The following is a 57671-nucleotide window of genomic DNA, read 5'->3' as shown; positions in this document are numbered from 1 at the left end:
GGCACCTTCGTCCGGCGGTCACTCGGCACCACCCCGGCCGACTCCCCGCTGCACGGGGAGCTGGAGGCGTGGGCGGCCCGCGCCCGCGAGGCCGGCCTGGACCGGGACGACGCCGCCGCGCTCTTCACCGCCGTACTCGACAAGCACTTCGCCCAGCCCGCCACGCACGCGCTCTCGCACTCCCAGGGGGACCCGTCATGACCGACTCCGCCGACACCGCGCTGGAGGCCGCCGGCCTCGGCAAACAGTTCGGACGACGAGGGGGCTGGGCGCTGCGCGACTGCTCCTTCCGGCTGCCCGCCGGCCGCGTCTGCGCGGTCGTCGGGCCCAACGGCTCCGGAAAGTCCACCCTGCTCGCCCTGACCGCCGGACTGCTGGCCCCGACCGAGGGCACGGTCACCGTCCTCGGCACCGACCCGGCCGCCGCCCGCACCCGCGTCGGCTTCGTCGCCCAGGACAAGCCGCAGTACCCGCAGCTCACGGTCACCGAGACACTGCGGATGGGCGCCGACCTCAACCCCGCCCGCTGGGACGCGCGGACAGCCGAGCGGATCGTGACCACCGGCGACCTCGACCCGCACAAGCGCATCCGCGCGCTCTCCGGCGGCCAGCGCACCCGGGTGGCGCTCGCCCTGGCCCTCGGCAAGCGACCCGAACTGCTCCTGCTGGACGAGCCGATGGCCGACCTCGATCCGCTGGCCCGGCACGAGGTGATGGGCCTGCTGATGGGCCAGGCGGCCCTGCACGGCACGACGATCGTGATGTCCTCGCACGTCATCGCCGAGCTGGAGGAATCCTGCGACCATCTCCTGCTGGTCGGCGGCGGCCGGGTCCGACTGGCCGGTGAACTGGACGAGTTGCTCGAGGCGCACCTGCGCGTGTCCGTCCCCGCGGACACCCCTCTCGAGCCGCACACCGTCGTGGAGTCCCGGACCACCGGCCGTCAGCTCTCCGCGCTGATCCGCCCGGCGGGGCCGCTCCCGGCCGGCTGGCGGACCGGCCCGCCCTCCCTGGAGGAGCTGCTCCTCGCCCATCTGCGCAACCCCGAGGCGCCGGCCCTGAGCCCGGCCGGCCCGGCCAAGACACCGGAGAACATCGCGTGAGCACCCTGACCTCCCCCGCCCCGGCCGCCGTCGAGCACAGCTCGCCCGCACCGCGACTGGCCCGCTGGCTGCTGCGCCTGCACCGCCCCGCCCTGTACCTGTGGACCGCTCTCGCCGTCGTGCTCGGCGCCGCGCTGCTGTGGCTGTGGGGCCCGCTCACCGACGCCGCGGCGGCGGCCTGGGACCAGTACGACGCCTGCCGTACGGGCGCCGGGTGCCACTACGACCAGGACGCGATCCTGCGCTACAAGAACGTCGACCAGTACACGACGACCGCCCTCGTCGCGCTTCCGTTCCTCGTGGCAGCCTGGGCCGGCGGCGCGCTGACCGGCCGCGAAACGGAGAACGGCACCACCCGGCTGGCCTGGACCCAAGGCGTCTCCCCGGCCCGCTGGCTCGCCACGAAGCTCTCCCTGCCGGCCGCCCTGGTCACCGCGGTCACCGGTCTGCTCGTCCCGCTGCACCACCTGGCCTGGTCGGCGGGCGACGGCCGCATCGACACCGCCAAGCCCTGGTCCGACGTGCCGACCTTCTACGCGGGCGGCCCCGTCCTGGTCGCCCTGGCCCTGGCCGGTCTCGCCATCGGCGCCCTCGCGGGTCTGGTCCTGCGCAACTCCCTCGGCGCGCTCGTGACCGGAGCGTGCGCCACCGCCTGTCTGTGGGCGGCGGCCCACCTGACCATGCCGTACCTCTGGCCCACCGTCACCGCCGTCGGCGATCTCCGCAGCGGTGGCGCCCCCGGCTCGGGCATCACCGTCGCCACGGGCGTCCTCACCTCCACCGGCGAGCACCTCGCCGTGCCCCGCTGCGGCAGCAGCACGGTCCCGGACTGCGCCGCCCTCTACGACCGCCTCGACGCCGTCGGCCTCTACACCGACTACCACCCCCGCTCCCACTACTGGCCCCTCCAGCTCATGGAGACCGGCATCGTCCTGGCCGTCGCCGCCGCGGTCGTCACCGCCGCGTTCGCGCTGCTGCGCCGCCGTACCGCCTGAACCCCGCCGGCCGTCGTACGCCTCCGCCCCGCGGAGGGACGTACGGCGGGCGGCCCTGCGGACGCCCGTGAGCCGCCCCCAGATATCCCGCACGCCATGTCCCTGTAACCAGTGGTTCAGACGAGCTTGCGACGCTCGGCGAATGAAGCCCGCCGTGCCAGAGCCTTCGCCGCCGCCCGAAGGAACCCTGGGAATCACGCAGAACGCAGGCGTCCGCGCTGTCGCCGCGCTCCCTCCCGCGCTTTCCGACGCGCCCATTTCCCTCTCGGCGCGGAAGAATGGCTCCATGAGCCAGCCAGACGCCCAGGCACAGGTCCAGCACGCGCAGCCCTCCGTGGGCTCCATAGCCGCGCACCGCCCGCACACGGTGGCGGCGGTGGTCTCCGATCTGGAACCCGACCTCGATGCCGACCTCGACGAGTACGAGGAGTCGCCCTACGACGGTCCCCAGCTGCCGCAGGGCCGTTTCCTCGACCGGGAGCGCAGCTGGCTCGCCTTCAACGAGCGCGTCCTGGAACTCGCCGAGGACCCGAACACACCCCTGCTCGAACGCGCGAACTTCCTCGCGATCTTCGCCAGCAACCTGGACGAGTTCTTCATGGTCCGGGTCGCCGGTCTGAAGCGCCGTATCGCCACCGGTGTCGCCACCCGGTCCGCGTCCGGCCTCCAGCCCCGCGAGGTACTGGAGATGATCTGGGCCCGCTCACGCGAACTCATGGCCCGGCACGCCGCCTGCTACCACGAGGACGTCGCCCCCGCCCTCGCGGAGGAGGGCATCCACCTGGTCCGCTGGAGCGAGCTGACCGAGAAGGAACAGGCCCGCCTCTTCACACTGTTCCGGCACCAGATCTTCCCGGTGCTGACCCCGCTGGCCGTCGACCCCGCGCACCCCTTCCCGTACATCTCGGGTCTCTCGCTCAACCTCGCGGTCATCGTGCGCAACCCGGTCAGCGGCCACCGCCACTTCGCCCGCGTCAAGGTGCCCCCGCTGCTGTCCCGGTTCCTGGAGAGCTCCCCGGGCCGCTACGTCCCCATCGAGGACGTCATCGGCGCCCACCTGGAGGAGCTGTTCCCGGGCATGGAGGTGCTGGAGCACCACGCGTTCCGGCTCACCCGCAACGAGGACCTCGAGGTCGAGGAGGACGACGCGGAGAACCTGCTCCAGGCGCTGGAGAAGGAGCTCATGCGGCGCCGCTTCGGGCCTCCGGTGCGTCTGGAGGTCGAGGAGTCCATCGACCGCGAGGTGCTCGACCTGCTGGTGCGGGAGCTGAAGATCAGCGAGGCGGAGGTGTACCCGCTGCCCGGCCCCCTGGACCTCACCGGCCTCTTTCGCATCCACAGCCTCGACCGGCCGGAGCTGAAGTACCAGAAGTTCATCGCCGGCACCCACCGCGAGCTCGCCGAGGTGGAGTCGGCCTCCGCGCCCGACATCTTCGCGGCCCTGCGCAACCGGGACGTGCTGCTGCACCACCCCTACGACTCCTTCTCCACCTCCGTGCAGGCGTTCCTGGAGCAGGCGGCGGGCGACCCCGACGTCCTCGCCATCAAGCAGACCCTGTACCGCACCTCGGGCGACTCCCCGATAGTCGACGCGCTCATCGACGCCGCCGAGTCCGGCAAGCAGGTCCTCGTCCTGGTCGAGATCAAGGCCCGCTTCGACGAGCACGCCAACATCAAGTGGGCGCGCAAGCTGGAGGAGGCCGGCTGCCACGTCGTCTACGGCCTGGTCGGCCTCAAGACCCACTGCAAGCTGTCCCTGGTGGTGCGCCAGGAGGGCGACACGCTCCGGCGCTACTGCCACGTCGGCACCGGCAACTACCACCCGAAGACGGCCCGCCTCTACGAGGACCTCGGCCTGCTGACGGCGGACCCGCAGGTCGGCGCCGACCTCTCCGACCTCTTCAACCGGCTGTCCGGCTACTCGCGCCGCGAGACCTACCGCCGCCTCCTCGTCGCCCCCAAGTCCCTGCGGGACGGCCTGATCGCGCGGATCAACAAGGAGGCCCAGCACCACCGTGCCGGGCGGCCCGCCTTCATCCGCATCAAGGTCAACTCGATGGTCGACGAGGCCCTCATCGACTCCCTGTACCGCGCGTCCCAGGTGGGCGTTCCGGTCGACGTGTGGGTGCGGGGCATCTGCGCGGTGCGCCCGGGTGTGGCGGGCCTGTCGGAGAACATCCGGGTCCGCTCCATCCTCGGCCGCTTCCTCGAACACTCGCGGGTGTTCTCCTTCGGCAACGGCGGCGAACCCGAAGTGTGGTTCGGCAGCGCCGACATGATGCACCGCAACCTCGACCGCCGTATCGAGGCCCTGGTCAGGGTCACCGACCCGGCACACCGCGCATCCCTCAACCGGCTCCTGGAGACCGGTATGTCCGACACCACCGCCTCCTGGCACCTCGGCCCGGACGGGGAGTGGACCCGGCACGCGACCGACGCGGACGGCCAGCCCCTGCGCAACGTCCAGGAGATGCTCATAGACGCCCGGAGGCGCCGGCGTGGCACAGCAACACCTTGACCCGACGGAGTCCGCGGCCGGGCCCTCCCCCCAGTTCCCGGTGACGCCCGGGCCGGGAGGCGCCCCCACCGGTGACGCCCTCGCGGGCTATCTGCGGGCGCAGGCCACGGAGTTCCTCCGTGCCCTGCGGCTGCACCGGGAGTCCGGCGGCGGGCCCGCCAACGGCTCCGAGGACTCCGTCGACGCGGCCCGCGCCCTGCGCCGCTCGGTCCGCCGCATCAGCGGCAGCCTGCACACCTTCCGTCCCCTGCTCGACGCCGACTGGTCGGAGTCCCTGCGCCCCGAACTGGCGTGGCTGTCCGGCATGCTGACCACCGAGCACGCCTACGGAGCCCGCCTGGAGCGGCTGCTCCTCGCCCTGCACAGGCTGTCGGGCGCGGCCCTGCCCGCCCAGGCGCTCCCCGCGGTCGCCGGCAGCCGGACCGGCCCCGCCGCGGGCGGTCGCTCCGCCGGGACGGAACCGGTGGGCACGGCGGAACCCGGCGCCTCCGGCACCGTCGGCCCCCCGCACGGCCGGGCGACCCCGGAACGCGGCAACCTCACGGTCGGCGCGGCGAAGGCGGGCGCCCTGCTCGACCGCCGGCTGACGCTCGCCCGGACCAGAGCCCACTCGACGGCCCTCCAGGCACTGGGATCGAGCCGCTTCCACGCGGTCGCCGACAGCATCGCCGTACTGGCCAGCGAGGTGCCTCTCACCCCCGTTGCCTCCGCGACCGCCCTCGACCCCCTCGCGGCCGCCGCCGAGGACCGCCTGCGCGACGCCGTGGTGAGCCTGCCCCTGGTGACCGCGGGCAGCCCCTACAACGCGGAGGCCCTGATCCACGGCCTGTCCCCGGACCCGGCCCCGCACCCCCAGGACGCCCCCTGGCACCAGGTCCGCCTGCTGCTGCGCCTGCACCGCTACACCCGCGAGGTGCTGCAGGGCGACACGGCGCCGGTGGACGTGCGCCTGGTGACCGCCGGCCAGGCCCTCGACCGGCACCGGGACGCCTCCGAGGCCGCGGCCGCGGCCGCCGCGGCGGCCCGCACCCCGCGTATCGCCCCGGCGACGGCGTACGCGCTCGGCGTGCTGCACGCCGACCAGCGGCACGAGGTGGAAGCGGCCAGGTTCACGTTCCAGCAGTCATGGCAGAAGCGGGCCGTCGGCGCCCCCTGACCGCGGACAGTCCGTCGGCGCTCCACGACCAGGAGGCGGTGACCCACCGGTGACCCATCCGAACGACACCACCGTGCAGGCGGCGGGCTGTGTTCTGTGGCGCCGCTCCCCGGTCGGCGGGAAGCTGGAGCTGTGCCTGGTCCACCGGCCGAAATACGACGACTGGTCTCACCCCAAGGGCAAGCTGAAACCCGGCGAGGACCCCCTCGCGGGTGCGCTGCGCGAGACCGTGGAGGAGACCGGTTACACGGCCACGCCGGGCGCCCGGCTCCCGACCGTGCGCTACGCGGCCGACGGACGCCCGAAACAGGTGAGCTACTGGGCGGCCGAGGCCGCCTCGGGCGGTTTCACCCCGAACGACGAGGTGGACCGCGTCCTGTGGCTCTCACCGACGGCCGCCCGCGACCGCCTGACCCAACCGAGGGACCGAGCCCTGGTGGACGACCTGCTCCAGGCCCTGCGCCTGACATAGTCCGGGCACGTCGGGTCACGAAGCCGGGATGACTCCGTGTCCTCGACGTGAGCGTTCCGTGACCTAACCACACCGACCGCAGGGGTTCACCCCCCGTTCACCTTCGGCCATAGGCGCCTTCACCTGTTCTGCCTAATTTCGGCCTTACGCGGTGCGGCACGTGCCTCGCAGTACGGGGCCCGCACCACCCAGTCTTCGCACGCCGCCGGTTCAGGACGGCGGCTCCTGGAAGGAACACCCTCAGTGAAGCTTCAGCGCATGAACCGGCGGGCCCTCTCCCTCGGTGCTCTCGCGGTCTCCGGCGCCCTGGCCCTCACGGCGTGCGGCTCCGACGACACCGGCGGCAGCTCGGACAGCAGTGCCTCCTCGTCGGCCAACGCGAGCGCGATCAAGTGCGACGACGCCAAGGGCCAGCTGCTGGCCGACGGCTCGTCCGCGCAGAAGAACGCGATCGACGCCTGGGTCAAGCAGTTCACCCAGGCCTGCTCCGGCGTGCAGATCAACTACAAGGGCGGCGGCTCCGGCGCCGGCGTCACGGCCTTCACACAGGGCCAGGTCGCCTTCGCCGGCTCCGACTCCGCGCTGAAGCCCGAAGAGGTCACCGCCTCCAAGTCGGTCTGCAGCGGCGGCCAGGGCATCGACCTCCCGATGGTCGGCGGCCCGATCGCCCTCGGCTACAACGTGGCCGGCGTCGACAACCTGGTTCTGGACGCCAAGACCCTGGCGCTGATCTTCAACGACAAGATCACGAACTGGAACGACAAGGCGATCAAGGCGCTGAACCCCGACGCCAAGCTGCCCGACCTCAAGATCCAGGCGTTCCACCGCTCGGACGAGTCCGGCACCACGGACAACTTCACCAAGTACCTGATCGCCTCCGCCAAGTCCGACTGGCCCTACGAGGGCGGCAAGGCCTGGCAGGCGAAGGGTGGCCAGTCGGCCGCCGGCTCCTCCGGTGTGGCCCAGCAGGTCAAGCAGACCAACGGCGCCATCGGCTACTTCGAGCTGTCGTACGTCGGTGACGCCGTCAAGCCGGTCACCATCGACACCGGCGCCAGCGCCCCGGTCGAGGCCACCGTCGAGAACGCCACCAAGGCCATCGCGGACGCCAAGGTCGTCGGCACGGGCAAGGACCTCTCGCTCGAGCTGAACTACGCCACCAAGGCCGAGGGCGCCTACCCGATCACCCTGGTCACCTACGAGATCGTCTGTGACAAGGGCAACAAGGCGGCCACGCTGCCCGCCACCAAGGCGTTCCTGCGCTACCTCGCCTCCGAGGACGGCCAGAACGTGCTCACCTCGATCAAGTACGCCCCGATCCCCGCGGACATCATCGCCAAGGTCCGCACCACGGTCGAGGGCCTGAGCTGACCCGAGTGCGGTCCGGTCCCTCGCGGGGACCGGACCGCATCGTCCGGTGCACCGCCGCCAGGGGCCCGCACAGTACGTGCGGCCCCGCAGACCGGAGAACCCGATGGACATAACGACACAGCACGTCGAAGCCCCTCCCCCCGCCCCCCGACCGAAGCAGGCCGAGCAGAAGCGCGCGGCCCGCGGTGCCACCCGACCCGGTGACCGGATCTTCCTCGGTCTCTCCCGTGGGTCGGGCATCTTCCTGTTGGTGATCATGGCCGCGATCGCGGTCTTCCTCACCTACCGGGCGTCCCTCGCCATCAGCAAGGACGACGGGAACTTCCTCACCACCTTCGAGTGGAACACCAACCTCAACCCGCCGGTGTTCGGCATCGCCGTCCTGGCCTTCGGCACGGTGGTCTCCTCGATCATCGCCATGGTCATCGCGGTCCCGATCGCGGTGGCCATCGCGCTGTTCCTCACCCACTACGCCCCGCGCAAGCTGAGCGGTCTCATCGCGTACGTGATCGACCTGCTCGCCGCGGTGCCCTCCATCGTCTACGGCCTGTGGGGCGCGCTGATCCTGGTACCGCACATGACCGGCCTCTTCGGCTGGCTGGACGAGTACCTCGGCTGGACCGGCATCTTCTCCTGGGACGGCGGAGCCCCCCGGTCGATGCTGACGGTCGGCATCCTGCTCGCGATCATGATCCTGCCGATCATCACCAACGTGAGCCGCGAGGTCTTCCGCCAGGTTCCGCAGATGCACGAGGAAGCGGCCCTGGCGCTGGGCGCCACCCGCTGGGAGGTGATCCGCATCGCGGTCATCCCCTTCGGCCGCTCCGGCGTGATCTCCGCCTCGATGCTCGGCCTCGGCCGCGCGCTCGGCGAGACGATGGCCGTCGCCACCGTGCTCTCCCCGACCTTCGACATCCAGGCCAGCCTGCTCGACCCGGGCGGCGGCACCTTCGCGCAGAACATCGCCAGCAAGTTCGGCGAGGCCACCACGCAGGGCCGTGACGCGCTCATCGCCTCCGGTCTGGTCCTGTTCGTCATCACCCTGCTGGTCAACGGCGCGGCCCGCGCGATCATCGCCCGGCGCAAGGAGTACTCGGGGGCCAACGCATGAGCAACACCGTCATCGAGCCGCGCCCCAGCACCCTGCGCGGCGCCAGCCTCCCGAAGTGGTTCCCGTACGCCGTCGTCGTCGGCTCCGTCGTCGTCGCGGCCGGCATCGGCCTGGCCGCCGGCCTGGACAGCAAGGTCCAGTGGGGCCTGATCGCCGCGATCCTCTTCCTCCTCGGCACCTACGGCATCGCCGCCCGCGTCGAGGGCCGCCGCCAGGCCAAGGACCGCATCGCGACCTCCTTCGTCTGGGTCGCGTTCCTGCTCGCCGTGGTGCCGCTGGTCTCCCTGGTCTGGGTGACCGTCTCCCGCGGCATCAAGGTCCTCGACGTCTACTTCCTGACCCACTCGATGGGCGTGGTCGCCGACTCCGAGCCGGGCGGCGGCATCTACGCCGCGATCCTCGGCAGCCTGGAGCAGGTCGCCCTCGCCACGCTGATCGCCGCGCCGGTCGGTGTGCTCACCGCCGTCTACCTGGTCGAGTACGGGCGGGGCAACCTCTCCCGGGCCATCACCTTCTTCGTCGACGTGATGACCGGTATCCCGTCGATCGTCGCCGGTCTGTTCATCCTCAGCCTCATGCTGATCTTCGAGATGCAGCCCTTCGGCTTCGCCGGCTCGCTCGCGCTGGCCATCCTGATGATGCCGGTCGTCGTCCGTTCCACCGAGGAGATGCTCAAGCTCGTACCGAACGAGCTGCGCGAGGCCTCCCTGGCGCTCGGCATCCCGAAGTGGCGCACCATCCTGAAGGTGGTCCTGCCGACGTCCATCGGCGGCATCACGACGGGCATCATGCTGGCGATCGCCCGCATCGCGGGCGAGACGGCTCCCGTCCTGCTCCTGGTGTGGGGAAACCCGTTCATCAACGCCAACCCCTTCGAGGGCGCGCAGGCGTCGCTGCCGCTGTACATCTATCAGCAGTACGCGAACAGCGCGGGTTCGGGCGCGGCATACGACCGGGCCTGGGCGGCGTCGCTGACGCTGATCGCCTTCGTGATGATCCTGAACCTGGTGGCCCGCGGCATCGCCCGCTGGAAGGCCCCGAAGACCGGTCGCTGACGCGGCCATCGGCGACTGATTCCGGAAGTGAAGTAGAGACATGGCCAAGCGAATCGACGTAAGCGGGCTCACCGCCTACTACAGCGCCCACAAAGCGATCGAGGACATCTCGATGACGGTCGAGCCCCGCTCGGTGACGGCCTTCATCGGCCCCTCCGGCTGCGGCAAGTCGACGTTCCTGCGCACCCTCAACCGCATGCACGAGGTCACCGCGGGCGGGCGCGTCGAGGGCAAGGTGCTCCTGGACGACGAGGACCTGTACGGCGCCGGCATCGACCCGGTGTCCGTCCGCCGCGAGGTCGGCATGGTCTTCCAGCGCCCGAACCCCTTCCCCACGATGTCGATCTTCGACAACGTGGCGGCGGGCCTGCGCCTCAACGGCAGCTACAAGAAGAGCGAGCTGGCGGACGTCGTCGAGAAGTCCCTCAAGGGCGCGAACCTCTGGAACGAGGTCAAGGACCGCCTCAACAAGCCCGGTTCGGGCCTGTCCGGTGGCCAGCAGCAGCGGCTGTGCATCGCGCGGGCGATCGCGGTGGAACCGAACGTCCTGCTCATGGACGAGCCCTGCTCCGCCCTGGACCCGATCTCCACGCTCGCCATCGAGGACCTGATCGGCGAGCTGAAGGAACGCTTCACGATCGTCATCGTGACGCACAACATGCAGCAGGCCGCCCGCGTCTCCGACCGCACGGCCTTCTTCAACCTGTCGGCGGTGGGCCAGCCCGGCCGGCTGATCGAGATCGACGACACGGAACGCATCTTCTCCAACCCGTCGGTCCAGGCCACGGAGGACTACATCTCCGGCCGCTTCGGCTGACCGCCCCCAGAACCCCTCGCGGTGCTGCATGGCGGTGCCACCGCGAGGCCGAAAAGGGCCCGCCCCCGTACAGGGGGCGGGCCCGTTCTCATACACCGACCCGACCGGCATCCAGCCTCACGGACGCCACTTCAGCCTCGCGGGCGTCACTTCAGCCCGGCTGGCGTCATTCCAGCCCGGCTGGCGTCATTCCAGCCCGGCTGGCGTCATTCCAGCCCCTCCGGCGTTTGAGGAGCGGGGCGCGGGGGCGGAGCCCCGAATCCCAGCCCCTCCGGCACATCCAGCCCCTCCGGCGTTTGAGGAGCGGGGGCGCGGGGGCGGAGCCCCCGAATCCCAGCCCCTCCGGCGTTTGAGGAGCGGGGGTCCAGGGGGCAGCGCCCCCTGGGTACGGCCGCGCCTACAGGATCACCAGGTTCACAACCCAGAAGGCGACCGCAGCGACAGCCGCCGCAGCCGGCATGGTGATGAACCACCCAAGAACGATGTTCTTGGCCACCCCCCACCGCACGGCATTGACCCGCTTCGTCGCCCCCACACCCATGATCGCCGAGGTGATCACATGCGTGGTGGAGATCGGCGCCTTGAACAGAAACGCCGTGGCGAACATGATCGACGCCCCCGTCGTCTCCGCGGCGAACCCCTGCGGAGGATCCAGCTCGATGATCTTCCGCCCGAGCGTCCGCATGATGCGCCACCCACCCGCGTACGTCCCCAGCGACAGCATCAGCGCACAGGCGATCTTCACCCACACCGGAATCGGGTCGTCCGGACCCTGGACGTCACCGATGACGAGCGCCATCACCACGATGCCCATCGTCTTCTGGGCGTCCTGCAGACCGTGCCCGAGCGCCATACCGGCCGCCGACACCGTCTGCGCTATCCGGAAACCCCTCTTGGCCTTGTGCGGGTTGGACCGCCGGAAGAGCCACAGGATCACGCACATCACCAGGTAGCCGACGATCAGGCCGACGACCGGCGAGAGGAACATCGGGATGACGACCTTGTCCAGGACGCCGGACCAGATCACTTCCGTACCGCCCGCGAGCGCCGCCCCCACCATGCCGCCGAACAACGCGTGCGACGAGGACGAGGGGAGGCCGAAGTACCAGGTGACGAGGTTCCAGGTGATCGCGCCGATGAGCGCGGCGAACAGAATCGCCATCCCCGTGGAGCCCTCGGGCGTCTCGATCAGCCCGCTGCTGACGGTGTGCGCGACGCCACTGCCGAGGAAGGCGCCCGCGAGGTTCATCACGGCGGCCATGGCGAGCGCGGCCCGCGGGGTCAGCGCCCGCGTGGAGACCGACGTGGCGATGGCGTTCGCCGAGTCGTGAAAGCCGTTGGTGTAGGTGAATCCGAGCGCGACGCCGATGGTCACGATCAGGGCGAAGGTGTCCATGAAAGGTTCAGGACTCCTTGACGGCGATGGTCTCCACCGTGTTCGCCACGTGCTCGAACGCGTCCGCCGCTTCTTCCAGTACGTCCACGATCTGCTTGAGCTTCAGCACCTCGATGGCTTCGTACGAGCCGTTGAAGAGGTGGGCGAGCAGCTTGCGGTGGACCTGGTCGGCCTGGTTCTCGAGCCGGTTGACCTCGATCCAGTACTCGGTGAGGTTGTCCATGGTCCGCAGGTTCGGCATGGCCTCGGCGGTCAGCTCGGCCGCCCGCGACAGCACCTCGATCTGCTGCTCGACGCCCTTGGGAAGGTCCTCGACCTGGTACAGCACGACCAGGTCGACGGCCTCCTCCATGAAGTCCATGATGTCGTCGAGGGACGACGCGAGGTTGTAGATGTCCTCACGGTCGAACGGCGTGATGAACGAGGAGTTCAGCTGGTGGAAGATCGCGTGCGTGGCATCGTCACCGGCGTGTTCCGCGGCCCGCATACGCTCTGCGATCTCGGCCCGGCCGGCGGTGTCCGCCCCGAGCAGTTCCATGAGGAGCTTCGAGCCCGTGACGATGTTGTCCGCGGATGCGGCGAACATGTCATAGAAGCTCGTCTCCCTGGGGGTCAGACGAAATCGCACAAGGGGTCCTCGGGGTGCATCGGTTTCGGTCAGGGTGATGCTAGGCGCATCATCCGGCCACGGCTAATGGGCCGTCCCCCAGTGTCGCCCATCGGGCACAGTGCTCGGCACGGGGGCCGCCCGGTGGTCCAGTCCAGCCGCTGTTCTGGGGTACGGCCACTCGACTCATACCCGCGAAAGTTCGCTACGATATACCCACTAGGGGTATATGTCTGGAGGACGCGATGACGACCACCGAGGCCGGCGCGGATGCACCCTCCGCAGCCGACGCGGCGACTGCGACCGCGGGGGCGGACGCGCACGTGGTGACCGACCACGACCGCGGCGTGCACGGCTACCACAAGCAGAAGGACGAACACCTCAAGCGGCTGCGCCGCATCGAGGGCCAGATCCGCGGCCTGCAGCGGATGGTCGACGAGGACGTCTACTGCATCGACATACTCACCCAGGTGTCCGCCTCCACCAAGGCCCTGCAGTCCTTCGCCCTGCAACTCCTGGAGGAACACCTGCGCCACTGCGTGGCCGACGCGGCCGTCAAGGGCGGCACGGAGATCGACGCGAAGGTGGAGGAGGCGACGAAGGCGATCGGCCGGCTGCTGCGCACCTGAAACCGGCCACGCGCCAGGCGGAGGGGACAGAGGGCGGATGCCCCCGGCTCATTCGCCGGAGGCACCCCCACGCTCCTCGGCCACTCGCAGCACCTCGTCGATGCTCTCCAGACTCAGCCGGTCCTCCGCGGCCGAGGCCGCGATGATCAGCTCTCCGCACAGCTCGATCTCGGCGAGGGCCACGTGGTCCTGAACTGCCGTACCGCCGACCGGAGCCACGCGCATCACCTCTTCTCTGCCGTCACCGACTTCCTAGAGTAGGGAGCGGCATACACACAGCGCATGGCACGGACGGGCTAGTTCTCGCCGTTCCGGGCCACTTCTCGTCATTCCGCGATCCGGCCGGCGTAGATGTCCGCGGCCTTCGGCAGCCGTACGTCGACGGGGGCCCCGAAGTCGTACAGCAGGGTCGTCGAGGCGACCGCGACGGTGCCCTTCCGCTGTCCGTTGACGAAACTGAACCGGTGCCGGATCTTGCGGATGCGTCCCTGCTCGTCGAGGTAGACGTCGAACGGCACCCGGGCCGTGGCGAACCCTTCCGCCGCGGCCGCCAGGGATTTCGTCCCGCCCTTGGAGGCGCTCTTCGCCGCCGCCGCGAGATCGGCGGTCCCGCGGTAGTGCCGCACCTGGGCCCCGGCCACGTCGGTCGTGCCGACGTACGTCGCCGTCCGCGTCCCGCGCAGCACCTCGGCGGCGGCGAACGGATCGGTGACCCCGCCGGTGACCAGGTTCCCGTCGGTCAGGGTGCCCGTGTCGACCCGTACCCATTTGTCGGCGGGCACTCCGGCGCCCCGGTTCTTCATGAACAGGGCGCCGGGCGCGAGGAGTTCGGTGATCGGCCGGTGTTCACTGGTGCCGGCCGGGTCCTGGGGCAGCAGTACCTTCAGCCGGCCGAGCTGCTTGCGGAAGTCGTAGACGCCCTCGCCGCGGATGGTGACGCGGGTCCCACCGGTGGCCATCTCCATCGACGTACGGGCCTTCGAACTCCCGGCGTCCACCAGGCTGTCGGCGGCCCGGTGCAGGGTCCCGACGGGATCGGCCACAGGGGACTCGCCCGCGGCCCCGCTGTCGGAGCACCCGCCCGCGCCGAGACAGACACAGACCACGAGTCCCGCCGCGACGACCGTCCCGCCCGCCGTCCGCTGCCGCTGCTCCGCCATCGCCTGCTACCCCCAGCCGGTACGTCCGTCACGGGCGCCCTGTCGTTGCGGTTAACGACGAGTAGGGGGCGGTCGTCACGCGCATACCAGCGCTTTACCTTCCCTGGGTAACGTTGTCGGCGTGGCGCAGCAGGAGAGGGTCGAACCCGGCCGGGGAACTCCGGAACACCGCACGACTACCGTCGAACACGGCCGCTTCTGCGCGGCCCACTGCACCTGCGGCTGGCGCGGCCCGGCCCGCAGAGCCCGAAGCACAGCAAGAGCAGACGCAGAAACCCACACAGACCGGTTACCGAACTAAGCCCACGCCCCTCAGCCGAAGCCCCAAAGGGGCGCGAGGAACTGCGCACCCACCCCCAACCGAAGCGCCCCAAAGGGGCGCGGGGAACTGCGCGACCAGCCCCCACCATCCGCAGCCAACACACAACCCCACCCAAGGCACCCCAAAAGGGGCGCGGGGAACTGCGCGACCAGCCCCCACCCACCCGCACCCGGCCCACAAACCCCCTCGCACCCCACGGCGAGCCGCGCCCTTGGAACCCCCAGCCCGGGGGACCCGTCTCGTTCCACAGACACCAACAACGGCCGACGACGGCCAAGAACGGCCGACGACAGCCGACGACGGCCAAGAACGGCCACCCACGACGCCGACGAAAGGCGCGGACATGCAACGCCGCACGTTCATAGGAAGCGCCGCAGCCACGATCGCAGCGACGGCGACAGCCTCCTGCAAGAGCGGCGCCGACTCAGCCACCCCAACGAAGAGCGCGGCCGGAACGGCCGCGACCACCGGCATGTCCGCCCACACCACCCGCGCCCCCGCCGCCGTCACCGCCGCCGCGAACTGGACCGCCCTGGCCCGCGACCTGGACGGCCTCCTGGTCCGCCCCGGCGACGCCAAGTGGGCGGCGGCGAGGCAGCTCTACAACACCCGCTTCGACTCGCTGAAGCCGGCGGCCGTGGCGTACGTGGCGCACCAGGACGACATACGCACGGTCCTGTCCTACGCCCACGCCCACGGCGTCCACGTGTCGATCCGCAACGGCGGCCACTCGTACGCGGGTTGGTCCTCCGGCAACGGCCGGCTGGTCGTCGACGTGTCGAAGCTCAACCGGGTCCGGGCGGCCGGCGGGTCGGCGGTCGTCGGCGCCGGCTCCAAGCTGATCGACGTCTACCGCGCGCTCGCGGCGAAGGGCGTGACGATACCGGCGGGCTCCTGCCCGACGGTCGGCGTGTCCGGTCTGGTGCTCGGCGGCGGCCACGGCGTGGTCTCCCGGGCGTACGGCCTGACCTGCGACAGCCTGACCCAGGCGACGCTGATCACGGCGGACGGCAAGCAGCTCACGGCGAACGCCACGGAACACAAGGACCTCTTCTGGGCGTTGCGCGGCGCGGGCAACGGCAACTTCGGTGTCGTCACGGAGCTTCAGTTCAAGACCCACCCGGCCCCGCAGGCCGTGACGGCCTACCTGAGCTGGCCGTGGGCGAAGGCGGCCGCGGTGGTGAAGGCCTGGCAGGAGTGGGGCCCGTCCCAGCCGGACGAGATCTGGTCGTCCCTGCACGTGGCGAACACCTCCGGCGGCACCCCGACGGTGTCGGTCGCCGCGTTCTCCCTCGGTACGTACGGCGAACTCCAGAACGCGGTGGACCGCCTCGCCCACAAGGTCGGCGCGAACGCGACCAGCGTGTCACTCAGGCGCCGCGGCTACGAGGAGGCGATGGAGATCTACGCCGGCTGCTCGTCGTACGCGAACGACGCCCAGTGCCATCTGCCGGGCACCACCCCCGGCCGCTCCGCGCAGGGCGCCCTGCAGCGCGAGACGTACGCGGCCCGGTCGGACTTCTTCGACCGTTCGTTGTCCGCGGCCGGCATCCAGGCGCTGCTCGCGCAGGTCAAGTCGGTGCGGGGCGGCGCGGGCAGTGTCGCGCTCACCGCGCTCGGCGGGGCGGTGAACCGGGTCTCCCCCACGGCGACGGCGTTCGTGCACCGCCGTTCCCGCATGCTGGCCCAGTACATCGGGTCGTGGCGGGCGGGCACCTCGGGTACGACGGTCCAGTCCTGGCTGACCTCGGCGCACGACGCGATGAAGCCGTACGCCTCCGGTGCGGCCTACCAGAACTACACGGACCCGACCCTGACGGACTGGCGCAAGGCGTACTACGGGGATGCGGCGACCCGTCTGGCCACGGTGAAGAAGCAGTACGACCCGAACCGCTTCTTCTCCTATCCGCAGGCCCTGTGACCGGGCCGCGGGACCGCGGGGCTCACGCCGCCAGGTCCCGCTCCTCGGTGCCCGGGGCCTCTCGCCGCGCCCCGGGGACCATCGCGTCCTGCCCGTCGGCGGACCGGCCACGTGCCCGGATCAGCCATCCGGCCCTCGGCGACCGCTCGACCGCCTTGAGCACCGGCGTCAGCAGGGCCGACGCCGGCGGGGACAGCAGCAGCGCCACCGCCGTACCGAGGGCGAAGCCACCGACGACGTCGGTCGGATAGTGGACACCCATGTAGATCCGGCAGAACCCCTCGAGCAGCGCCAGCGCGATGCCCGCGATCCCGAACCTCCGGTTGGCGACGAACAGTCCGGCGGCCATCGCCATGGTGATGGTCGCGTGATCGCTCACGAAGGAGTAGTCGGTCTTCCCGGACACCAGGACCTCCAGGCCCTGATGGTCGAGGAAGGGTCTGGGCCGCTCCACGAATCCGCGTATCGGCACGTTGACCAGGACCGCGACCCCGGCCGCGAGCGGTGCCCAGACCAGCGCGGCGACGGACGACGCGGCCTGCTCGCCGCCCCGGCGGCGCACGGACCACCAGCACCACAGCACGAGCAGCACCATGGCGAACAGCAGCCCGTACTCCCCGACGTACTCCACGATCCTGTCGAACCAGTGCGGCGCGTCCTTGGCCAGGCCATTGATGTCGTACAGCAGATCGACGTCAGGGTTCGACCCGGATTCGGCGAGTCCAGCCATGGTGCTGCGGCCCCTTCGTCGTCTTTCCGGCGCGCTCTTTCGCGCGCCGCGCCTGCCCACCCCCGTGGTGTGTAGATCCGCTTCCGCTGTCGATCCGACGCTGACGTCCGCTCGGCTACGTCAACAGGAACGCACGTCCCTGGTTGATACGTTCCACACTCCACCGAATGATCACGCAGACGTTATCGAAGAGAAATACATCTCTGCAGCTCAGGGGGTGGGTTCACGCTCGGTTCGGACCGGTTCAGACCGTGGTGGGCAGCGCTTTCGCGCCATCTTCGGTGACCCGGGTGGCCCCGAAGTAGTCGGGGGTGTCAATCGGGTCGAACCGGATCACAGCACCCGTGCGCGGCGCGTCGATCATGTATCCACCACCCACATAGATCCCCACATGCCGGATGGCGCGGGAATTGGTGAGGTCGTCCGAGAAGAACACCAGGTCGCCGGGGAGCAGTTCGGCCCGCGCGGGGTGCGGACCCGCGTTGTACTGGTCGTTGGCGACCCGTGGCAGCGTGATGCCGACGCTCTCGTACGCGGCCTTGGTCAGCCCCGAGCAGTCGAACCGTCCGCCCTGGTCAGCGGTGCCGTTCCCACCCCAGAGGTAGGGCGTGCCGAGCTTCTTCTGCGCGTAGTAGATCGCCCCGGCGGCCTGCTTGGAGGGATCGACGCGGCTGACGGGCGCGGCGAAACTCTCCTCCAGGGTCGTGATCGTCTTCACGTAGTTCCGGGTCTCCTGGTACGGCGGCACGCCTCCGTACTTGATGACCGCGTAGGCCCCCGCGTTGTAGGAGGCCAACATGTTTTCGGTCAGGTTGCCGGGCACGTCCTTGACGTAGGAGGCGAGGCTGCAGTCGTAGGAGGCGGCCGACGGAATCGCGTCATTCGGGTCCCAGACGTCGCGGTCGCCGTCCCCGTCGCCGTCGATGCCGTGGGTGGCCCAGGTGCCGGGGATGAACTGCGCGATGCCCTCCGCCGCCGCCGCGCTCTTGGCGCTGGGGTTGAACCCGCTCTCCTGGTAGAGCTGCGCGGCGAGCAGTGCCGGGTTGATGGCCGGGCACAGGTTGCCCCACTTCTGCACGAGGGGCTGGTAGGCGGCCGGCACGGAGCCCTTGGCCAGCGCTTTCGTGGCACCCCCGACGCCGTTGGTCAGATTCCCGGCGACGATGTAGACGCCGATGACCAGCAGCATCACGAAGGAGAGGCCGGAGCCGACAGCAAGGGTCGCCACGATCCATGCCTTACGCACCGTCAACCGCCCCTCGCCGCCCGGGAGTCCGTCGCCCAGGTCAGTGTAGAGGCGGCGGTCGTCCTCCGGGGTGATCACGCACGAGGAAGAAACAGCACGTCGCGGCGCGGGTCAGCGATCAACGGTCGGGTCGCGGTCAGCGATCGGCGGTCGCGTCCCGGTACAGCTCGTCGGCCTCCGCCCCCAGCACGACGCTGTACGAGATGTCGGCCGTGGCCCCGCCCTGCTCGTGCCCGCCGAGGACGCCGACGACCTGACCGTCGCCGTTGACCCACGGACTGCCGCTGGTACCGCCGGTGAGGTCGGGACACTCGATGCGCTGCTGCGTACGGCTGTGCGCGGTGGGCTTGCTCGTGCAGCTGACGGGCGCCTCGCGGGAGTTGGGATACCCGGTGACGGTGACGGCCGTGGCCCCGGTGGCCACACCGGCGGCGAAGCGGTTCCCGCCGACGGTGTCCTCGACGCCCTGGCCGCCCCGGTCCTCGACCGTGGCGAAGGCGACGTCACTGTCCTCGTCCTGCCCCCCGGCCCACCCGGCGGGCAGATACCGCCGCCCGACCTTCCAGATCCCGTACGGCGCCCTGCCGTCCCGCCAGCCGGGTACGAAGAGGAGGTCACCGTCGCCGTCCAGGCAGTGCGCCGCGGTGACGAGGAGATCGTGCCGCGGGCTGCGCACCACGGACGCCGTACAGAAGTGCCCGCCGGAGCCGCCGCCCCGGTCGGCGTCGAAGAGGGCCCCGACCCGTGCGCTCTGCGCGGTCGCCGCCGCGACCCTCGTCACGCCGAAGGGACCGGGTCCGGCGTCCGCGGCCGCCTCGGAGGCGGAGGTGACGGCCAGCGCCACGACGGCGCACAGGAGGGGGCGCGGCGGACACGGCAGGCGGCCGATACGGAAGGTGCGCTTCATCGGCCCCCACTCTGCCGAAGGAAGGTGAGAATCGGATCGGGCCCTCACCGGAATTCTCCCGTGCCACGCCCGACCCCGCTACCGGCACTCGGCCCACAGCAGCTTCCCGCCCTTCGAGGCACCGAGCTCACGCAGCACGGAGGCTCCGACGGAGTCCGCGCAGGCCCGCACGAGATGCAGCCCGCGACCGTCCTCGGCCTCCACGGGCGGTACGCCGACGAGGGCCCCCTCGCCCGTGAAGCCCGACGGAACTCTCGGGTCCGCGTCCCACACGCCGACACGGAGCCGGCCGGTCTCCATGGCGCGCAGCCGCAGGGCGTAGGGCCCGCGGGTGTGCAGATGGGCGTTGGTGAGGAGTTCGGAGGCGAGCAACTCGGCGGTGGGGGCGAGCCGGAGGAGGTCGTGCGCGGCGAGCACGGTACGCAGGGTCGCGCGGCCGATCCCCGGTGCGCGTGGATCGTGCGGGAGATGGAGGGTGTAGGCCCAGGACGGCGATACGGTGGCCATCGGATGTCTCCGATCACGGTGGGGAGTTGGGCTCTTGCGGTGGGTTGCGGTGCCCAGTGACGCGGCCGTCCCGTCGGACGGTGTGCTTCTGGGCGAGGGCGCCTTGCCCCACTAAGCTAGCGCGAGACATAAAAGGCCTTATATAAATTCCGTGAAAGAGCTGATCTACCACCCGTGTGGGTGACGAGGAGGCAGGACACCCGTGAGAAGCAATCCAACGGGTCGCCAACTCCGCATGGGCACCGAGCTGCGCAAACTGCGCGAGCGCGCAGGCCTGACCTCGACACAGGCCAGTCGCCTGCTCGGTGTCCAGCAGAACCAGATCAGCAACATGGAGGCCGGACGCGCCGGAGTGAGCCCAGAGCGGGTACGCACCCTCGCCTGCCACTACGACTGCGGGGACAAAGCCCTCGTCGAGGCGCTCAGTGACATGGCGACCGAGCGGACGCGCGGCTGGTGGGAGGAGTACCGGGAGATCCTGCCGGCCGCCCTGCTGGACCTCGCCGAACTCGAACACCACGCGACGCGGCTGCGGGCCGCGACAACCGTGCACATCCCCGGCCTTCTCCAGACCACGGACTACGCCCGTGAGATCTTCCGCCAGGACGTGCCGGAGATGTCGCCGCCCGACATCGAGCACCGGATCTCATTCCGCATCAAGCGGCAGGCCGTGCTCTACCGGGCCACCCCGACGCCCCACCGGGCGATCATCCACGAGGCCGCTCTGCGCATGACGATCGGCGGGGCCTCCGTGACTCGCGCGCAGCTCCAGCACCTGCTGGACATGAGCGAGCGCGACTCGATCACCATCCGCGTGATCCCGTTCAACGCCGGCACCCTCCCCGGTTCGGGCCAGGCTTTCTACTACTCCAAGGGACCGGTGCCGCAGCTCGACACCGTGCACCTCGACCAGTCCCACGGCCCGGTCTTCCTGGACTCCGACGCCCAACTCGACAAGTACCGCGTACTCCTCAACCGCATGGACGCCCACGCGCTCTCCGACCCGGAGTCGCGTGCTCTCATCCACAAAGTCGCCCAGGACCTGTAAGGACCCGAAGATGACCCGACTCACCTGGCAGAAGTCGTCCCACTGCGCTCAGGGTGACTCCTGCGTGCACGTCGCCACCGCGACCGGCACGATCCGTCTGACCGAAAGCAGCGACCCGACCGGCGCGATACTCAAGGCCGTTCCGGCCTCCTTCGGCGCCCTTCTCTCCGTACTGAAGGGGGAAATTCACCGTGGCTGAACTGTCCCCCGACCTCGAATGGACCCGCGCCGCCCCGCCCGACGCCACCGGCCCCGGCCCCTGGATCGAGATCGCCTTCGGCGAGGGGGAGGACGGGGACGCCCCCGTCTACCTGCGGGAGACCAGCGCCCCGGACACCGTCGTCACGACGAACCGCCGCAAGTGGGACGCCTTCGTTCTCGGCGTACAGGCAGGCGAGTTCGACCACTTCGTGGAGGGCGCGCCGGGGCCGGACGACACGGCTGGGTGACGATCGGCCGACGTCACACGCCGGCCGAACCGCCCTCCGACCCCGCCGGCACCAAGGGGAAGGCCGTCCCGGTCAGTTCCTCGGACGCCGTCCACAGCCGCCGGGCCGTCACCGGGTCGCTCGCCGCGGCCGTACGGCCCACCAGCGCCGGAGCACCCCGCATCTCACCGAGACCGTCGGGGCCCACGTAGCTCGCGCCGGGGAGGTCCTGGGTGGCCGCGTAGAGGGTGGGCAGGGCGCCCGCCTTGTCGTCCTGGGCCACCAGCCTGTTGCCGAGGCGCATGAGGGCGCGGGCGACGGGGTTCGCCGTGTGGCTCTGGAGGTTGGTGGCCGCGTAGCCGGGGTGGGCGGCCAGCGCCCGGACCGACGAACCGGACTCCGTGAGGCGGCGCTGGAGTTCGAGGGTGAACAGCAGGTTGGCCAGCTTGGACTGGCCGTAGGCGCGCCGCGGGTCGTAGTCGGCCGCGCTGTTCAGGTCGTCGAAGTGGATCCGGCCGTCGCCCCAGCGGTGGGCGCCGGAGGAAACGGTCACGACCCGGTCGGTGACGTACGGCAGCAGCAGGTTCGTCAGGGCGAAGTGCCCCAGGTGGTTGGTGCCGAACTGCATCTCGAAGCCGTCCTTGGTCCGCTGCTGCGGGAGCATCATCACGCCCGCGTTGTTGACCAGCAGATCCAGCGGCCCGTTCCAGGAGCCGGCGAACTCCCGTACGGAGGACAGGTCGGCGAGGTCGAGGCGCCGGACCTCGGTGCTGCCGGTCACGGTCCCGGCCGCAGCCCGGCCCCGCTCCAGGTCCCGCACGGCGAACACGACGTGCGCGCCCGCACGGGCCAGCACGTCCGCCGCGACCAGCCCGATGCCGCTGTTGGCGCCGGTCACCACGGCCGTACGGCCGGAGAGGTCGGGCATACGGGTCGCGTTCCACTTGCTCTGGTCATCCTTGTCAGCCATGGCCCCAATGTAGGCGGCGCCAACAATGCTGTCAATGACAACAATGATGGCGGCGGCAACATCGGGATACGATGGTCCGCATGCCCGAGAGCCGCCCCTATCACCACGGAGACCTGCGCGCCGCCCTGCTGGCGAACGCGGAGCGAACCCTGCGGGAGCGGGGCAAGACCGCGCTCTCCCTGCGCGAACTGGCCCGGGCGACCGGCGTCAGCCACGCCGCCCCCGGCCGCCACTTCAAGGACAAGCAGGCCCTGCTCAACGCGCTGGCCCTCACCGGCTACGAACGGCTGGCCCAGACCCTGGACGGGGCCGACGACCCCGCCCTCCCCCTGCAGTCCCGTCTCACCGCGCTCGCCCGCGCCTACCTCGGCTTCGCCATCGACAACGCCGAGCTGCTGGAGCTGATGTACACCCGCAAGCACGACCCGGACGCCTCGGACCAGATGGCGGCGGCCGTCGACCGGACCGTCGGCTCGCTGGAGCGCCTGTTCGCGGAGGCCCAGAAGCGCGGCGAGATCGTCGAGGGCGATCCGGGAGAGATCACCCTCGTCGCGGCCGCCGTCCTGCACGGCTCCGCCACGCTCACGGCCACCGGCATGCTCACCCCCGAGGCGGCGCTGGCCGGCGTGGACGGCCTGGTCCACCACGTGCTCCACGGCCTCAAGCCGCGCTGACCCACCGCCCGCGAACCTTCGGGGCCTTTCCCGCACCGCCCGAAGGTTCCCTTCGCGCGCTCCGAAATCCAGTGACCCGCCTGTGAGTTGGGTCAAGCAGCCTTCACTCACGCCCCATCGGGCAGCCATCGGCGAGTAAGCCCCGGACTGGGTTCGGTAAGGCGGAAGTCAGGATTCCGGCAGCCCCTTGTTGTCGCGTACTCAACAAGGGGATCGTCCTTCGCGGGCCGCCGCCCGCCGCCGGGGACTCCACACCGACGGCACGCACCCGCACGCGCCCCTGCCCCACCACCACCAGGAGGCTGCACCCTTGCGTACCACCACCCCCACAGACAGATCCGACGGTCCCTCCACCCGCCGTGGCCTGCGCCGCGTCGCCGCGGCCGCCGTCGCCACCGCCGCGCTCCTCCTCGCCGGATTCGGCACCGCGGTCCAGGCCGACGCGGCGCAGCCGGCGACCACGCCGTCCAAGGTGACCTGGACGGCGACCCCTTGCTCGACCCCCAAGAAGACCGGCGAACTGGCCTGCCACTCCCTGCGCGTCACCGGCGGCGTGACCGCCTTCCAGCGGGCCCGCGCCAAGGCCGCCGGCGTCACCCCCAGGGCCGCCGACGCCACCACCCCCTCCGGCTACGGCCCCACCGACCTCCAGTCCGCCTACGGCCTGACCTCGGCGGCCGCCGCCAACGGCGCCGGCGAGACCATCGCGATCGTCGACGCGTACAACGACCCCAACGCCGAGGCCGACCTCGCCAAGTACCGCTCGTACTACGGCCTCACCGCCTGCACCACGGCCAACGGCTGCTTCAAGAAGGTCAGCCAGACCGGCTCCACCACCTCGCTCCCGACCAGTGACTCCGGCTGGTCCGAGGAGATATCCCTCGACCTCGACATGGCCAGCGCCGTCTGCCCGAAGTGCGACATCCTCCTCGTCGAGGCCACCTCGGCCAGCATGGCCAACCTCGGCAAGTCCGTGAACGAGGCCGTCACCCTCGGCGCGAAGTACGTCTCCAACAGCTACGGCGGCTCCGAGTCCTCCTCGGACACGTCGTACGACTCCTCGTACTTCAACCACCCGGGCGTCGCCATCACCGTCAGCGCGGGCGACTCCGCCTACGGCGCCGAATACCCCGCCGCCTCCAGGTACGTCACGTCCGTCGGCGGCACCGCCCTCTCCAAGTCCTCCTCCACCAGCCGCGGCTGGACCGAGAGCGTCTGGAAGACCAGCAGCACCGAGGGCACCGGCTCCGGCTGCTCCGCGTACGACGCGAAGCCGACCTGGCAGACCGACACCGGCTGCTCCAAGCGCGCCATCTCCGACGTCTCGGCGGTGGCCGACCCGGCGACCGGCGTCTCCGTCTACGACTCCTACGGCGTCACCGCCGGCTGGTACACCTTCGGCGGCACCAGCGCCTCGTCCCCGATCATCGCCGCCGTCTACGCCCTCGCCGGCACCCCCTCCAGCGGCTCCTACCCGGCGAAGTTCCCCTACACGGCGGCCGGCACCTCCGCCCTCAACGACGTCACCAGCGGCAACAACGGCACCTGCACCACCAGCTACCTGTGCACCGCGACGTCCGGCTACGACGGACCGACCGGCTGGGGCACCCCGGAGGGCGTGAGCGCCTTCACCGGCTGACGATCCGGCAGACAGGGAAGAACGCGCCGTCGGCGGCGCTCGTGGGGAGACCGCCGACGGCACACAGGAGACGGGCCGTGGCACCCAGCCGCGGCCCGTCCGCCATTCCAGCGATAAACTTCCCCCGGAAACCCGGGCATCACTCGTTCCCCCGACTGGCCGTCAGAAACGGACACGTACGGACAAGGGCGTAAAAGGGGTCAACGACAGAACCACACCACAGGTTCCGCTCAGGCCTCATTGCCCGGCGTGACCTGCCGTGATACACAGAGTGACCATACGACTCTTCGCAAGGTGTTCGTACGAAACCCGCCAATCAATGACGTCAAGTCGACATACGACGGCGCCATCGTCGGCGACAATGATGCCTGACCTCTGCGCCAAAGCAGGGGATGCGGAACTACCCACCAGGGGCGGTGACTTACATGCTCTTTGCGGCCGACAAGGGAGACATCAACACCATCATCGGCGGGATCGCTCCGGACTGGGGGCCCTTCGGCAGCCTCGGCAACGAGGCGAAGGTGATGATCGAGGTGGTGATGGCGGTGGCCATCCTGCTCTGCCTCGGCATCGCCATCTGGGGCGCCGCCAAACAGCGCATCGGTGCGACCGCGCTCCGCGACACCTTCAGCGCGGAACAGGGCAAGGGCCTCATCATCGCGGGCCTCACGGGCGTCTTCATCATCGGCTCCCTCGGCACGCTCTTCACCATCGTGTACGGCATGGCCGTGTAGGCGGGGCGTCCGGGCGACGCTCCGTCAGTCCGGCCGGGCACGCCCGGTGTTCCCCTACCCCACCCGTCCGTCGTGCCCACCGGCTGAGGTTGCGTTTCCCTGATGTCGAGTCACCACACCGCGCCCGCGCGGGAACCAGCACGGCTACCGTCGTACTCCTACGAGTTTCCGCACGACGTCGAGGGGGCGTACGCGGCATGAGTCTCGGGGACGACAACGAAGCCTCCGGCGGTTACGGCGGCACCGGCCAGACCCGGACCCGCCTGCCCGACCGGGGCGGCGACGTGTACGGAGGCGCCCGCCGAGGTGGGCGCTCCTCCTCACGGAGCCTGGTCACGGTGGTCGGTGTGGTGGTGCTCCTGATCGCCGCGATCGCCTTCGCGAACCGTGGAGGAGACGATTCCGCTTCGTCCAAGGACACCGGCAACAAGCCGGACACCGCCTCCACGGCAGCAAGCGGCAACAAGCCGGTGAAGTCGACCACGGGCGGCATCCCGTCGGGATTCAGACAGGATCAGACGGGGGCGGAGAGCGCGGCGGCGAACTACGCGGTAGCGCTCGGCTCCGCCGAGATGTTCAACAAGAGCCAGCGGGACGCCATCCTGCAGGCCATCATCACGCCCTCCCGGGTCTCTGACTTCGAGACCAAGCTGGACCAGGCCTACACCGCCGATTTCAACAAGAACGTCGGCTTGAACGACGACGGCACCGCCCCGTCGGGCTACACGTTCGTCTCCCGTACAAGCCCGGTCGGCACCAAAGCCACGACGGCCTCGAGCAACAGCGCGACTGTCGAGGTCTGGTGCAGCGGACTCCTTGGCCTCGCCGGCGAGAACTCGACGAACCCCGTCACCAACAGCTGGTTCACCATCACGATGCAACTCCAGTGGATTGATGGCGACTGGAAGATCGTGACGCACTCCCAGAAGGAAGGCCCGGCGCCGGTGCCCGGCGACGACAGGGCTTCCAGTGCCGACGACATGGCGAAGGCCGTCGAGGAGTACGGAGGGTTCACTTATGCCCGCTAGCCATCGCGTGCTCAAGCTGACCGCTGCCGTCACGGTCGTACAAACCGCTGCGGTCCTGATGGCGACCCGCGCGTTCGCAGCGCCTACGCCTTCGCCCAGCAACGATCCGTGCGACCTGATCCACGGCCCCGCCAAGGACTACTGCGAAGGCGACAGCTCCGGCAGCCGATCCGGCACCACCTCCCTCACCAACACCCTCGACCCCCTCTCCTCCCTCGCCAAGGGCTGTGCCGACGCCGCGTCCTGGACCGTCGACAAGCTCAGTGAGGCCGTGAAGGAGACGGCGAACGTCGACTTCACGAACGCCAAGTTCCTCCAGCAGTACGCCGTCGTCTTCGCCGCGTCGACGATCCTCACGCTGGTCCTGTGGCTGCTGGCCGTGACCAAGCGAGCCGTGCGGGGCGTGCCCCTGACCACCGCCATCTCGGAAGCGATCGGCTTCCTGTGGCTGACGGTGCTCGCCTCCGCCTTCACCCCGCTGATCCTCTACACGGTCGTGTCGGCGACGGACGGCGTCTCCGAGGTCCTCGCGAAGACGACCGGCGACCAGACGGACACGTTCTTCGGCACCTTCTCCGGCGCCCTCGGCAAGGGCGACGACATCGGCGGCGGCCCGATCATGCTGATCGTGGTGTCCCTGGTGTCGATCCTCGCCGCCGGCGTCCTGTGGCTGGAGCTCGTCATCCGCGCCGCCCTGCTCTACGTCGGGGCCCTGCTCGGCACCGTCGTCTACGCGGGCCTGGTCGACAAGAACATGTGGGGCCACGTCCGCCGCTGGGCGGGCATCATGATCGCCGTCATCCTGGTCAAACCGGTGATCGTCATCGTGCTCGGCCTGGCCGGCGCTCTGTCCTCCGACAACGGCCCCGACGCCTTCTCGGCCGTCGTCTCCGGCCTGGCGATCATCCTGCTCGCCATCTTCGCCAGCGCGATGATCTACCGCTTCGTCCCCGGCTTCGGCGACGAGATCGCCGGCTCCCGCAACAACCGCATCATGCAGGGCGCCGAGGGCAAGGCCGCCGCGGTCATCAGCTCCCCGGCGACCATGGTCGCCCAGGGCATCAAGACCCACAGCTCCCGCGCCGACAACAACGGCGGCGGCGGTTCCGCGTCCAGCGGACCCCGTCCCGCCAACCCGGCCTCGGGCGGCGTCGCCGCGCACAGCTCGCGCACCGCGAACGGAGGCGGCGGATCTGTCCCCTCCGCCGCCCCCGCTCCCCGCTCGGGCAGCCCGGTGAACACGCCCCACGCCAGTGAAGCCCGCAACAGCAGCTCCAACCGCACGGGAGGTGAAGGGCGTTGACGACCGAGTCCCACGTGTCCCACATGGTCACGCCCCGCCGTACATATCTGATCGGCCGCGCCCGGCCGAACGCGATCGTCGGCCGCAACCGCGAGAGCGGCGAGATCGCACTGATCGTCCTGGGCGCGTTCCTCGGCATGATGTGCGGCCTCCTCGTCCCCGTCCTGTCCCTGCGGATCGTGCTGCTCACGGGCTTCCCGATGCTCGCGCTGGCCGCGGTCTACGTGCCGTACAAGCGCCGCACGTTCTACCGGTGGTTCGAGATCAACCGCAGCTACAAGCGCACCCTGCGCCGGGGGACGACGTACCGTTCCTCCGCCATGGAGGCCGGCACCCACCTCGACGGCCGCGAGATCGAGGTCGGCCCGCCGCCCGGCATCGGCCGGATCAACTGGCTCGCCGCACCGTTCGGCCCCGACGAGATCGCCGTACTCCTGCACGCAGACCGCAGAACGGTCACCGCGGCCATCGAGATCGAGGGCCCGGGCGTCGGCCTGCGCGACTCCGAGGACCAGGAAGCCCTCGTCGACCGCTTCGGCACCCTGCTCAAGCACGTGGCCAACGGTGACGGCTTCGTCACCCGCCTCCAGATGCTCGCCCGCACCCTCCCCGCCGACCCGGACGCCCACGCCAAGGACGTCGCCGTACGCGGGGACGAGCGGGCGCCGGGCTGGCTGTCGCAGTCGTACGAGCAGCTGCAGTCGATGGTGTCGACCAGCAGCGAGCAGCACCGCGCGTACCTCGTGGCCTGCATGCACTTCAACCGCGAACTGTCCGCCGAGGCACACACGATGGCCCGGGCCGCCCGCCCGCAGCACGGCCGCAAGCTCGACCGGGACGCCGGCCTCGCCGTCGTCATGGCCCGTGAGCTGACCGACATCTGCTCGCGCCTCCAGGAGGCCGACATCCGCGTCCGGCAGCCCCTCGGCCAGGGCCGGCTCGCCTCCCTCATCCACGCCATGTACGACCCCGACCACCCGATCGACCACATCCAGGCGATGACCAAGCGCAACGCCTGGCCGGCCGAGCTGGACGCCATGGAGCCCTCCTACCTCCAGGCCAAGACCCGCGAGTCCTCCACCCGCGCCCCCTGGTGCCACGCCACCGCCTGGATCAAGGAGTGGCCGATGACTCCCGTAGGCGTCAACTTCCTCGCCCCACTCCTCGTCCACACCCCGGACGTCATCCGCACCGTCGCCGTCACCATGGACCTCGAACCCACCGAGGTCGCCATCGAGCGCATGCTGACCGAGAAGACGAACGACGAGGCCGAGGCGTCCCGCGCCGCCAAGATGAACCGGACCGTCGACCCCCGCGACGTCGCCGCCCACGGCCGCATCGACCAGCGCGGCGAGGACCTCGCCAGCGGCGCCGCCGGCGTCAACCTGGTCGGCTACATCACCGTCTCCTCCCGCAACCCCGAGGCCCTGGCCCGCGACAAGCGGACCATAAGGGCCTCGGCCGGAAAGTCGTACCTGAAGCTGGAGTGGTGCGACCGAGAGCACCATCGCGCCTTCGTGAACACGCTCCCGTTCGCCACCGGCATTCGAAGGTAGGGGCCGCCGCATGCGGGATCCGATGTCCATCCTGACCGACGCCTTCACGTCCTTCCTCTTCGGGAAGGTCGAGACGACCCGCCTGCCGGTGCGCACCTCCACGGGCCAGGCCCAGGCCGTCTACCTGCCCACCGCGGCGCCCGGCCTCGGCGACTCGGGGGTCATCATCGGCCGCGAGGTCTACTCCGGGAAGGGCTACATCTACGACCCCTTCCAGCTGTACGGCCAGCAGCTCCCGGCACCTCACTGGCTGGTCCTCGGCGAGTCCGGCAACGGCAAGTCGGCGCTGGAGAAGACGTACGTCCTACGACAGCTACGCTTCCGCGACCGCCAGGTCGTCGTCCTCGACGCACAGGGCGAGGACGGCGTCGGCGAATGGAACCTGGTCGCGCGGGAGCTGGGTATAACTCCCATCCGGCTGGACCCGACGGCGGCCCTCGACCACGGGATCCGGCTCAACCCCCTCGACCCCTCGATCACGACGACGGGGCAGCTCGCGCTGCTCCGCACGATCATCGAGGTCGCGATGGGCCACGGCCTGGACGAGCGCTCCGGCTTCGCCCTCAAGGTCGCGCACGCCTTCGTCAACGAGACGATCCTCGACCGCCAGCCCGTACTGACGGACATCGTCGAGCAGCTACGGCACCCCGAGCCGGAGTCCGCCGAGGCGATGAACGTCGCCATAGACGACGTACGGGCCTGGGGCCTGGACGTGGCCCTGGTCCTGGACCGCCTGGTCGACGGTGACCTGCGCGGCATGTTCGACGGCCCCACCACGGTCGGCATCGACCTCGACGCGCCCCTGATCGTCTTCGACCTCTCCCACATCGACCGCAACTCCATCGCCATGCCCATCCTGATGGCGATCGTCGGAGTATGGCTCGAGCACACCTGGATCCGCCCCGACCGGAAGAAGCGCATCTTCCTGGTCGAGGAGGCCTGGCACATCATCAACAGCCCGTTCGTGGCGCAGCTGTTCCAGCGCCTGCTGAAGTTCGGGCGCCGGCTGGGCCTGTCCTTCGTGGCGGTCGTCCACCACCTGAGCGACGTGGTGGACGGAGCGGCGGCGAAGGAGGCCGCCGCGATCCTGAAGATGGCCTCGACCCGGACGATCTACGCCCAGAAGGCCGACGAGGCGAGGGCGACGGGCCGGGTGCTGGGCCTGCCCCGCTGGGCGGTGGAGATCATCCCGACCCTCACCCCCGGCATCGCGGTCTGGGACGTCAACGGCAACGTGCAGGTGGTCAAACACCTGGTCACGGACACCGAACGGCCACTCGTCTTCACCGACCGCGCGATGACCGAGACCTCCAGGGAACACGAACTGGCCGGCGACGCCCTGCGCGCCGCCGAGCTGGAGGCGGAGGAACGGGCGGCTGCCTTCATGGAACAGCACCTCAACGACTTGGACGGCTCGTCCGAGTCGACGGTGGCGTAGGCGGAGGGGCAGGCGTGAGACCGGACGATCACCTCGACCGCCGACAGGACCGTCAGAACCGGCAGGGAGGCGTTCCCGACGGACTCCTGATCGGCCTGCTCGCCTTCCTCCTCGGCATGACCCTGCTGGTCTGGACGGCGACCGGCCTGTCCGCCCTGTTCTCCCAGGGCGCCTGGCCGGACGGCGTCACCTTCACCCGCACCCCGCTGGCCATGCGCTATCTGATCGGCCGACCGCACGACATCCCCGGCGCCTGGCCCGACACCCCTGCGGACCAGCTCTCGGGCTACGGCCTCTTCTGGGGCCTGTTCCTCGGCCAGCTGATGATGCTGTTCGTCCTGACGGTGTTCGCGATCGGCACCGTGGCACGGTGGAAGGGCGTCAGGGCCAGAAGACGGGCCGAGGCGATCGGCCGGAGCACGGCTACGACCACGGAACCGGAGCAGGTGCCGGAGGTTCGCGCAGCACGCCGGGTGCCCCAGCCGCACGAGGTCCCCGAGGTGGTCCCCGAGGTCCCCGTCCCGCGCGTCGAGCCGGAGCCGACAGAGCTCCTCAAGCCGACGCCGACGCAACAGGAGGCCCCCGCCTCTCCGTTCGGTGGTGACCGGCCGGGCGCGTGGGAACCGACCCGCCCCGAAGGCATGGTTCTGTACGGCCTCCCGGACAGCCGCCGGACATCGGCGACCCAGGCCGTACGCGACGCGGCGGGCCCCGCCCTCGTCGTCACCTCCGACCCCGCCATCTGGCAGGAGACCAAGGACGCCCGCGCCAAACTCGGCCCGGTCCACCTCTACGACCCCACACACCGTTGCGACACTCCGGCCCGCCTCCACTGGTCGCCCACGGCGGGCTGCGAGGACAAGGCCACGGCGGCGGCGAGAGCCGTCGCCCTCCTCAGCCCCATCCGCCCCACCGCACGGCTCGACCAAGCGGTCAGCGAGACCGCCGAGACACTCCTGCGCAGCTATCTCCACGCCGCAGCGATCGACGGCCGCACCGTCCGCCACGTCCACCGCTGGTCCCAGGGCACCCAGATCCAGGACGCGGTCCGCACCCTGCGCACGAACCCGAAGGCGTCCCCCGGCTCGGCGGGCGAACTCGAGGCCGCCCTCACCGCACACCCCGAACGCCGTGACATCGCCCAGGAACTCACCAGCCGGGCGCTCTCCGCTCTCTTCACGGTCAACATCCGCGAGGCATGCACTCCAAACCGAACTGATGCGCTCGCCTTGGATTCCTTCGTCGACGAAGCGGGCACGCTTTATGTGGTCGGTGAATCCATCGAGGATCCCAGGACGAACCCCGGTGCGATGCCTCTTCTGACGGCCCTCACCGCAAGCGTGGTCGAGCGCGGCCGGTGCATGGCCGAACGGTCATCCGCCGGTCGGCTCGACCCACCACTGACGCTCGTCCTGGACGACGTCGCGGCCGTCGCCCCGCTCCCCCAACTCCCGGACCTCCTGGCCGACGGAGCCGACCGCGGCCTGCCCACGCTGGCCCTCCTCCGCTCCCGCGAACAGGCCCGCGCCCGCTGGCCACACGACGAACTGCCGGTGTAGAGCGGCTCGGAAGCCGTGTCTCAGGGCCGCTCGACGGCCATCTCCAGCTCACGCTCCCCGCTCCCGCCGAGCTGCACGGTCACTCCGGTGGGCAGGAACCCCGCCTTACGGTAGAAGGCCTGGGCCCGCCCGTTGTCCTCGTGCACGATCAGCCGTACCCGCTCGGCGCCCTGCCCCCACGACCACTCCAGAGCCGCGTCGAAGAGCACCTCGGTCATTCCGCAGCCACGGTGCTCGGGCCGGACGAAGACACCGACGAGGTGCCCCTGCTTCCGCTCGACGGGAGAACCGGCCCAGTCCGTTGTCCCGGGTTCCTCGACCAGCACGGTCAGCATGCCGGCCCACTCCCCGTCCGGCCCCTCCGAGATGATCTGCTGCGCCCCGGTCGCCCCTTCGGCAGCCCCGACGGCCCGCTCCTGCCAGAAGGAGTCCGGCCTGGCCACCGCCGTGTCGTACGTCTCGAGAAAGGCGAGATGCGCCACCGGATCGCGCAGGGCGACGAGCCGCAGCTCCTTGGCCTTGGCCCACTCGTCGGCCCGTATGGAACGAATCAGGTAACTCTCGCGGCTCTCGGCGTTCGGGGTGCTCATACCGCCACCGTAATACGTGACCCCTAAACGCAGAAAACCCCCGCACCTGAGGTGCGGGGGTTTTCCCAAGATTTGTTCGGCGGTGTCCTACTCTCCCACAGGGTCCCCCCTGCAGTACCATCGGCGCTGTGAGGCTTAGCTTCCGGGTTCGGAATGTAACCGGGCGTTTCCCTCACGCTATGACCACCGAAACACTATGAAACAGACAACCGCACCACACCCGTGACCATGGGCATGGGGTTGTTCGTGGTTTCAGAACCAACACAGTGGACGCGAGCAACTGAGGACAAGCCCTCGGCCTATTAGTACCGGTCACCTCCACACCTTACGGTGCTTCCAGATCCGGCCTATCAACCCAGTCGTCTACTGGGAGCCTTAACCCCTCAAAGGGGGTGGGAATACTCATCTCGAAGCAGGCTTCCCGCTTAGATGCTTTCAGCGGTTATCCCTCCCGAACGTAGCCAACCAGCCATGCCCTTGGCAGGACAACTGGCACACCAGAGGTTCGTCCGTCCCGGTCCTCTCGTACTAGGGACAGCCCTTCTCAATATTCCTGCGCGCGCAGCGGATAGGGACCGAACTGTCTCACGACGTTCTAAACCCAGCTCGCGTACCGCTTTAATGGGCGAACAGCCCAACCCTTGGGACCGACTCCAGCCCCAGGATGCGACGAGCCGACATCGAGGTGCCAAACCATCCCGTCGATATGGACTCTTGGGGAAGATCAGCCTGTTATCCCCGGGGTACCTTTTATCCGTTGAGCGACGGCGCTTCCACAAGCCACCGCCGGATCACTAGTCCCGACTTTCGTCCCTGCTCGACCCGTCGGTCTCACAGTCAAGCTCCCTTGTGCACTTACACTCAACACCTGATTGCCAACCAGGCTGAGGGAACCTTTGGGCGCCTCCGTTACTCTTTAGGAGGCAACCGCCCCAGTTAAACTACCCATCAGACACTGTCCCTGATCCGGATCACGGACCCAGGTTAGACATCCAGCACGACCAGACTGGTATTTCAACGACGACTCCACCTGAACTGGCGTCCAAGCTTCACAGTCTCCCAGCTATCCTACACAAGCCGAACCGAACACCAATATCAAACTGTAGTAAAGGTCCCGGGGTCTTTCCGTCCTGCTGCGCGAAACGAGCATCTTTACTCGTAGTGCAATTTCACCGGGCCTATGGTTGAGACAGTCGAGAAGTCGTTACGCCATTCGTGCAGGTCGGAACTTACCCGACAAGGAATTTCGCTACCTTAGGATGGTTATAGTTACCACCGCCGTTTACTGGCGCTTAAGTTCTCAGCTTCGCACGCCCGAAAGCGCACTAACCGGTCCCCTTAACGTTCCAGCACCGGGCAGGCGTCAGTCCGTATACATCGCCTTACGGCTTCGCACGGACCTGTGTTTTTAGTAAACAGTCGCTTCTCGCTGGTCTCTGCGGCCACCCCCAGCTCACCGAGTAAATCGGATCACCAGTGATGGCCCCCCTTCTCCCGAAGTTACGGGGGCATTTTGCCGAGTTCCTTAACCATAGTTCACCCGAACGCCTCGGTATTCTCTACCTGACCACCTGAGTCGGTTTAGGGTACGGGCCGCCATGAAACTCGCTAGAGGCTTTTCTCGACAGCATAGGATCATCCACTTCACCACAATCGGCTCGGCATCAGGTCTCAGCCTTGATGTGCGACGGATTTACCTATCGCACGGCCTACACCCTTACCCCGGGACAACCACCGCCCGGGATGGACTACCTTCCTGCGTCACCCCATCACTCACCTACTGCAGGTCTGGTCCGTCGGCTCCACCACTTTCCTTTCCCCGAAGGGTCCGGAACGGCTTCACGGACTTAGCATCGCCTGGTTCAATGTTTGACGCTTCACAGCGGGTACCGGAATATCAACCGGTTATCCATCGACTACGCCTGTCGGCCTCGCCTTAGGTCCCGACTTACCCTGGGCAGATCAGCTTGACCCAGGAACCCTTAGTCAATCGGCGCACACGTTTCTCACGTGTGTATCGCTACTCATGCCTGCATTCTCACTCGTGAACCGTCCACCACTGCCTTCCGGCGCGGCTTCACCCGGCACACGACGCTCCCCTACCCATCCATACTCCCGTTGGGGATATGTGTATGAATGACACGACTTCGGCGGTACGCTTGAGCCCCGCTACATTGTCGGCGCGGAATCACTAGACCAGTGAGCTATTACGCACTCTTTCAAGGGTGGCTGCTTCTAAGCCAACCTCCTGGTTGTCTGTGCGACTCCACATCCTTTCCCACTTAGCGTACGCTTAGGGGCCTTAGTCGATGCTCTGGGCTGTTTCCCTCTCGACCATGGAGCTTATCCCCCACAGTCTCACTGCCGTGCTCTCACTTACCGGCATTCGGAGTTTGGCTAAGGTCAGTAACCCGGTAGGGCCCATCGCCTATCCAGTGCTCTACCTCCGGCAAGAAACACACGACGCTGCACCTAAATGCATTTCGGGGAGAACCAGCTATCACGGAGTTTGATTGGCCTTTCACCCCTAACCACAGGTCATCCCCCAGGTTTTCAACCCTGGTGGGTTCGGTCCTCCACGAAGTCTTACCTCCGCTTCAACCTGCCCATGGCTAGATCACTCCGCTTCGGGTCTTGAGCGCGCTACTATATCGCCCTGTTCGGACTCGCTTTCGCTACGGCTTCCCCACACGGGTTAACCTCGCAACACACCGCAAACTCGCAGGCTCATTCTTCAAAAGGCACGCAGTCACGACGCATTGAGTAAACTCAATGCGCGACGCTCCCACGGCTTGTAGGCACACGGTTTCAGGTACTATTTCACTCCGCTCCCGCGGTACTTTTCACCATTCCCTCACGGTACTATCCGCTATCGGTCACCAGGGAATATTTAGGCTTAGCGGGTGGTCCCGCCAGATTCACACGGGATTTCTCGGGCCCCGTGCTACTTGGGTGTCTCTCAAACGAGCCGTTGACGTTTCGACTACGGGGGTCTTACCCTCTACGCCGGACCTTTCGCATGTCCTTCGCCTACATCAACGGTTTCTGACTCGTCTCACAGCCGGCAGACTGTGAAAGAGAGATCCCACAACCCCGCATACGCAACCCCTGCCGGGTCTCACACGTATACGGTTTGGCCTCATCCGGTTTCGCTCGCCACTACTCCCGGAATCACGGTTGTTTTCTCTTCCTGCGGGTACTGAGATGTTTCACTTCCCCGCGTTCCCTCCACATACCCTATGTGTTCAGGTATGGGTGACAGCCCATGACGACTGCCGGGTTTCCCCATTCGGAAACCCCCGGATCAAAGCCTGGTTGACGACTCCCCGGGGACTATCGTGGCCTCCCACGTCCTTCATCGGTTCCTGGTGCCAAGGCATCCACCGTGCGCCCTTAAAAACTTGGCCACAGATACTCGCGTCCACTGTGCAGTTCTCAAACAACGACCAACCACCCGTCACAACCCGCCGAAGCAGATTTTTACCGGGGCCGGCACTGAAGGCAGCCAACAATCGGCCGTACCCTCAGATACCCAACAGCGTGCCCGACCGCATCCCGTCCGAAGATCATGCTTTCCACACTCTTGCGAGCAGTACTTGCAGCCTCCGACCCGGAAAACCGGCCGAATAATCAACGTTCCACCCATGAGCAACCACCGTCGAACGTATGCCGACGTAATGGCCCTGGACCACCAGACAATGCCTGGCGGCCTAGATGCTCCTTAGAAAGGAGGTGATCCAGCCGCACCTTCCGGTACGGCTACCTTGTTACGACTTCGTCCCAATCGCCAGTCCCACCTTCGACAGCTCCCTCCCACAAGGGGTTGGGCCACCGGCTTCGGGTGTTACCGACTTTCGTGACGTGACGGGCGGTGTGTACAAGGCCCGGGAACGTATTCACCGCAGCAATGCTGATCTGCGATTACTAGCAACTCCGACTTCATGGGGTCGAGTTGCAGACCCCAATCCGAACTGAGACAGGCTTTTTGAGATTCGCTCCACCTCACGGTATCGCAGCTCATTGTACCTGCCATTGTAGCACGTGTGCAGCCCAAGACATAAGGGGCATGATGACTTGACGTCGTCCCCACCTTCCTCCGAGTTGACCCCGGCAGTCTCCTGTGAGTCCCCATCACCCCGAAGGGCATGCTGGCAACACAGAACAAGGGTTGCGCTCGTTGCGGGACTTAACCCAACATCTCACGACACGAGCTGACGACAGCCATGCACCACCTGTCACCCGACCACAAGGGGGGCACCATCTCTGATGCTTTCCGGGCGATGTCAAGCCTTGGTAAGGTTCTTCGCGTTGCGTCGAATTAAGCCACATGCTCCGCTGCTTGTGCGGGCCCCCGTCAATTCCTTTGAGTTTTAGCCTTGCGGCCGTACTCCCCAGGCGGGGAACTTAATGCGTTAGCTGCGGCACCGACGACGTGGAATGTCGCCAACACCTAGTTCCCACCGTTTACGGCGTGGACTACCAGGGTATCTAATCCTGTTCGCTCCCCACGCTTTCGCTCCTCAGCGTCAGTAATGGCCCAGAGATCCGCCTTCGCCACCGGTGTTCCTCCTGATATCTGCGCATTTCACCGCTACACCAGGAATTCCGATCTCCCCTACCACACTCTAGCCTGCCCGTATCGACTGCAGACCCGGGGTTAAGCCCCGGGCTTTCACAACCGACGCGACAAGCCGCCTACGAGCTCTTTACGCCCAATAATTCCGGACAACGCTTGCGCCCTACGTATTACCGCGGCTGCTGGCACGTAGTTAGCCGGCGCTTCTTCTGCAGGTACCGTCACTTTCGCTTCTTCCCTGCTGAAAGAGGTTTACAACCCGAAGGCCGTCATCCCTCACGCGGCGTCGCTGCATCAGGCTTTCGCCCATTGTGCAATATTCCCCACTGCTGCCTCCCGTAGGAGTCTGGGCCGTGTCTCAGTCCCAGTGTGGCCGGTCGCCCTCTCAGGCCGGCTACCCGTCGTCGCCTTGGTGAGCCATTACCTCACCAACAAGCTGATAGGCCGCGGGCTCATCCTTCACCGCCGGAGCTTTTAACCCCCACAGATGCCTGCGGGAGTATTATCCGGTATTAGACCCCGTTTCCAGGGCTTGTCCCAGAGTGAAGGGCAGATTGCCCACGTGTTACTCACCCGTTCGCCACTAATCCCCACCGAAGTGGTTCATCGTTCGACTTGCATGTGTTAAGCACGCCGCCAGCGTTCGTCCTGAGCCAGGATCAAACTCTCCGTGAATGTTGTCCCGTAATCGGGATGACACCACGAGAGCGGAACAGCCAGGCGGAATAAGCCCGGCCGTTCACAGCGTCCTCGCTGTGTTTACTTCAAAGGAACCACGCCCCGACCAGACGGCCGGAGACGGGGTATCAACATATCTGGCGTTGATTTTTGGCACGCTGTTGAGTTCTCAAGGAACGGACGCTTCCTTTGTACTCACCCGAGACACTGTCTCGCGGCTTTCCTCCGGGCGCTTCCCTTCGGTCTTGCGTTTCCGACTCTATCAGACCGTTTCCGGTCCCGATTTCCTCGGTGCTTTCCAGGTTTCCGCTTTCGCGTTTCCCTTTCCGGCGGTTCCGACTCTATCAGATCCTTTCGGGCCTGACTCCCAGTCAGCGGGCTTGTCCTCCCGGCTGTTGGGCCGTTCCGACGTCTCAAACCTTAGCGGATCCCTTCGGTAGCTCCTAATCGAGCTGCCGTACCCAATCGAATTTAATTCGGACACGCCGAATTCAATCCCGCTGGGAGATCGTGCTGGTGGTTTGTGGTGCCGCTTCTGCGGCGGAGGTGGTGCCGAAGAACCGTTACGGCTCTGTGGCAACCCGAAGAATTCTACGCATCGCGGTGAGGGGTGTCAAGCGCCCCCTGTCAAGATCTTTTGGTGTTCCGCCTCAGTCGAGGTCGCTGAGACGTCCGCCGGCGTCCGGCTGGGCGTACTCGACCCTGCGGAGGAGGCGGGTGAGGACCTCGCCGAGGGCGGTTCGCTCCCCGGCGGAGAGGTCCTGGAGCAGGTCCTCCTCGAAGACCGTGGCGAGGCGCATCGCCTCCTGCCATCTGTCCCGACCCTCCGCCGTCAGTTCCACGATCACGCGGACCCGGTTGCTCTCGTCGCGGTCCCGGGTGACCAGCCCCTCGGCGACCATGCGGTCGATCCGGTGGGTCATCGCGGCCGGCGTCAGGCCGAGGCGCTTGGCGAGGTCGCTGGGGCCCAGGCGATAGGGGGCGCCGGAAAGGACAAGGGCCTTGAGGACCTCCCACTCGGCGTTGCTGATGCCGAGGGCGGCGGTCTGGCGGCCGTAGGCGACGTTCATGCGGCGATTCAGGCGGGAGAGGGCCGAGACGATCTTCTCGACCTGTGGGTCGAGGTCCTGGAACTCGCGCTGGTAGGCGGCGATCTGCTCTTCGAGTGTCGGTTCGCCGAGGCTGCCGGGGGTGTCACCCATGGTCGCAGTATGGCATGGCTCTGCTTGGCATTGAAGTCCTTCAAGGTGTACTGTTCAATCTCGAACTTTAGCTTCGAAGTCTTCAGACCTAACTACTGAGAGAGGTGAACGTGACCAGGGCGAGAGGCGCGGCGATGCGCCGGATCCACGTGGGCAACGCATTCAGCGCGTTCGGGCTCGGCTTCACCGTCCCCTACCTGTACGTCTATGTGGCGCAGGTGCGGGGGCTGGGTGCCGTGACGGCGGGTCTCGTACTCGCCGTCTTCGCCGTGGCCGCGCTGATCGTGCTGCCGTTCGCCGGTCGGGCCATCGTCCGGCGGGGGCCGCTTCCGGTGCTGCTCGCCGCTCTGGTCACCGCCGCCCTCGGGGCGCTGAGCCTGGGCATCGCCGCGACCGCCGCGACCGTGCTGCTGTCGGCGGCCGCGCTGGGCGCGGGGCAGGCCGTGATGCAGCCGGCGCTGGCGACGATGATCGTGGACTGCTCCTCGTCCGACACCCGCTCGCGGGCCTTCGCCACACAGTTCTTCCTGCAGAACCTCGGGCTCGGCGTCGGCGGACTCATCGGCGGTCATCTCGTCGACACCACGAGCGCCACGTCCTTCACCGTGCTGTTCGCGATCGAGGCGGCGGTGTTCCTGCTGCTGGTCGTCGTACTGGCGACCGTGCGGATGCCGCACGCGCCGCGCATGGAGGACGCGCCGGGCCGGTCGGGGCAGGGCGGCTGGAAGCAGCTGCTCGGCAATCGAGCCATGGTGCAGCTGTCCGTGCTGGGGTTCGTGCTGTTCTTCGCCTGCTACGGGCAGTTCGAGTCGGGGCTGAGCGCGTACGGAGTGGAGGCCGCCGGGATCTCCACGTCCGCGCTGGGCACGGCGCTGGCCGCGAACACGGCGGTGATCGTGGTCGCGCAGTTCGTCGTGCTGAGGTTCGTGGAGCGGCGCAGGCGGTCCCGGGTGATCGCGGCGGTGGGACTCATCTGGGCCGTCGCATGGGTCATGGCCGGGTACGCGGGTCTGGGGCACGGCAGCCGGGAGATGGCCACCGCGGCGTTCGTGTCGACGTACGCCCTGTTCGGGCTCGGTGAGGCGATGCTCTCGCCGACGGTCGCGCCGCTGGTCGCCGATCTCGCGCCGACGGGACTGGCCGGGCAGTACAACTCGGCGTTCGCGCTCGTCAAGCAGCTGGCGCTGGCCGTGGGACCGGCGGTCGGCGGGCCCATGGGGGCCTCGCTGCACGCGCCGTACGTGGTGACGTTCCTCTTGTTCTCCCTGGGCATCACGTTCCTCGGGATACGGCTGGGGCGGCAGCTGACCGCCGTACAGGATCAGCCGTGGTCGGCGAAGAGCCGGGTGGTGGCGCAGGGCGGCGCCGCCGCTTCGGGGCACGCGCGAGCGCGCGCCTGAGCCTTACTTCGCGCGGGGCAGCGCGAACTCGCACCACACCGCCTTGCCGCCCCCGGGCGTGCGGCGGGAGCCCCAGGCCGAGGCGATCGTCGCCACGATGGCGATGCCTCGGCCCGACTCGTCGCCCGGTTCGGCGCGGCGGCGCCTGGGCAGGTGGTCGTCGCCGTCCGTCACCTCGATGATCAGGCGCCGGTCGGTGCGGCGCAGGCGCAGGCGCATGGGCGGGGTGCCGTGTTGCAGCGAGTTGGCGACGAGTTCGCTGGCGGCCAGGACACCCAGGTCGTGCAGTTCGGGCGGGAAGCGCCAGCTCGTCAGGACGCCGGAGGCGAAGGCACGCGCGCGGGGGGCCGCCTCGACACCGCCGAGGAGCTCCAGGGCCGCGTTGCGGAAGAGCTCGCTGTCCGGGCCCGTGCGGGCGGGGTGCTGGAGGACCAGGACGGCCACGTCGTCGTCGTGGTCCGCCGTGACCCCGGCCGACCGGACCAGGCGGTCGCACACCACCTGGGGAGTGCCCGTCGCCCCCGCGAGGGCTCGTTCGAGGGCGGCGATGCCCTCGTCCAGGTCCTCGTTCCTGCGCTCCACCAGGCCGTCCGTGTAGAGGACGGCCGTGGAGCCGGGGCCCAGGGGGATCGAGCCCGAGGCGTGCATCCAGCCGCCGGTGCCCAGGGGCGGGCCGGTGGGTTCGTCGGCGCGCAGGACCACCCCGCTCTCGTCGCGGACCAGGATCGGCAGGTGGCCGGCCGAGGCGTACACCAGCCGCCCCTCGTTGGGGTCGTGGATGGCGTACACGCAGGTGGCGATCTGGTTGGCGTCGATCTCGGTGGCGAGGCCGTCGAGAAGCTGGAGGATCTCGTGCGGGGGGAGGTCCAGGCGGGCGTAGGCCCTGACCGCCGTACGGAGCTGGCCCATGACCGCCGCCGCGCGCACTCCTCTGCCCATGACGTCACCGATGACCAGGGCCGTGCGGCCGCCGCCGAGGGTGATCACGTCGTACCAGTCGCCGCCGACCGCCGCTTCCGTGCCGCCGGGCTGGTAGGTGGCCGCTACGCGCAGGTCGTCGGGCTGTTCCAGTTCCTGGGGGAGCAGGGAGCGCTGGAGGGTGACGGCGGTCTCGCGCTGGCGCCGTTCGCTGGCTCTGAGGCGTTCGGCGGCCTCGGCGTGGTCGGTGACGTCGGTGGCGAAGACGAGCACGCCGCCCCTCTCGCCGTCGCTGACCGGGGTGCAGCTGAAGGTGTAGGAGCGGCCGTCGGGGGCCTTGCGGGACTTGACCGTGCGGGGCTTGCGGCTGCGCAGGACCTGGTCGAGCAACGGGAAGAGGCCCAGTTCGTCCAGCTCCGGGAGTGCCTCGCGGGCCGGGTCGCCGATCGGGCGGGGGCCGAAGGCCGCGACGTAGGCGTCGTTGACGTAGGCGAGGCGGTGGTCGGGGCCGTGGATGAGGGCGACGAGGGCCGGGACGCGGTCGAGGACCTCACGCACCGGGAGTTCGTCGACGGCCGGCACGGCGGACTTGCCGTCGGCCAGTTGTTCGACGCGGGCCGCGGGGACGGAGCCGTCCCCGAGTCGGTCCGGGGAGATGGTGTGTTCGGTCCGCGCTGCGGCGCGGCGCTGCGTTCCGGGGAGCCGGGCGCTCCAGCGCGTGAAGTTCACGAATCCTTGCCTCGTGTCGTCGTCTTCGGCGTCTCCGGCCGGCTCCGGACCCGGCCGGGGGTCCGGGCAGTGGCACACCGGGGTTGCAGCACAGTGGGGAAAGCCTCGGGGGTTCGAAGGGCGGGCGTCTGCCCGCCCCGGGTCGGGATCAGTCTGGCAGGGTGACCGACCGGGGCGACATCCGTCAGACGCCTGCCCCGCCGGTGGAGTTCCTCGGTCCGGTCAGGACGACCCCTTCGGGTCGGAAGAAGGCTTTCCACCGGCCGCGAGTTCGAACTCCGCCCGGGGATGTTCGAGCGAGCCGAGGGAGACGATCTCCCGCTTGAAGAGCCCTGACAGAGTCCATTCGGCGAGCACACGGGCCTTGCGGTTGAAGGTGGGCACCCTGTTGAGGTGGTAGACGCGGTGCATGAACCAGGCAGGGTAGCCCTTCAGCTTGCGCCCGTAGACGTGCGCGACACCTTTGTGCAGCCCCAGGGAGGCCACCGAGCCGACGTACTTGTGGGCGTACGTGTCGAGGGGCTCCCCGCGCAGGGAGTGCGCGATGTTGTCGCCGAGGACCTTCGCCTGGCGGACCGCGTGCTGGGCGTTGGGAGCGGTCTCGCTGCCGGGTTCCCCGGCCGTGACGTCGGGGACGGCGGCCGCGTCTCCCGCGGCCCACGCGTGCGTGACGCCCTCCACGGTCAGCTGGGGGGTGCACTTCAGCCGGCCGCGCTCGTTGAGCGGCAGGTCACTGGCGGCGAGGACCGGGTGCGGTTTCACCCCGGCCGTCCACACGACCGTACGGGTCGGGAAGCGAGCGCCGTCGCTGAGGACGGCGACCCGGTCCGCGCAGGACTCGAGGCGGGTGTCCAGGCGTACGTCGATGTTGCGGCGGCGCAGTTCGGTGACCGTGTACCGGCCCAGCTCCTCGCCGACCTCGGGCAGGATGCGGTCCGAGGCCTCGACGAGGATCCACTTCAGGTCCCCGGGCTGGACGTTGTGGTAGTAGCGGGTGGCGTAGCGGGCCATGTCCTCCAGCTCGCCGAGCGCCTCGACACCGGCGTAGCCGCCGCCGACGAACACGAAGGTGAGGGCCGCGTCGCGGACGGCGGGGTCGCGGGTGGAGGAGGCGATGTCCATCTGCTCGATGACGTGGTTGCGCAGTCCGATGGCCTCCTCGACGGTCTTGAAGCCGATGGCGTAGTCGGCGAGGCCGGGGATCGGGAGGGTCCGTGAGACCGAACCGGGGGCGAGGACGAGTTCGTCGTAGGTGATCTGCTGTGCGCCCGTGCCCTCCTCCTGTGTGGCGAGGGTCGTGAGGGTGGCCGTGCGTTTGGCGTGGTCGATGGACTGCGCCTCGCCGATGACGATCCGGCACCGGTCCAGGACCCGTCGCAGCGGTACGACGACATGGCGGGGGGAGATGGATCCGGCCGCCGCTTCCGGGAGGAATGGCTGATACGTCATGTAGGGGTCGGGGGTGACGACCGTGATCTCGATCTCGCCCCGCCCGAGTTCCTGTTTCAGCTTCCGCTGGAGACGCAGGGCCGTGTACATCCCGACGTAGCCGCCGCCGACAACCAGAATGCGCGCACGTTCCTTCACCATCCCATGACGCACCCGTCGCTCGAGTTTGTCCACAGCCCCGACAAATTGTGTGACCGGGAGCGCGGTGCGCACGGGGTGGGCCGGATCGCCGAGGTACGGAGAAGGCGCGCAGGTCAGCGCGTGTGCGCCGGGGGCCGGAAGGGCGTACAACCAGGACGTATACGACCCGTACTCCGATCGGGGGGCGCTCCGTGCGGAACCTGCCCCTTCTGAATTGACTCCCACTCAACTATGTTCGTGGGACGACGGGGTGTAGGGGGATGCGCCCATCGGTCACCGGGCCCGCGACGGGCGGGCTCGAACACCGGGCATGTTCCCGCACGCTCCGCCTTCCAATGGCGGGGAGTCTCCGGGGGGAGACGTCATTACCGGGGGAACGCTTATGCATGTGCAGAACTCTCATTGGTCGTCCGTGTCCGCCATCGCACCCGGTGGCGGACCATTGGGCGGAGCGATGGCGGGAACGATGAGCGCGGCGGGCAACGGACGCGGGGACAGTTCGCGGTCGGCGCCGCTGCGTGTGGACGCACAGCGCAATCTGGAGCACGTACTGCGCGCGGCGCGCGAGGTCTTCGGCGAGCTGGGCTACGGCGCGCCGATGGAGGACGTGGCGCGGCGCGCGCGGGTCGGTGTCGGCACGGTGTACCGGCGCTTCCCGAGCAAGGACGTCCTGGTGCGGCGGATAGCCGAGGAGGAGACCTCCCGGCTGACCGACCAGGCGCGTGCGGCGCTCGGCCAGGAGGACGAGCCGTGGTCGGCGCTCTCGCGCTTCCTGCGGACGTCGGTGGCCTCCGGCGCCGGGCGGCTGCTGCCGCCGCAGGTGCTGCGGGTCGGTGTTCTGGACGAAGAGGGCGAGGGCCGCGGCGGTTCGGTGTTCGACGAGGCGCGGGTGCCGCAGCAGCGGATCCAGACGGGTTCCGGGGAGCTGCGGCTGGTGCCGGAGCAGGCTCCGTCGCCCGCCGCGGACGACGACTCCGGGGCGGCGGCGCTGCTCGACGTGGTGGGCCGGCTCGTGGAGCGGGCGCGCGCGGCGGGTGAGCTGCGGGCCGATGTGTCGGTGGCGGACGTGCTCTTGGTGATCGCGACCGCGGCGCCCTCACTGCCCGACGCGGCGCAGCAGGCGGCCGCCTCGGCACGGTTGCTGGACATCCTGTTGGAGGGGCTGCGCTCGCGGCCGGCCTGAGCCCGCGATGGTCAACCTCGGGTGACGTGTGGCTCGTAGGGGTGACTGTGATGCGTGGGGGCCGCACCGCCCTCGCCTCCGCGGTCACCTCGAGAGCGATACCGACATGTCAGACGTGCCAGCCAACTCCCGTGTGTCAGACGCCACTTGTGCCTTCCCCGAATGAGTGGCGGCCAACACCGCCCGGCGTCAAATCCCCCCGGACGAGTGGACAGTCCGCATGACGGGATCCTGAACAAAAGCCAATATGGCACTCTGACCCGGTGTCCGGGACCGGTGGAGCAGGCGGCGGGGGCTTTCCGCGATGAGCGTTGACGGGCGGGACGAGTCACTCGGTGACGGTGACGCGGAGGACGGCGGCCCCGCCTCGCCGCAGGTGCCGAGTCAGGGCGGCCGGGCCGCCTTCCCGCCGAGCGGCGCGTACGCGGGAGGCGGCATCCCCGCTCAGGGCGGCGAGCCCGTCGAGGGCAGCGTCCCCGCACAGCGCGACCGGCGCGAGGACGGCGTTCTGCCTCCGCCCTGGGAGCAGCCGCCGTCCGACGCGGACCTGATCGCCCGCATGCGCGCGGGCGACGACACCGCCTACGAAGGCCTCTACCGCCGCCACGCGGACGCCGTCCGCCGGTACGCGCGCACCTGCTGCCGGGACGCCCACACCGCCGACGACCTCACCGCCGAGGTCTTCGCCCGCATGCTCCAGGCGGTGCGCGGCGGCGCCGGCCCGGAACACTCCGTACGCGCCTACCTGCTCACGACCGTGCGACGCGTCGCCGCCGGCTGGACCAAGTCGGCCAGACGGGAGCAGCTGGTCGACGACTTCGCCGTGTTCGCCGCCCAGTCCGCGCGGGTGTCCCAGGTGGCCGACGACGACACGCTGGAGCTGGGCGCGGACGTACGGGCCATGCACGAGGCCGAGCAGTCCCTGGCCATGCAGGCCTTCCGGTCGCTCCCCGAGCGCTGGCAGGCCGTGCTGTGGCACACCGAGATCGAGGACGAGTCGCCGAGCGAGGTCGCCACGCTCTTCGGGCTCGACGCCAACGGCACGCGCGTGCTCGCCAGCCGGGCCCGCGAAGGCCTCAAGCAGGCCTACCTCCAGGCCCACGTCAGCGCCACGCTCGCCGGCGACGAGGAGTGCGCCCGCCACGCCGACCGGCTCGGCGCCTACGCCCGCGGCAGCCTGCGCACACGCGCCGAGCGGGGCCTGCGCAAGCATTTGGAGGAGTGCGCCAAGTGCCGGCTGGCCGCGGGCCAGCTCAAGGAGGTCGCCGGGGGGATCCCCGCCGTCGTGCCGGTCGCGGTCCTCGGCTGGTTCGGCGCCGCCGGGTACGCCAAGGCGCTCGGGCTCGTCGCCGGCGGCGCCGGAGCGGGCGCGGCCGGCGCCGCGGGGGCGGCCGCGGCGGCGAGCGGCGGCTCCTCCGGCGGGACGGGCGCCGGTGCGGCGGCCGCGGAAGGCCTGGGCGCTCCCCTGAAGGCGGGGGTGGCGGCCGGTGTGGTCGCCGTGGGCGTCGCCGCGGTGGTGGCCATCGCGCTGGCCGGCAACGACCACCCTGCCGGCAAGCCGGACGCCAAGCCCCCCGTGTCCTCCCCGGTCGTCCAGCCGGCCCAGGAAACGCCCGCGCCGCCGGCGCCGGAAGCCGCGCCGAAACTGCCGGTGGTCGCGGCCTCCGCACCGGCCACGCCGTCTTCGGTGCCGGCCTCGTCACCGACACCGACACCGACGCCCACGCCGGACACGTCGAGGCGGAAGCCGACGCCCGCACCGAGCCCGACACCGAAGCCGCCGGTCACAGCTGCCCCGGCCCCCACCCCGACGCCCACGCCCACGCCCCCTCCGGCACCGGCTCCCCCGCCGGTCCCCGTCGCCTACCGGTTCAGCGAGCTGACCTTCGACGTCAACGGCGACGGCACCAAGCCCGAGATCCGGCTCGGCGAGAGCAGCTGGGTGTGGCAGCGGTACGGCGTGTCGATCGCCGGCACGCGGTACGCGCACGGGGTGACCGTGCACGGCGACTCCTCCGTGACCGTCGACCTCAACCGCCGGTGCTCCGCCTACGACGCACTCGTCGGCGTCGACGACCTGACCCTGGGCCTCGGCACGGTCCACTTCTCGGTCTACGCCGACGGAGTCCCGCTGTGGAACTCCGGCCCGGTCGGGGGCGACGAGGCGGCGGTGCCCGTCCATGTGAGCCTCGCCGGACGCAGCACCGTCCGGCTGGTGGTACGGCCGCACAGCCATCTCGACTCCGTGGCGCTCGCGGACTGGGCCGAGTCGAAGTTCACCTGCACCCGGTGAACCGGCCCTGCCGGGTCCCGCGTGTGCCGCGCACCGGGCTGTCCTAGGCGGGGTGTCGGCGCAGCGCCTCGTCGAGGTCGTCGAGGATGCCGTCGGTGGTGAAGGCGGTGCCTCTGGCGTGCTCCGCCTCGTAGGGCCCGGTACCCAGCGCGGCGCGGGCAGCGGCCTCGGTGCGTTCGGCCCGCGTCTGCTCGGGCATGGGGCGCGGGTGACCGCCGCGCCGGAACCGGGCGGCGCCGAGCAGGCGTGCGGCGGGTGGGAAGTCACCGAGGTCGGCGAGCAGTTCCGCCACGCCGTCCACGAGCGCCGCCACCACCGCGTCGGCGCACCGCCGCTCCATCGCCTCGCGCAGCGCGTCCACGAGTTTCGGCAGTCCGTGCTCCGGACCGGACTCGGCCACCGTCACCATGGCGTCGACCGAGTCCAGCATGGCCATGAACTGGGGTGGTGGCGTGCCGCGGCCGGTCTCCGCGCGGGCCGCTCGGCACAGTTCGCGCGCGCCCGCCGTGTCCTTCTCGTCCAGTGCGATCTGGGCGCGGATGAGCAGGACGAACGCCCGGGTGTCCGCGACCCCGTAGCGGTCGGCGGCGACGCTCGCCTCGTCGAGGACGCTCAGCGCCGCGGCACGGTCGCCCGCGCGGTAGGCGATCTCGGCGAGCCGGGCGAGGAGGAACGGCGTCTCGGCGTACGCGCCCACCTCGTCGGCGAGCCGGAGCGCCTCCTCGAACTCGCCCCTGGCCTCCTCGAGGCGGCCCCGAGCGATGGCCGCCTCGCCGGCCGCGCTGCACACCTGGGCCCTCATCCAGCGGTCGCCGACACGTCGGCTGAGCACCCGCAGCTCGGCGACGTCGTCATCGACGCCCTCCATGCCGCCCGGCGAGTCGACAACGAGGTGCGTCCGGAACATCAGGATGACGCCGACCGCCCAGTCGTCGCCGTGGGCACGGCAGTTGGCGACGGAGACCTCCATCCGGGCACGCACGTCGGCCGAGTTGCCCAGGAAATAGTCGGTCAGCGGCCAGACGAGGCCGGGCATACGGGCCGCCTCGGGGCCGCCGCGCGCGAAGAAGTCCCGCACCCCGCGGACGTACCGGCTCAGCCGCTCGTCCATCAGACCGTCCAGCGGTTCGATCTCGGACCTGAGGAAGAGATGCAGCATCCGGAGGTTCATCCGCTGCGCGTGCAGCGGATGACGGGCCTCCTCGTCCGGGGCTGCGAGGTAGGCGTCGATCGGGTCGGGGGCGGCCGGGTCGGGGGCGGCCGAGCCGGAGGCAGCCGGGCCGGAGGCGGCCGAGCCGGAGGCGGCCGAGCCAGGAACGGTCGCGCGGGAAGGGGGGCCACCCGCGGTGGTCGCGCGGGAGGGCAGGCCGTCGGCGGTGGCCGCGACGGCCGGGGCGGCGCCGGCGGAGTGGCTGATGTCGGCGATGCGGTCGCCGTCGCCTCCGCCGGTGGCGTCCAGGGTGGCGCCGAGGCTCATGATCCGGTCGAGCCATGTCACGGCCTCGTGGCGGTAGTTGCGCAGCCACCAGAACCAGCCCACGGCGAGCGCGAGGGCGCCGGCCTCCGCCTCGGCCCCGGCGGCGAGCGCGCGGTGCAGGGCCGTGCGGATGTTGTCCAGCTCGGTCTCCAGGCGGGAGATCCAGGGGAGTTGCTCGGCGGAGCGCAGCCGCGGCTCGGCCTCTTCGACAAGGGCGCGCACCCACATCCAGTGTCTGCGTTCGGCGGCGGTGCGCAGCCCGGGGGTTTCCGCGGCACGCTCGACGGCGTACTCGTGGATGGTCTCCAGCATGCGGTACCGCATGCCGCCGAAGCCGCCCCGCTCGCCCGGCTCCCCGGGTTCGTCCGGGGTGGCGACGACGAGGGACTTGTCGACGAGCGCTCCGACCAGATCGGCGGCGGGCCCGGTGCACACGGCCTCCGCGGCCGCCAGGTCCCAGCCGCCGGCGAACACCGACGCCTCCCGCAACACGGTCCGCTCTTGCTCGTCGAGCAGTTCCCAGGACCAGTCGACGACGGCACGCAGGGTCTGCTGGCGGGGCAGGACCGTACGGCTGCCGGCGCTGAGGAGGCGGAAGCGGTCGTCCAGGCGGTCGGCGATCTGCCGGGGTGTGAGCAGTCGCAGCCGGGCAGCGGCCAGCTCGATGGCGAGCGGCAGCCCGTCGAGGCGACGGCAGATCTCGTCCACCGCCTCGGTGTCGCGCAGCACGGCGTCGGCGTCGGGACGGACGGCGGCCGCGCGCTCCGCGAAGAGGCGGTGTGCCTGGTCGGGGAGCAGGGGCTCGACCGGGCGCACCAACTCGCCCGGAACACCCAGGGGCTCACGGCTGGTGGCGAGGACCGTGAGCCCTGGGCAGCGGGTGAGCAGCGTCTCGGCGAGTTCGGCCGCTGCTTCGATCACATGTTCGCAGTTGTCAAGGATCAGGAGTTGGCTGCGCGAGGCGCAGTACTCGACGAGCAGGGCGACCGGGTCGTCCTGCGGGGCCGACAGCTCGCTGGTCAGCAGCACGGTCTCGCGCAGACCAAGGGCGCTGACCACCGCGCCGGGCACCGCCTCCGGCCGGTCGAGCGGGGCGAGCTCGGCCAGCCACGCGTGCGGAAACCGGGCCGCGGCTTCCTCGGCGAGACGGGTCTTCCCGGAGCCGCCCGGTCCGATGAGGGTGACGAGACGGGCCCTGTGCAATTCGGAACGGATGGCGACGAGTTCGGGTTCCCGTCCGACGAAAGATGTCAGACGGGGACGAATGTTGCCGGTCCGCTCGGGGCGTACGGCGGGGTGTACGGGGTCGACGGCCCGCGCGCCCCGGAGGCCGTCAGTGGCGTCGGCCTCCGGGGCGCGCGGGTCCGGGCCGCCGAGCAGTTCGCTGTGCAGGGCCCGCAGGGCGGGCCCCGGATCGGTGCCCAGACCGTCGGCGAGGGAGCGGCGTGCGGTCTCGTAGGCGACGAGGGCGTCGGCGCCACGGCCCGTGTCGCGCAGGGCGCGGATGAGGAGGAGGTGCAGCGGTTCGTCGTACGGGTGTGCCTCGGTCAGCTCTCTGAGCTCCGGTACGACGTCCTGGGCGCGGCCGAGCCGCAGTTCGGCGTCGAAGCGGGCGCGGGTCGCTTCGAGCCGCAGCGCGTCCGGCCGGGTCGCGGCGGTGCGGTCGGCGAGGTCGGCGAGGGCGGGCCCGCGCCACAGGGCGAGCGCCGTGCGCAGAGCGCGGGCGGCGGCGGACGCGTCATCCCCGTCGAGGGCGGCCGTGCCCTGGCGTACGAGGTGCTCGAAGACGAACAGATCCACCTCGTCCCGGTCCGCCGCGAGGCGGTATCCGCCTGGCTCGGAGGCGACCGCCTCCCTGCCCACGACCCGGCGCAGCCGGCCGATCAGGGCCTGGAGGGCAGCCGGTGCGTCCTGGGGAGGGTCGTCCGCCCAGACCTCGTCGATCAGGGTCTCGGACGCGGTGACGCGGCCGGGGCGCAGGGCGAGGGCGGCGAGCAGCCCGCGCAGGCGGGGGCCACCCAGGGCCAGGACGGTCCCCTGGTCGTCCGTTGCCTGGGTGACGCCCAGGATTCTGTACCGCACCGGGTCATTGTCGCCGGGACGGCGCGGCGACCGGGCCGTGTTCGCCGTCGTCGGTGCTGCTGCCGGGGCCGGTGCGGGCGTGGGCCTCGCCGAGGGCGCCTCCACGTGACCGGCCGGGCCGCGAGCCGAGGGGCCTACGCCGGCCCGCGTGGACGCCGGAACCGCTACGACCCCGCCCCGCCGACCTGGCGTACCCGCACCACCGCGCCACCGGCCGCTCCCGCGCCCAGTGCCCCGCGCTGGGGCGTGATGCCCGCCGGCACCGCGCGTACGCGGGCGGGGGTGCCGGTCCAGCAGGTGCCCCTACGGGCGAGCAGGCGGCCCAGCCACAGTTCCAGCGAGACCAGGTCCGCGATGCCGTCCAGGGGCAGGGGCTCGCCCGCCGCCGCCGCCCGCAGCGCCTTGCGGACGACCCTGGCCTCGACCAGGCCCGCCTGCGCGAGCAGCGGTGTGTCGAACAGGTCCAGCAGGGAGTCCGCGGCGACCCGCAGCCCGGTACGCGCGGCGGCCGCGGTCGAGGCGTTGGAGGGGGCGCCCCAGCCGGGCGGGAGATCGGTGACTCCGGCGCCCTCCAGGACCGTACGCAGGATCTCGGCCCGTGCGCCGGGCTTGACCCGGAGTGCTTCCGGGAGGGCGCGGCAGGCGCGCACCACCTGGTTGTCGAGGAACGGGGCGTGCAGGCGCTGGAAGCGGATCTCGGCGGCCTGCTCGAGCACGCGCAGGTCCGCCGCGTGTCTCGCCAGGGCGGCACGCGCGCGGAAGTCGCCCGGCCGCTGTCCCGGGCCCACACCGGAACGGAGGGTCGCGCCCTGGAGGCGAACCGATACTTCAGCCAACGCCTCACCAGTCAGCCAACGCGCCGCGGGCCCCGGTCGGGCCCAGGTGAGCGCGGCGAGAGAGGCCCCCACGGCGCCCCCCGGATCGTCGAAGCGACGGCGCAGGAGGCGGTCGGCGAGCTCCTCCAGGCCGGTCCGGTACGGCGTCCGGGCCAGCCGCCGGGCGGCGCCGTACACGCGCGCGGGGACCAGCACCGAGCCGTCCGCCTTGGTCAGCGCGGCGACCGGGCGCACGAGGTGGCGCCGCTTGCGGTCCATCAGCAGGTCGGCCAGCCGCGCGGGATGGGCGTCCAGGACCTGGCGGGCGCCGTATCCGGTGAAGTGGTCCGCGCTGCCGGAGGCCAGGCGGGCGCGGTGGCGGCCCGCGGTGATCAGGCAGGGGCCGGGTTCGTCGGTCAGCGGGCCGTCCAGGTCGGCGTACGGGAGGGTGTCCTCGCCTCCGGTCACCACGACGTGGTGCAGCCGCGGGTTGGCGGCGAGCGTCCCGGCCCGCTCGAGTTCGGCCTCCCGCCCGGCGACGGCCAGGTCGTTGAAGGTGACGGCCAGCAGCCGTTCGCCCGCGCCCGTGCCGTGGCCCAGGACGGTCCCCGGCATTCCCGGCAGGCCGGCGGCCAGCAGCGCCAGCGTCGCCGACGCGGACCCGCCCGACAGGTCGGCGCCGATGCCGGGCACGGGCATCCCGCGCGCGGCGCGCCGCTCGGCCGGCCCCATGCCGGGCACCGGGCCCGGGTCGATGTCGGCGCCGGGGACGTGCCGCGGAGCCGACAGGCGGGTCCGTACGGCCTCCACCAGCGCGTCACGTACGGCGTCGACCGCGCTCTCCGGGTCGGCCGAGGGCGCCGCCACGGCGAGGGAGGCGACCGGCTCGTACCCGGCGATCTCGCGCGCCCCGGTACGCAGGATCAGCGCATGCCCCGGCGGAATGCGCCGCACGCCGTCGTACGGCGTCGAGTCGTGCAGCGCGGCGGGTACGTCGGGGGCGGCGAGCAGCGCGGCGAGGTGTCCGAAGTCGAGGTTGGCCTCGATGAGGTCCGCGAGCGGCAGCGCGGCCGTCGCGTACGCGGTGCCGCCGGCCCAGGGGGTGTAGAACACGGGGCGGGCGCCCGCCAGATCGCCGCAGACGGTGATCCTGCGCCCCACCTGCACGACGGCCGTGTAACTACCCGGCCAGGCCGTCATGTGGCGCAGGGCGCCTCCGCGCGCGGCGAACAGTCCGACCCGCAGCTGTTCGTCGCTCGCCCCGCAGGTGCCGAGGACGGCGACGCGGGTCTGCGGGTCGGCCTGCACGATCCGCACCTCGTCGGGGCGCCAGTCGCCGACCGCCCAGAGGGGATCGGGGTCGCCCCACAGAAGATGGGAGCCCACCGGGTGCACGGTCTCGCCGTCGTGTCCGGTGGCCCCCGCGGAACCGATTCCGGCGGCCACAGCGGAGGTACTGCTCCACCCCACCAACCACCGCATCGACGCCTCCACAGCCTGTGGACAACCAGTGCACCGTACGAACTCGGCACCATGCTGCCATGAAGGACGCGCCGCAGAGAGGCGGTGGAGTTGCTTGTGCTCCGTGGATTGCGCCCCCGAAGGCGCCCCCGCGCCACGGGCAACGCCGGGCCGGGGCAAGGGAATCGACCTGCGGGAAAGGCCGGCTGCGACGCGAATGCGCCCCCGATACGCTCCCCAAGAACGCCTAACGCGCCCTCAAGTACCGTGGTGAGAGGGCTGATCAGTCGCTGAAGGCAGGGGCGATTTTCGGCCAAATCGGCTACGGAGGTACGGCTGGGCACACCGCCCGCACACGCTCCGTACATGCTTCGCCCACCGCCTGGCCGACGCGCAGTCCGGGAGGCGGAGCTCGCCCCCCGGACCGGTCCGCCACCCGCGGGGATGTAGGCGGCGGTGTCCCCCAGCCCACTGGATCCAGTACAGCGGGCCGACCCACGCACGATCCATGCAAGCGCTCCCCAGGTGGCCGGAGAAGAGCGCACGGACGGGCGCACGGCCACACGGCGGGGGCACGCCGCAACGGTCCGTACCGGCCCGACCGTCCACGTACGGACCACAATCCCGCCAACCGGAACAATGCCCCTTAACGCTTGGGATGCGGCGAACTACGCTGGGTTTACGAATGCCGCGTGGTTATGCCAGCGCGGCAGCCGTCTGTGTCGAGGGGTGGCGCATGTCCAGGGAGCAACGCGGGCCGAACGAAAAACTCGGCACCGTTCTCGCCCTCGCGGGAATCAGCAACGCAGGACTCGCGCGTCGTGTCAACGATCTTGGCGCTCAACGCGGGTTGACTCTTCGCTACGACAAGACGTCCGTGGCGCGCTGGGTGTCGAAGGGCATGGTGCCGCAAGGCGCCGCGCCGCACCTCATCGCGGCCGCCATAGGGCAGAAGCTCGGCCGCCCGGTGCCGCTCCACGAGATCGGCCTGGCGGACGCGGACCCCGCGCCGGAGGTGGGCCTAGCCTTCCCCCGGGACGTCGGACAGGCGGTGCGGTCGGCGACCGAGCTCTACCGTCTCGACCTCGCCGGGCGCCGGGCCGGCGGAGGGGGCATCTGGCAGTCGCTGGCCGGTTCGTTCGCAGTCAGCGCATACGCAACGCCCGCCTCGCGATGGCTGATAACTCCGGCCGACAGCTCGGTGGCGCGTGAGGTGGGCCCGGCGGAGGGCTCCGGCGCACCGGCCAAAGTCGGCCACAGCGACGTGCAGAAGCTGCGGGAGGCCGCGGAGGACGCCAGGCGCTGGGACTCCAAGTACGGAGGCGGCGACTGGCGTTCGTCGATGGTGCCCGAGTGCCTGAGGGTGGAGGCGGCACCGCTGCTGCTCGGCTCCTACTCGGACGAGGTCGGCCGGGCCCTGTTCGGCGCCTCCGCCGAACTCACCCGCCTCGCGGGCTGGATGGCCTTCGACACGGGCCAGCAGGAGGCCGCCCAGCGCTACTACATCCAGGCACTGCGGCTCTCGCGCGCGGCCGCCGACGTACCCCTGGGGGGATACGTGCTGGCGTCGATGTCGTTGCAGGCGACGTACCGCGGCTTCGGCGACGAGGGCGTCGACCTGGCGCAGGCCGCCCTGGAGCGCAACCGTGGTCTCGCCACGGCCCGCACCATGAGCTTCTTCCGCCTCGTCGAGGCACGCGCGCACGCACGCGCGGGTGACGCCCACGCGGCCGGCGCGGCCCTGAAGGCGGCCGAGGGATGGCTCGAGCGCTCCCGCGACGGCGACCAGGACCCGTCCTGGCTCGGCTTCTACTCGTACGACCGTTTCGCCGCGGACGCCGCCGAGTGCTACCGCGACCTGAAGGCACCGCGTCAGGTGCGCCGCTTCACGGAGCAGGCGCTGTCGAAACCGACGGAGGAGTTCGTGCGCTCGCACGGACTCAGGCTCGTCGTGTCGGCGGTCGCCGAGCTCGAGTCGGGCAATCTGGACGCTGCGTGCGAGCAGGGCGTGCGGGCGGTGGAGGTCGCGGGGCGCATCTCCTCGGCGCGTACCACCGAGTACGTGAAGGACCTGCTCCACCGGCTGGAGCCGTACGGCGACGAACCGCGCGTGGTCGAGCTGCGGGAACGGGCACGTCCGCTGCTGATGACTCCGGCCTAGGGGCGGCCGGGCGGGTCCGCCGTTCGGTCCGGGGCCGGCCGAGCGGTTTCCTGGCCCCCGGGCATCCCTTCCGGACGCGGGGGCCTTCCCGGGTTTGAGGGCATTGTCAGTGGCGCAGTGCACTATCGAAGCCGGGAGGTGGTGCAGGTGCGGAAGATCGCGTACGACTGTGACGTGCTGGTGATCGGCGGTGGGATCGTCGGTCTGTCGACGGCGTATGCGATCACGCGTGCCGCGCCGGGCACGCGGGTCATGGTGCTCGAGAAGGAACCGGGCCCTGCCCGGCACCAGACCGGACGCAACAGCGGAGTGATCCACAGCGGCATCTACTACCGGCCCGGCTCGCTCAAGGCGCGGTACGCGGTGCGGGGCGCCGCCGAGATGGTCAAGTTCTGCGCGGAGTACGACATCCCGCACGCCGTCACCGGCAAGCTGATCGTCGCGACCACCCGGGCGGAGCTGCCGCGGCTGCACGCGCTCGTGCAGCGCGGCCGGGAGAACGGCATTCCGGTACGGGAGCTGGGCGGCTCCCAGATCGCGGAGTACGAGCCGGAGGTGCGGGGGCTCGCCGCGATACACGTCGGGACGACGGGCGTGTGCGACTTCACCGGTGTCGCGCGGCGGCTGGCCGAGGCGTCGGGGGCGGAGATCCGGTACGGGGCCCGGGTGGTGCGGGTCGACCGGCGCGCCGGACTGGGGGCTGCCGTGCTCACCGGGGACGGAGCCGTCGTCCGCGCGCGGGTGCTGGTGAACTGCGCCGGGCTGCACTGCGACGAGATCGCCCGGCTCACGGGGGACGACCCGGGGATGCGGATCGTGCCCTTCCGCGGGGAGTACTACACGCTGGCGCGGCCCGAGCTGGTGCGGGGCCTGGTGTATCCGGTCCCGGATCCGGCGTTCCCGTTCCTCGGGGTGCATCTCACGCGCGGGATCGACGGCGGGGTGCACGTCGGGCCCAACGCGGTGCCGGCCCTGGCCCGGGAGGGCTACGAGTGGGGTGTGGTGCGACCCCGGGAACTGGGGCGGACGCTGGCGTGGCCGGGATCGTGGCGGATAGCCCGGCGGCACTGGCGGTACGGGGCGGGCGAGCTCCGCCGGTCGGTGTCGAAGCGAGCGTTCACCGCGGCGGTGCGCCGGATGCTGCCGGCGGTCGACGAGACGGACCTGATGCCGGCGACCGCCGGGGTGCGGGCCCAGGCGGTCCTCCGGGACGGGACGCTGGTGGACGACTTCCTGATCCGCGAGGGCGAGCGGACGGTCCACGTACTCAACGCGCCTTCGCCCGCGGCGACCGCCTCCCTGCCCATCGGCCGGGAGGTCGCGCGACGAGCGTTGGCCACGCTGGGCACGACCTGAGTCGAACCGCGCGCGTGCCGAGCCGGTCTGGGCGCGGCGGGCTGGGCGCTGCGGGCTGGGCTCGCGACGGGTGGGGCGGACGGGCTGTGCCCGCTCGGTCCGGGCCTCGGGTGAGCACGTAAAATCGATCGCACTGTGTCTGACTCCCGCAACGCCCCCGAAGCCTCCCGGCCCGTCTCCTCCCCGCCCGGCGAGCACCTCTCGCACACCCCCGGAGCCTCCGTGCGGCACATCCGGGCCAAGGGCGAGCCCCGTTTCCCGGACGGGCCCGCGCCCGATCCCGCCGGGTCGCACTTCGAGCGGCGGATCCGGAGTTTCCAGCCGCGCCGGAGCCGGGTGACCGCGGGACAGGCGGACGCGCTGCAGCGGCTGTGGGCCGGCTGGGGGCTGGACATCGACGGGCAGCGGGTCATCGACCTGGCCGAGTTGTTCGGGAACGACCGTCCCGTCGTCCTGGAGATCGGCTTCGGGATGGGCGAGGCCACCGCCCGGATGGCCGCCGCCGATCCCGGCACCAACATCCTCGCCGTCGACGTGCACACCCCCGGCCAGGGCAATCTGCTCGCTCTGGCCGACCAGCAGGGGCTGACCAACGTCCGCGTCGCGAACGGGGACGCCATCATCCTGCTGCGCGAGATGCTCCCGCCCGAGTCCCTCGACGGTCTGCGCGTGTACTTCCCCGATCCCTGGCCCAAGAAGCGCCACCACAAGCGGCGGCTGATCCAGCCGGAGTTCCTGTCGCTGGCCGCGACCCGGCTCA

45 protein-coding genes and 3 rRNA genes (2 of these 48 running past the window's edge) are annotated in these 57671 nt (G+C 70.1%); 30 read left to right on the top strand and 18 right to left on the bottom strand.

The window, feature by feature from the left end; all coding sequences use genetic code 11:
* The 10 genes from OG985_RS24790 to pstB all read left to right on the top strand — a co-directional run.
* Positions 1-201, top strand: the final stretch of a protein-coding gene (locus OG985_RS24790; protein WP_371670524.1) for a GntR family transcriptional regulator. The gene continues 219 nt to the left of window position 1, outside the view; only the last 201 of its 420 coding nucleotides appear in the window; its start codon lies off the left edge, out of view; its stop codon occupies positions 199-201.
* Positions 198-1103 carry an ABC transporter ATP-binding protein gene (locus OG985_RS24785; RefSeq protein WP_371670523.1) on the top strand — a complete coding sequence of 302 codons (906 nt, stop codon included), beginning with the start codon at positions 198-200 and terminating at the stop codon, positions 1101-1103. Before OG985_RS24790 ends, OG985_RS24785 begins: the two co-directional genes overlap by 4 nt.
* Complete coding sequence (locus tag OG985_RS24780) at positions 1100-2098, top strand: ABC transporter permease (RefSeq protein WP_371670522.1); 999 nt, start codon at positions 1100-1102, stop codon at positions 2096-2098. The genes OG985_RS24785 and OG985_RS24780 overlap by 4 nt, the downstream gene beginning before the upstream one ends.
* A 286-nt stretch (positions 2099-2384) precedes the next feature.
* Positions 2385-4616, top strand: coding sequence for an RNA degradosome polyphosphate kinase (locus tag OG985_RS24775; protein WP_371670521.1), 2232 nt, complete (start codon positions 2385-2387; stop codon positions 4614-4616).
* On the top strand, positions 4597-5772 hold the full coding sequence (locus OG985_RS24770; RefSeq protein WP_371670520.1) for a CHAD domain-containing protein: 1176 nt from the start codon (positions 4597-4599) through the stop codon (positions 5770-5772). The genes OG985_RS24775 and OG985_RS24770 overlap by 20 nt, the downstream gene beginning before the upstream one ends.
* Before the next feature lie 49 nt (positions 5773-5821).
* On the top strand, positions 5822-6244 hold the full coding sequence (locus tag OG985_RS24765; RefSeq protein WP_371670519.1) for an NUDIX hydrolase: 423 nt from the start codon (positions 5822-5824) through the stop codon (positions 6242-6244).
* A gap of 243 nt (positions 6245-6487) precedes the next feature.
* Positions 6488-7615 carry a phosphate ABC transporter substrate-binding protein PstS gene (gene pstS / locus OG985_RS24760; protein WP_371670518.1) on the top strand — a complete coding sequence of 376 codons (1128 nt, stop codon included), beginning with the start codon at positions 6488-6490 and terminating at the stop codon, positions 7613-7615.
* Between the two features lie 103 nt (positions 7616-7718).
* Positions 7719-8726: a phosphate ABC transporter permease subunit PstC gene (gene pstC, locus OG985_RS24755; protein WP_371670517.1), complete on the top strand. Its 1008-nt coding sequence runs from the start codon at positions 7719-7721 to the stop codon at positions 8724-8726.
* The gene (gene pstA, locus OG985_RS24750; protein WP_371670516.1) at positions 8723-9781 is read left to right on the top strand and encodes a phosphate ABC transporter permease PstA; all 1059 of its coding nucleotides are present in this window, start codon (positions 8723-8725) and stop codon (positions 9779-9781) included. Before pstC ends, pstA begins: the two co-directional genes overlap by 4 nt.
* Before the next feature lie 40 nt (positions 9782-9821).
* The gene (pstB, locus tag OG985_RS24745; protein WP_371670515.1) at positions 9822-10598 is read left to right on the top strand and encodes a phosphate ABC transporter ATP-binding protein PstB; all 777 of its coding nucleotides are present in this window, start codon (positions 9822-9824) and stop codon (positions 10596-10598) included.
* 397 nt (positions 10599-10995) lie between these two features.
* Here pstB and OG985_RS24740 read toward each other — a convergent pair whose 3' ends face one another.
* On the bottom strand, positions 10996-11994 hold the full coding sequence (locus tag OG985_RS24740) for an anion permease (RefSeq protein ID WP_371670514.1): 999 nt from the start codon (positions 11992-11994) through the stop codon (positions 10996-10998).
* Between the two features lie 7 nt (positions 11995-12001).
* Complete coding sequence (locus OG985_RS24735; protein ID WP_371670513.1) at positions 12002-12622, bottom strand: DUF47 domain-containing protein; 621 nt, start codon at positions 12620-12622, stop codon at positions 12002-12004.
* Positions 12623-12846: 224 nt separating this feature from the next.
* Between OG985_RS24735 and OG985_RS24730 the strand changes: the two genes are divergently transcribed.
* Positions 12847-13230, top strand: a complete 384-nt coding sequence (locus OG985_RS24730) for a metal-sensitive transcriptional regulator (RefSeq protein WP_371670512.1) — start codon at positions 12847-12849, stop codon at positions 13228-13230.
* Positions 13231-13278: 48 nt separating this feature from the next.
* Here OG985_RS24730 and OG985_RS24725 read toward each other — a convergent pair whose 3' ends face one another.
* Both OG985_RS24725 and OG985_RS24720 read right to left on the bottom strand, forming a co-directional pair.
* A complete protein-coding gene (locus tag OG985_RS24725) occupies positions 13279-13455 on the bottom strand; it encodes a hypothetical protein (RefSeq protein ID WP_371670511.1) in 177 nt (58 codons plus the stop codon).
* A gap of 101 nt (positions 13456-13556) precedes the next feature.
* Entirely contained in the window at positions 13557-14390 is an 834-nt protein-coding gene (locus tag OG985_RS24720; protein WP_371670510.1) for a hypothetical protein, read from the bottom strand.
* A 121-nt stretch (positions 14391-14511) separates the two neighbouring features.
* Between OG985_RS24720 and OG985_RS24715 the strand changes: the two genes are divergently transcribed.
* Together OG985_RS24715 and OG985_RS24710 are read left to right on the top strand one after the other, a co-directional pair.
* Positions 14512-14691: a hypothetical protein gene (locus OG985_RS24715; protein ID WP_371670509.1), complete on the top strand. Its 180-nt coding sequence runs from the start codon at positions 14512-14514 to the stop codon at positions 14689-14691.
* A 364-nt stretch (positions 14692-15055) separates the two neighbouring features.
* On the top strand, positions 15056-16633 hold the full coding sequence (locus tag OG985_RS24710) for an FAD-binding oxidoreductase (RefSeq protein WP_371670508.1): 1578 nt from the start codon (positions 15056-15058) through the stop codon (positions 16631-16633).
* A gap of 22 nt (positions 16634-16655) precedes the next feature.
* Here the strand turns inward: OG985_RS24710 and OG985_RS24705 are convergent, their stop codons facing one another.
* The 4 genes from OG985_RS24705 to OG985_RS24690 form a co-directional block, all read right to left on the bottom strand.
* Positions 16656-17363: a phosphatase PAP2 family protein gene (locus OG985_RS24705; protein WP_371670507.1), complete on the bottom strand. Its 708-nt coding sequence runs from the start codon at positions 17361-17363 to the stop codon at positions 16656-16658.
* Between the two features lie 244 nt (positions 17364-17607).
* Positions 17608-18552: an NlpC/P60 family protein gene (locus OG985_RS24700; protein WP_371674485.1), complete on the bottom strand. Its 945-nt coding sequence runs from the start codon at positions 18550-18552 to the stop codon at positions 17608-17610.
* Between the two features lie 193 nt (positions 18553-18745).
* Positions 18746-19516, bottom strand: a complete 771-nt coding sequence (locus OG985_RS24695; RefSeq protein ID WP_371670506.1) for a trypsin-like peptidase domain-containing protein — start codon at positions 19514-19516, stop codon at positions 18746-18748.
* A 78-nt stretch (positions 19517-19594) separates the two neighbouring features.
* Positions 19595-20023 (bottom strand): ATP-binding protein, encoded by a 429-nt coding sequence (locus OG985_RS24690; protein WP_371670505.1) that lies wholly within the window; start codon positions 20021-20023, stop codon positions 19595-19597.
* 202 nt (positions 20024-20225) lie between these two features.
* Between OG985_RS24690 and OG985_RS24685 the strand changes: the two genes are divergently transcribed.
* From OG985_RS24685 to OG985_RS24675, 3 genes are read left to right on the top strand one after another with little or no spacing between them, the layout of a single operon-like run.
* Positions 20226-21071 (top strand): helix-turn-helix domain-containing protein, encoded by an 846-nt coding sequence (locus tag OG985_RS24685; RefSeq protein WP_371670504.1) that lies wholly within the window; start codon positions 20226-20228, stop codon positions 21069-21071.
* 10 nt (positions 21072-21081) lie between these two features.
* Positions 21082-21270: a DUF397 domain-containing protein gene (locus tag OG985_RS24680; protein ID WP_371670503.1), complete on the top strand. Its 189-nt coding sequence runs from the start codon at positions 21082-21084 to the stop codon at positions 21268-21270.
* A complete protein-coding gene (locus OG985_RS24675) occupies positions 21263-21520 on the top strand; it encodes a DUF397 domain-containing protein (protein ID WP_371670502.1) in 258 nt (85 codons plus the stop codon). The genes OG985_RS24680 and OG985_RS24675 overlap by 8 nt, the downstream gene beginning before the upstream one ends.
* 13 nt (positions 21521-21533) lie before the next feature.
* On the opposite strand, the gene OG985_RS24670 is transcribed toward OG985_RS24675, so the two are convergent.
* Positions 21534-22469 carry an oxidoreductase gene (locus tag OG985_RS24670; protein ID WP_371670501.1) on the bottom strand — a complete coding sequence of 312 codons (936 nt, stop codon included), beginning with the start codon at positions 22467-22469 and terminating at the stop codon, positions 21534-21536.
* Between the two features lie 71 nt (positions 22470-22540).
* On the opposite strand from OG985_RS24670, the gene OG985_RS24665 reads away from it, so the two are divergent.
* The 8 genes from OG985_RS24665 (at position 22541) to OG985_RS24630 (ending at position 32400) form a co-directional block, all read left to right on the top strand.
* On the top strand, positions 22541-23143 hold the full coding sequence (locus tag OG985_RS24665) for a TetR/AcrR family transcriptional regulator (RefSeq protein ID WP_371670500.1): 603 nt from the start codon (positions 22541-22543) through the stop codon (positions 23141-23143).
* 310 nt (positions 23144-23453) lie between these two features.
* Positions 23454-24782, top strand: a complete 1329-nt coding sequence (locus OG985_RS24660) for a peptidase S8 (protein WP_371670499.1) — start codon at positions 23454-23456, stop codon at positions 24780-24782.
* A 425-nt stretch (positions 24783-25207) separates the two neighbouring features.
* The gene (locus OG985_RS24655) at positions 25208-25516 is read left to right on the top strand and encodes a hypothetical protein (RefSeq protein WP_003991275.1); all 309 of its coding nucleotides are present in this window, start codon (positions 25208-25210) and stop codon (positions 25514-25516) included.
* A gap of 197 nt (positions 25517-25713) precedes the next feature.
* On the top strand, positions 25714-26544 hold the full coding sequence (locus OG985_RS24650; RefSeq protein ID WP_371670498.1) for a hypothetical protein: 831 nt from the start codon (positions 25714-25716) through the stop codon (positions 26542-26544).
* Complete coding sequence (locus OG985_RS24645; protein ID WP_371670497.1) at positions 26534-27847, top strand: hypothetical protein; 1314 nt, start codon at positions 26534-26536, stop codon at positions 27845-27847. Before OG985_RS24650 ends, OG985_RS24645 begins: the two co-directional genes overlap by 11 nt.
* A complete protein-coding gene (locus OG985_RS24640) occupies positions 27844-29403 on the top strand; it encodes an SCO6880 family protein (protein ID WP_371670496.1) in 1560 nt (519 codons plus the stop codon). Before OG985_RS24645 ends, OG985_RS24640 begins: the two co-directional genes overlap by 4 nt.
* A gap of 10 nt (positions 29404-29413) precedes the next feature.
* Positions 29414-30841, top strand: coding sequence for an ATP-binding protein (locus tag OG985_RS24635; RefSeq protein ID WP_371670495.1), 1428 nt, complete (start codon positions 29414-29416; stop codon positions 30839-30841).
* A gap of 14 nt (positions 30842-30855) precedes the next feature.
* The gene (locus OG985_RS24630; protein WP_371670494.1) at positions 30856-32400 is read left to right on the top strand and encodes a type IV secretory system conjugative DNA transfer family protein; all 1545 of its coding nucleotides are present in this window, start codon (positions 30856-30858) and stop codon (positions 32398-32400) included.
* Between the two features lie 20 nt (positions 32401-32420).
* Here the strand turns inward: OG985_RS24630 and OG985_RS24625 are convergent, their stop codons facing one another.
* The 5 genes from OG985_RS24625 to OG985_RS24605 all read right to left on the bottom strand — a co-directional run bounded on the left by OG985_RS24625 (position 32421) and on the right by OG985_RS24605 (position 39446).
* Positions 32421-32990: a GNAT family N-acetyltransferase gene (locus OG985_RS24625; RefSeq protein ID WP_371670493.1), complete on the bottom strand. Its 570-nt coding sequence runs from the start codon at positions 32988-32990 to the stop codon at positions 32421-32423.
* A gap of 74 nt (positions 32991-33064) precedes the next feature.
* Positions 33065-33181: ribosomal RNA gene (gene rrf / locus OG985_RS24620) — 5S ribosomal RNA — on the bottom strand.
* A gap of 91 nt (positions 33182-33272) precedes the next feature.
* Positions 33273-36397 (bottom strand): 23S ribosomal RNA (locus OG985_RS24615).
* Positions 36398-36715: 318 nt separating this feature from the next.
* Positions 36716-38241, bottom strand: a 16S ribosomal RNA gene (locus OG985_RS24610).
* The 16S, 23S and 5S rRNA genes sit together here, the layout of an rRNA operon.
* 653 nt (positions 38242-38894) lie before the next feature.
* Entirely contained in the window at positions 38895-39446 is a 552-nt protein-coding gene (locus OG985_RS24605) for a MarR family winged helix-turn-helix transcriptional regulator (RefSeq protein WP_371670492.1), read from the bottom strand.
* A 134-nt stretch (positions 39447-39580) separates the two neighbouring features.
* Here OG985_RS24605 and OG985_RS24600 point away from each other — a divergent pair, with 134 nt between their 5' ends.
* The gene (locus tag OG985_RS24600; RefSeq protein ID WP_371674484.1) at positions 39581-40846 is read left to right on the top strand and encodes an MFS transporter; all 1266 of its coding nucleotides are present in this window, start codon (positions 39581-39583) and stop codon (positions 40844-40846) included.
* A gap of 3 nt (positions 40847-40849) precedes the next feature.
* Here the strand turns inward: OG985_RS24600 and OG985_RS24595 are convergent, their stop codons facing one another.
* On the bottom strand, positions 40850-42493 hold the full coding sequence (locus OG985_RS24595; protein ID WP_371670491.1) for a SpoIIE family protein phosphatase: 1644 nt from the start codon (positions 42491-42493) through the stop codon (positions 40850-40852).
* 222 nt (positions 42494-42715) lie between these two features.
* Positions 42716-44083, bottom strand: coding sequence for an NAD(P)/FAD-dependent oxidoreductase (locus OG985_RS24590; RefSeq protein ID WP_371670490.1), 1368 nt, complete (start codon positions 44081-44083; stop codon positions 42716-42718).
* Positions 44084-44465: 382 nt separating this feature from the next.
* Here OG985_RS24590 and OG985_RS24585 point away from each other — a divergent pair, with 382 nt between their 5' ends.
* Entirely contained in the window at positions 44466-45266 is an 801-nt protein-coding gene (locus tag OG985_RS24585; protein ID WP_371670489.1) for a TetR/AcrR family transcriptional regulator, read from the top strand.
* Positions 45267-45570: 304 nt separating this feature from the next.
* Complete coding sequence (locus OG985_RS24580) at positions 45571-47559, top strand: sigma-70 family RNA polymerase sigma factor (protein WP_371670488.1); 1989 nt, start codon at positions 45571-45573, stop codon at positions 47557-47559.
* Between the two features lie 43 nt (positions 47560-47602).
* On the opposite strand, the gene OG985_RS24575 is transcribed toward OG985_RS24580, so the two are convergent.
* Both OG985_RS24575 and OG985_RS24570 read right to left on the bottom strand, forming a co-directional pair.
* Positions 47603-51118 carry a BTAD domain-containing putative transcriptional regulator gene (locus OG985_RS24575; protein ID WP_371670487.1) on the bottom strand — a complete coding sequence of 1172 codons (3516 nt, stop codon included), beginning with the start codon at positions 51116-51118 and terminating at the stop codon, positions 47603-47605.
* 164 nt (positions 51119-51282) lie between these two features.
* Positions 51283-53415 (bottom strand): asparagine synthase-related protein, encoded by a 2133-nt coding sequence (locus tag OG985_RS24570; protein WP_371670486.1) that lies wholly within the window; start codon positions 53413-53415, stop codon positions 51283-51285.
* A gap of 715 nt (positions 53416-54130) precedes the next feature.
* Between OG985_RS24570 and OG985_RS24565 the strand changes: the two genes are divergently transcribed.
* The 3 genes from OG985_RS24565 to trmB form a co-directional block, all read left to right on the top strand.
* Positions 54131-55555 (top strand): MFS transporter, encoded by a 1425-nt coding sequence (locus OG985_RS24565; protein WP_371670485.1) that lies wholly within the window; start codon positions 54131-54133, stop codon positions 55553-55555.
* 147 nt (positions 55556-55702) lie between these two features.
* A complete protein-coding gene (gene lhgO, locus OG985_RS24560; RefSeq protein WP_371670484.1) occupies positions 55703-56911 on the top strand; it encodes an L-2-hydroxyglutarate oxidase in 1209 nt (402 codons plus the stop codon).
* A gap of 135 nt (positions 56912-57046) precedes the next feature.
* Positions 57047-57671, top strand: partial view of a tRNA (guanosine(46)-N7)-methyltransferase TrmB gene (gene trmB, locus OG985_RS24555; RefSeq protein WP_371670483.1) — the 5' portion only. 251 nt of this gene lie beyond the right edge of the window; the window shows 625 of its 876 coding nt (coding positions 1-625); the start codon lies at positions 57047-57049; the stop codon falls past the right edge of the window.

The sequence above is a fragment of the Streptomyces sp. NBC_00289 genome, from assembly GCF_041435115.1.
Classification (GTDB): Bacteria; Actinomycetota; Actinomycetes; order Streptomycetales; family Streptomycetaceae; genus Streptomyces.
This window is presented reverse-complemented; position numbering and strand designations above follow the sequence as displayed.

What these genes read in the sequence shown, in the direction of transcription:
- OG985_RS24785 (WP_371670523.1), top strand. Translation starts at nt 198, where the DNA reads ATGACCGACTCCGCCGACACCGCGCTGGAGGCCGCCGGCCTCGGCAAA.
- OG985_RS24775 (WP_371670521.1), top strand. Translation starts at nt 2,385, where the DNA reads ATGAGCCAGCCAGACGCCCAGGCACAGGTCCAGCACGCGCAGCCCTCC.
- pstC (WP_371670517.1), top strand. Translation starts at nt 7,719, where the DNA reads ATGGACATAACGACACAGCACGTCGAAGCCCCTCCCCCCGCCCCCCGA.
- pstA (WP_371670516.1), top strand. Translation starts at nt 8,723, where the DNA reads ATGAGCAACACCGTCATCGAGCCGCGCCCCAGCACCCTGCGCGGCGCC.
- pstB (WP_371670515.1), top strand. Translation starts at nt 9,822, where the DNA reads ATGGCCAAGCGAATCGACGTAAGCGGGCTCACCGCCTACTACAGCGCC.
- OG985_RS24740 (WP_371670514.1), bottom strand. Translation starts at nt 11,994, where the DNA reads ATGGACACCTTCGCCCTGATCGTGACCATCGGCGTCGCGCTCGGATTC.
- OG985_RS24730 (WP_371670512.1), top strand. Translation starts at nt 12,847, where the DNA reads ATGACGACCACCGAGGCCGGCGCGGATGCACCCTCCGCAGCCGACGCG.
- OG985_RS24725 (WP_371670511.1), bottom strand. Translation starts at nt 13,455, where the DNA reads ATGCGCGTGGCTCCGGTCGGCGGTACGGCAGTTCAGGACCACGTGGCC.
- OG985_RS24720 (WP_371670510.1), bottom strand. Translation starts at nt 14,390, where the DNA reads ATGGCGGAGCAGCGGCAGCGGACGGCGGGCGGGACGGTCGTCGCGGCG.
- OG985_RS24710 (WP_371670508.1), top strand. Translation starts at nt 15,056, where the DNA reads ATGCAACGCCGCACGTTCATAGGAAGCGCCGCAGCCACGATCGCAGCG.
- OG985_RS24705 (WP_371670507.1), bottom strand. Translation starts at nt 17,363, where the DNA reads ATGGCTGGACTCGCCGAATCCGGGTCGAACCCTGACGTCGATCTGCTG.
- OG985_RS24700 (WP_371674485.1), bottom strand. Translation starts at nt 18,552, where the DNA reads ATGCTGCTGGTCATCGGCGTCTACATCGTCGCCGGGAATCTGACCAAC.
- OG985_RS24695 (WP_371670506.1), bottom strand. Translation starts at nt 19,516, where the DNA reads ATGAAGCGCACCTTCCGTATCGGCCGCCTGCCGTGTCCGCCGCGCCCC.
- OG985_RS24690 (WP_371670505.1), bottom strand. Translation starts at nt 20,023, where the DNA reads ATGGCCACCGTATCGCCGTCCTGGGCCTACACCCTCCATCTCCCGCAC.
- OG985_RS24680 (WP_371670503.1), top strand. Translation starts at nt 21,082, where the DNA reads ATGACCCGACTCACCTGGCAGAAGTCGTCCCACTGCGCTCAGGGTGAC.
- OG985_RS24670 (WP_371670501.1), bottom strand. Translation starts at nt 22,469, where the DNA reads ATGGCTGACAAGGATGACCAGAGCAAGTGGAACGCGACCCGTATGCCC.
- OG985_RS24665 (WP_371670500.1), top strand. Translation starts at nt 22,541, where the DNA reads ATGGTCCGCATGCCCGAGAGCCGCCCCTATCACCACGGAGACCTGCGC.
- OG985_RS24655 (WP_003991275.1), top strand. Translation starts at nt 25,208, where the DNA reads ATGCTCTTTGCGGCCGACAAGGGAGACATCAACACCATCATCGGCGGG.
- OG985_RS24650 (WP_371670498.1), top strand. Translation starts at nt 25,714, where the DNA reads ATGAGTCTCGGGGACGACAACGAAGCCTCCGGCGGTTACGGCGGCACC.
- OG985_RS24645 (WP_371670497.1), top strand. Translation starts at nt 26,534, where the DNA reads ATGCCCGCTAGCCATCGCGTGCTCAAGCTGACCGCTGCCGTCACGGTC.
- OG985_RS24635 (WP_371670495.1), top strand. Translation starts at nt 29,414, where the DNA reads ATGCGGGATCCGATGTCCATCCTGACCGACGCCTTCACGTCCTTCCTC.
- OG985_RS24625 (WP_371670493.1), bottom strand. Translation starts at nt 32,990, where the DNA reads ATGAGCACCCCGAACGCCGAGAGCCGCGAGAGTTACCTGATTCGTTCC.
- OG985_RS24605 (WP_371670492.1), bottom strand. Translation starts at nt 39,446, where the DNA reads ATGGGTGACACCCCCGGCAGCCTCGGCGAACCGACACTCGAAGAGCAG.
- OG985_RS24600 (WP_371674484.1), top strand. Translation starts at nt 39,581, where the DNA reads ATGCGCCGGATCCACGTGGGCAACGCATTCAGCGCGTTCGGGCTCGGC.
- OG985_RS24590 (WP_371670490.1), bottom strand. Translation starts at nt 44,083, where the DNA reads ATGGTGAAGGAACGTGCGCGCATTCTGGTTGTCGGCGGCGGCTACGTC.
- OG985_RS24585 (WP_371670489.1), top strand. Translation starts at nt 44,466, where the DNA reads ATGCATGTGCAGAACTCTCATTGGTCGTCCGTGTCCGCCATCGCACCC.
- OG985_RS24580 (WP_371670488.1), top strand. Translation starts at nt 45,571, where the DNA reads ATGAGCGTTGACGGGCGGGACGAGTCACTCGGTGACGGTGACGCGGAG.
- OG985_RS24570 (WP_371670486.1), bottom strand. Translation starts at nt 53,415, where the DNA reads ATGCGGTGGTTGGTGGGGTGGAGCAGTACCTCCGCTGTGGCCGCCGGA.
- OG985_RS24565 (WP_371670485.1), top strand. Translation starts at nt 54,131, where the DNA reads ATGTCCAGGGAGCAACGCGGGCCGAACGAAAAACTCGGCACCGTTCTC.